The 57,671-nt window shown below is 41.8% G+C and carries 46 protein-coding genes (2 of these 46 cut by a window edge); 24 read left to right on the top strand and 22 right to left on the bottom strand.

Annotated features, from left to right (window positions below):
* Together Q1A31_RS00490 and Q1A31_RS00485 are read left to right on the top strand one after the other, a co-directional pair.
* Positions 1 to 1,096, top strand: the 3' portion of a protein-coding gene (locus Q1A31_RS00490) for a diguanylate cyclase (RefSeq protein ID WP_299870850.1). Its footprint begins 758 nt before the window's first position; only the last 1,096 of its 1,854 coding nucleotides appear in the window; its start codon lies off the left edge, out of view; its stop codon occupies positions 1,094 to 1,096.
* Positions 1,097 to 1,428: 332 nt separating this feature from the next.
* Positions 1,429 to 2,925 (top strand): FMN-binding glutamate synthase family protein, encoded by a 1,497-nt coding sequence (locus tag Q1A31_RS00485; RefSeq protein ID WP_299870849.1) that lies wholly within the window; start codon positions 1,429 to 1,431, stop codon positions 2,923 to 2,925.
* 132 nt (positions 2,926 to 3,057) lie between these two features.
* Here the strand turns inward: Q1A31_RS00485 and Q1A31_RS00480 are convergent, their stop codons facing one another.
* From Q1A31_RS00480 to Q1A31_RS00465, 4 genes are all read right to left on the bottom strand, one after another.
* Positions 3,058 to 4,263 carry a DegT/DnrJ/EryC1/StrS aminotransferase family protein gene (locus Q1A31_RS00480; protein ID WP_299870847.1) on the bottom strand — a complete coding sequence of 402 codons (1,206 nt, stop codon included), beginning with the start codon at positions 4,261 to 4,263 and terminating at the stop codon, positions 3,058 to 3,060.
* A gap of 301 nt (positions 4,264 to 4,564) precedes the next feature.
* Entirely contained in the window at positions 4,565 to 5,437 is an 873-nt protein-coding gene (locus tag Q1A31_RS00475) for a DMT family transporter (RefSeq protein WP_299870845.1), read from the bottom strand.
* Positions 5,438 to 5,549: 112 nt separating this feature from the next.
* Positions 5,550 to 6,080 (bottom strand): acyl-CoA thioesterase, encoded by a 531-nt coding sequence (locus Q1A31_RS00470; RefSeq protein WP_299870844.1) that lies wholly within the window; start codon positions 6,078 to 6,080, stop codon positions 5,550 to 5,552.
* Between the two features lie 242 nt (positions 6,081 to 6,322).
* Positions 6,323 to 8,359 carry an NADH:flavin oxidoreductase gene (locus Q1A31_RS00465; RefSeq protein ID WP_299870843.1) on the bottom strand — a complete coding sequence of 679 codons (2,037 nt, stop codon included), beginning with the start codon at positions 8,357 to 8,359 and terminating at the stop codon, positions 6,323 to 6,325.
* 234 nt (positions 8,360 to 8,593) lie between these two features.
* Between Q1A31_RS00465 and Q1A31_RS00460 the strand changes: the two genes are divergently transcribed.
* Positions 8,594 to 9,496 carry a LysR substrate-binding domain-containing protein gene (locus Q1A31_RS00460; protein ID WP_299870841.1) on the top strand — a complete coding sequence of 301 codons (903 nt, stop codon included), beginning with the start codon at positions 8,594 to 8,596 and terminating at the stop codon, positions 9,494 to 9,496.
* Positions 9,497 to 9,561: 65 nt separating this feature from the next.
* On the opposite strand, the gene ybaK is transcribed toward Q1A31_RS00460, so the two are convergent.
* The gene (gene ybaK, locus Q1A31_RS00455) at positions 9,562 to 10,032 is read right to left on the bottom strand and encodes a Cys-tRNA(Pro) deacylase (protein WP_299870839.1); all 471 of its coding nucleotides are present in this window, start codon (positions 10,030 to 10,032) and stop codon (positions 9,562 to 9,564) included.
* Between the two features lie 24 nt (positions 10,033 to 10,056).
* Positions 10,057 to 11,748: a hypothetical protein gene (locus Q1A31_RS00450; protein WP_299870837.1), complete on the bottom strand. Its 1,692-nt coding sequence runs from the start codon at positions 11,746 to 11,748 to the stop codon at positions 10,057 to 10,059.
* A gap of 114 nt (positions 11,749 to 11,862) precedes the next feature.
* Here Q1A31_RS00450 and Q1A31_RS00445 point away from each other — a divergent pair, with 114 nt between their 5' ends.
* The 6 genes from Q1A31_RS00445 (at position 11,863) to Q1A31_RS00420 (ending at position 20,343) form a co-directional block, all read left to right on the top strand.
* Positions 11,863 to 14,271, top strand: a complete 2,409-nt coding sequence (locus Q1A31_RS00445; protein WP_299870836.1) for a DNA polymerase II — start codon at positions 11,863 to 11,865, stop codon at positions 14,269 to 14,271.
* A gap of 566 nt (positions 14,272 to 14,837) precedes the next feature.
* A complete protein-coding gene (gene mmsA, locus Q1A31_RS00440; RefSeq protein WP_299870834.1) occupies positions 14,838 to 16,397 on the top strand; it encodes a CoA-acylating methylmalonate-semialdehyde dehydrogenase in 1,560 nt (519 codons plus the stop codon).
* Positions 16,398 to 16,693: 296 nt separating this feature from the next.
* Positions 16,694 to 18,001, top strand: a complete 1,308-nt coding sequence (locus tag Q1A31_RS00435; protein WP_299870832.1) for a TRAP transporter large permease subunit — start codon at positions 16,694 to 16,696, stop codon at positions 17,999 to 18,001.
* Positions 18,002 to 18,091: 90 nt separating this feature from the next.
* The gene (locus Q1A31_RS00430; RefSeq protein WP_299870830.1) at positions 18,092 to 18,589 is read left to right on the top strand and encodes a TRAP transporter small permease subunit; all 498 of its coding nucleotides are present in this window, start codon (positions 18,092 to 18,094) and stop codon (positions 18,587 to 18,589) included.
* A gap of 201 nt (positions 18,590 to 18,790) precedes the next feature.
* A complete protein-coding gene (locus Q1A31_RS00425; protein WP_299870828.1) occupies positions 18,791 to 19,840 on the top strand; it encodes a TRAP transporter substrate-binding protein in 1,050 nt (349 codons plus the stop codon).
* A gap of 101 nt (positions 19,841 to 19,941) precedes the next feature.
* A complete protein-coding gene (locus tag Q1A31_RS00420; protein WP_299870826.1) occupies positions 19,942 to 20,343 on the top strand; it encodes a universal stress protein in 402 nt (133 codons plus the stop codon).
* Between the two features lie 518 nt (positions 20,344 to 20,861).
* On the opposite strand, the gene Q1A31_RS00415 is transcribed toward Q1A31_RS00420, so the two are convergent.
* The 6 genes from Q1A31_RS00415 to Q1A31_RS00390 form a co-directional block, all read right to left on the bottom strand.
* Positions 20,862 to 22,793 carry an ABC transporter permease subunit gene (locus tag Q1A31_RS00415; protein WP_299870824.1) on the bottom strand — a complete coding sequence of 644 codons (1,932 nt, stop codon included), beginning with the start codon at positions 22,791 to 22,793 and terminating at the stop codon, positions 20,862 to 20,864.
* A 2-nt stretch (positions 22,794 to 22,795) separates the two neighbouring features.
* Positions 22,796 to 23,590, bottom strand: coding sequence for an ABC transporter ATP-binding protein (locus Q1A31_RS00410; RefSeq protein ID WP_131904789.1), 795 nt, complete (start codon positions 23,588 to 23,590; stop codon positions 22,796 to 22,798).
* A 359-nt stretch (positions 23,591 to 23,949) separates the two neighbouring features.
* The gene (locus Q1A31_RS00405) at positions 23,950 to 24,924 is read right to left on the bottom strand and encodes an ABC transporter substrate-binding protein (protein ID WP_299870820.1); all 975 of its coding nucleotides are present in this window, start codon (positions 24,922 to 24,924) and stop codon (positions 23,950 to 23,952) included.
* A gap of 458 nt (positions 24,925 to 25,382) precedes the next feature.
* Positions 25,383 to 26,003: a 2-dehydro-3-deoxy-6-phosphogalactonate aldolase gene (locus tag Q1A31_RS00400; protein ID WP_299870818.1), complete on the bottom strand. Its 621-nt coding sequence runs from the start codon at positions 26,001 to 26,003 to the stop codon at positions 25,383 to 25,385.
* 8 nt (positions 26,004 to 26,011) lie between these two features.
* Entirely contained in the window at positions 26,012 to 26,914 is a 903-nt protein-coding gene (locus Q1A31_RS00395; RefSeq protein ID WP_299870817.1) for a 2-dehydro-3-deoxygalactonokinase, read from the bottom strand.
* A 223-nt stretch (positions 26,915 to 27,137) separates the two neighbouring features.
* A complete protein-coding gene (locus Q1A31_RS00390; RefSeq protein WP_299870816.1) occupies positions 27,138 to 29,576 on the bottom strand; it encodes an FAD-dependent oxidoreductase in 2,439 nt (812 codons plus the stop codon).
* A 159-nt stretch (positions 29,577 to 29,735) separates the two neighbouring features.
* Between Q1A31_RS00390 and Q1A31_RS00385 the strand changes: the two genes are divergently transcribed.
* Entirely contained in the window at positions 29,736 to 30,653 is a 918-nt protein-coding gene (locus Q1A31_RS00385; RefSeq protein ID WP_299870815.1) for a LysR family transcriptional regulator, read from the top strand.
* 79 nt (positions 30,654 to 30,732) lie between these two features.
* Positions 30,733 to 31,875: an alpha-hydroxy acid oxidase gene (locus tag Q1A31_RS00380; protein WP_299870813.1), complete on the top strand. Its 1,143-nt coding sequence runs from the start codon at positions 30,733 to 30,735 to the stop codon at positions 31,873 to 31,875.
* A gap of 218 nt (positions 31,876 to 32,093) precedes the next feature.
* On the opposite strand, the gene Q1A31_RS00375 is transcribed toward Q1A31_RS00380, so the two are convergent.
* Positions 32,094 to 34,568: an FAD-dependent oxidoreductase gene (locus Q1A31_RS00375; RefSeq protein WP_299870811.1), complete on the bottom strand. Its 2,475-nt coding sequence runs from the start codon at positions 34,566 to 34,568 to the stop codon at positions 32,094 to 32,096.
* Between the two features lie 150 nt (positions 34,569 to 34,718).
* On the opposite strand from Q1A31_RS00375, the gene Q1A31_RS00370 reads away from it, so the two are divergent.
* The 5 genes from Q1A31_RS00370 (at position 34,719) to Q1A31_RS00350 (ending at position 40,395) form a co-directional block, all read left to right on the top strand.
* Complete coding sequence (locus Q1A31_RS00370; protein ID WP_299870809.1) at positions 34,719 to 35,600, top strand: LysR family transcriptional regulator; 882 nt, start codon at positions 34,719 to 34,721, stop codon at positions 35,598 to 35,600.
* Positions 35,601 to 35,789: 189 nt separating this feature from the next.
* Positions 35,790 to 36,611, top strand: coding sequence for a DUF6502 family protein (locus Q1A31_RS00365; protein ID WP_299870807.1), 822 nt, complete (start codon positions 35,790 to 35,792; stop codon positions 36,609 to 36,611).
* Positions 36,604 to 37,863, top strand: a complete 1,260-nt coding sequence (locus Q1A31_RS00360) for a DUF5666 domain-containing protein (RefSeq protein WP_299870805.1) — start codon at positions 36,604 to 36,606, stop codon at positions 37,861 to 37,863. The genes Q1A31_RS00365 and Q1A31_RS00360 overlap by 8 nt, the downstream gene beginning before the upstream one ends.
* 220 nt (positions 37,864 to 38,083) lie before the next feature.
* On the top strand, positions 38,084 to 39,142 hold the full coding sequence (locus tag Q1A31_RS00355; protein ID WP_299870804.1) for a hypothetical protein: 1,059 nt from the start codon (positions 38,084 to 38,086) through the stop codon (positions 39,140 to 39,142).
* Complete coding sequence (locus Q1A31_RS00350; protein WP_299870802.1) at positions 39,142 to 40,395, top strand: FAD-dependent oxidoreductase; 1,254 nt, start codon at positions 39,142 to 39,144, stop codon at positions 40,393 to 40,395. Before Q1A31_RS00355 ends, Q1A31_RS00350 begins: the two co-directional genes overlap by 1 nt.
* Before the next feature lie 196 nt (positions 40,396 to 40,591).
* Here the strand turns inward: Q1A31_RS00350 and Q1A31_RS00345 are convergent, their stop codons facing one another.
* The 4 genes from Q1A31_RS00345 to Q1A31_RS00330 all read right to left on the bottom strand — a co-directional run bounded on the left by Q1A31_RS00345 (position 40,592) and on the right by Q1A31_RS00330 (position 44,134).
* Complete coding sequence (locus Q1A31_RS00345; RefSeq protein ID WP_299870800.1) at positions 40,592 to 41,179, bottom strand: DUF3501 family protein; 588 nt, start codon at positions 41,177 to 41,179, stop codon at positions 40,592 to 40,594.
* 21 nt (positions 41,180 to 41,200) lie between these two features.
* Positions 41,201 to 42,544, bottom strand: coding sequence for a heterodisulfide reductase-related iron-sulfur binding cluster (locus Q1A31_RS00340; protein ID WP_299870798.1), 1,344 nt, complete (start codon positions 42,542 to 42,544; stop codon positions 41,201 to 41,203).
* Between the two features lie 98 nt (positions 42,545 to 42,642).
* A complete protein-coding gene (locus tag Q1A31_RS00335; RefSeq protein ID WP_131904803.1) occupies positions 42,643 to 43,062 on the bottom strand; it encodes a rubrerythrin family protein in 420 nt (139 codons plus the stop codon).
* A 163-nt stretch (positions 43,063 to 43,225) separates the two neighbouring features.
* On the bottom strand, positions 43,226 to 44,134 hold the full coding sequence (locus Q1A31_RS00330; protein ID WP_299870794.1) for an SDR family oxidoreductase: 909 nt from the start codon (positions 44,132 to 44,134) through the stop codon (positions 43,226 to 43,228).
* 158 nt (positions 44,135 to 44,292) lie between these two features.
* On the opposite strand from Q1A31_RS00330, the gene Q1A31_RS00325 reads away from it, so the two are divergent.
* Together Q1A31_RS00325 and Q1A31_RS00320 are read left to right on the top strand one after the other, a co-directional pair.
* A complete protein-coding gene (locus tag Q1A31_RS00325) occupies positions 44,293 to 45,210 on the top strand; it encodes an SPFH domain-containing protein (protein ID WP_299870792.1) in 918 nt (305 codons plus the stop codon).
* A complete protein-coding gene (locus tag Q1A31_RS00320; protein ID WP_299870790.1) occupies positions 45,210 to 45,668 on the top strand; it encodes an NfeD family protein in 459 nt (152 codons plus the stop codon). Before Q1A31_RS00325 ends, Q1A31_RS00320 begins: the two co-directional genes overlap by 1 nt.
* Before the next feature lie 84 nt (positions 45,669 to 45,752).
* Here Q1A31_RS00320 and Q1A31_RS00315 read toward each other — a convergent pair whose 3' ends face one another.
* The 3 genes from Q1A31_RS00315 to Q1A31_RS00305 form a co-directional block, all read right to left on the bottom strand.
* On the bottom strand, positions 45,753 to 46,802 hold the full coding sequence (locus Q1A31_RS00315) for an ABC transporter ATP-binding protein (RefSeq protein ID WP_299870788.1): 1,050 nt from the start codon (positions 46,800 to 46,802) through the stop codon (positions 45,753 to 45,755).
* Positions 46,799 to 48,436, bottom strand: a complete 1,638-nt coding sequence (locus Q1A31_RS00310; protein WP_366942941.1) for an iron ABC transporter permease — start codon at positions 48,434 to 48,436, stop codon at positions 46,799 to 46,801. The genes Q1A31_RS00315 and Q1A31_RS00310 overlap by 4 nt, the downstream gene beginning before the upstream one ends.
* Positions 48,437 to 48,755: 319 nt before the next feature.
* Positions 48,756 to 49,793 (bottom strand): DUF2333 family protein, encoded by a 1,038-nt coding sequence (locus Q1A31_RS00305; RefSeq protein WP_299870786.1) that lies wholly within the window; start codon positions 49,791 to 49,793, stop codon positions 48,756 to 48,758.
* A 110-nt stretch (positions 49,794 to 49,903) separates the two neighbouring features.
* On the opposite strand from Q1A31_RS00305, the gene Q1A31_RS00300 reads away from it, so the two are divergent.
* The 5 genes from Q1A31_RS00300 (at position 49,904) to Q1A31_RS00280 (ending at position 54,594) form a co-directional block, all read left to right on the top strand.
* Positions 49,904 to 51,661 (top strand): ABC transporter ATP-binding protein, encoded by a 1,758-nt coding sequence (locus Q1A31_RS00300; protein ID WP_299870784.1) that lies wholly within the window; start codon positions 49,904 to 49,906, stop codon positions 51,659 to 51,661.
* A 169-nt stretch (positions 51,662 to 51,830) separates the two neighbouring features.
* Positions 51,831 to 52,310 (top strand): GNAT family N-acetyltransferase, encoded by a 480-nt coding sequence (locus Q1A31_RS00295; RefSeq protein ID WP_299870782.1) that lies wholly within the window; start codon positions 51,831 to 51,833, stop codon positions 52,308 to 52,310.
* A 27-nt stretch (positions 52,311 to 52,337) separates the two neighbouring features.
* The gene (gene mutY / locus Q1A31_RS00290; RefSeq protein WP_299870781.1) at positions 52,338 to 53,438 is read left to right on the top strand and encodes an A/G-specific adenine glycosylase; all 1,101 of its coding nucleotides are present in this window, start codon (positions 52,338 to 52,340) and stop codon (positions 53,436 to 53,438) included.
* 39 nt (positions 53,439 to 53,477) lie between these two features.
* Positions 53,478 to 53,744 carry an oxidative damage protection protein gene (locus Q1A31_RS00285; RefSeq protein ID WP_299870778.1) on the top strand — a complete coding sequence of 89 codons (267 nt, stop codon included), beginning with the start codon at positions 53,478 to 53,480 and terminating at the stop codon, positions 53,742 to 53,744.
* A gap of 88 nt (positions 53,745 to 53,832) precedes the next feature.
* Positions 53,833 to 54,594 (top strand): ferredoxin--NADP reductase, encoded by a 762-nt coding sequence (locus Q1A31_RS00280; protein ID WP_299870777.1) that lies wholly within the window; start codon positions 53,833 to 53,835, stop codon positions 54,592 to 54,594.
* A gap of 47 nt (positions 54,595 to 54,641) precedes the next feature.
* On the opposite strand, the gene Q1A31_RS00275 is transcribed toward Q1A31_RS00280, so the two are convergent.
* Together Q1A31_RS00275 and nadA are read right to left on the bottom strand one after the other, a co-directional pair.
* Positions 54,642 to 55,484: an alpha/beta fold hydrolase gene (locus Q1A31_RS00275; protein WP_299870775.1), complete on the bottom strand. Its 843-nt coding sequence runs from the start codon at positions 55,482 to 55,484 to the stop codon at positions 54,642 to 54,644.
* A 197-nt stretch (positions 55,485 to 55,681) separates the two neighbouring features.
* Positions 55,682 to 56,752: a quinolinate synthase NadA gene (gene nadA / locus Q1A31_RS00270; RefSeq protein WP_299870773.1), complete on the bottom strand. Its 1,071-nt coding sequence runs from the start codon at positions 56,750 to 56,752 to the stop codon at positions 55,682 to 55,684.
* A gap of 49 nt (positions 56,753 to 56,801) precedes the next feature.
* Here nadA and polA point away from each other — a divergent pair, with 49 nt between their 5' ends.
* Positions 56,802 to 57,671, top strand: partial view of a DNA polymerase I gene (gene polA, locus Q1A31_RS00265; protein ID WP_299870771.1) — the 5' end (the start) only. Its footprint extends 1,944 nt past the window's final position; 870 of the gene's 2,814 nt are visible here — the first part of the coding sequence; its start codon is at positions 56,802 to 56,804; its stop codon lies off the right edge, out of view.

The raw sequence follows: 57,671 nt of genomic DNA, 5'->3' as shown, positions 1-57,671 counted from the left end.
GAAACTAGGTTGGGGTGTATTGGTTGTTCAGCCTGAATCAGAGCTGGTATCACCCTTTAAACAAGTGATTAATACCGTATTAACCTGGCTAGCCGTAGGCATCATTATTTCACTACTGGTAGCCTATATACTCGCTCAACAAATTACCAAACCTATAAACACACTGGTGCTTAAATCTAAAGAGATAGGTACAAGATCGGATAATTTTAATCTTGGAAAAATTCCTGAAAATAGTCCTATTGAGGTGTCAGAGCTTTGGAGGGCATTGTCTGCTCTGGTAAGTAGACTGCATAAATCTAATAGAGAAGTACGTAAACTTAACTATTCACTGAGTAAGGACATTGAGAAAGCTACGGCTAAGCTTCGTGCAACGAATAGATATCTTTATAAGATGAGTAGTAATGATCATTTAACCAATATAGCAAATCGACGTTTCTTCGAAGACTCTGTTAATAAAATAATTGCGAAGAAAGGCAGAGAAAATGTTGGAATTATTGTTATTGATGTGGATAAATTTAAGTTTATCAACGATGAGTATGGTCATGAAGCAGGTGACTTAGCACTGAAACACATTGCTACGATAATGAAAGAAAGCACCCGCAGTAAAGATATACCAGCAAGATTGGGTGGTGACGAGTTTGTGGTTTATATCAATAATTGCACTGACGATGTGATGGTTAAAATTGCTGAAAACCTACGTAAAAATGTTCAAGACCAACCCATTCTATGGGAAGGAATCAGTATTCCATTGTCACTTTCTGTTGGAACAGTAAACTGCCCTGCGATTGTCGCCAAATCACTTGATCAATTACTCAAATTTGCCGATGAAGCGATGTATGAATCAAAAGAAGCGGGAAGAAATCATGTGTCTAACTATGTATTTCCGGGAAGTACTGCAGAGATAAAAGTAGTGGATAAAAAACCAACACCAATAAATAAAACGCTAGATAAAGAAGTAGAACAACAAAAGAAAGAACTTGAAGCTCTTTTAGATGATTTGCCTCATAAGCCAGAAGATCTTACAGATGAAATCTTATCTGAAGGGGCAGAAATGAAGAAGGAAAAACCTAAAAATATCTGGATCACAGCAAAATAATACAAAGTTACAGATATCTATATCTACACCCCCCCACTTTAAGCCTATTTTTAAGAACTTATCCAAAGGCTGTTTATTTCACAGCTTTTTTGTTTCTGGTTCAAAGAAACAAAAAGTTAAAATTAAAGACACTTAAGTATTCAACTACTAATATATAACAATGATATTCTTTATATTTTTCTCTTAAGGTTTTTTACATGACAGTCCGCACAGGATTCATAATAAGCTCTATTGGCATCACACTTTTCATTCTTTTATTTTCATTTATATGGAAACCGATCCTGTGGCTTTTTATCATAGTTGTTCCCATTATATTTGTGGGTATAAGGGATATGATGCAGAAGACCTCTACGTTATTGAGAATATATCCTTTCATTGGTCATCTCCGTTATTTCATGGAATACATACGACCAGAGATTCAGCAGTATTTTATTGAAGACGAAACAAACGGTATGCCAATAAGCCGAGAGTTCCGTGCCTTGGTTTATCAACGTGCCAAAGGTGTCAGAGATACTCGAGCATTCGGCACAGTATTTGATGTCTATAAACAGGGTTATGAATGGATCAACCATTCCCTTGAACCCCATGTGATAGAAAATAAAGATCCGCGCGTGATATTCGGTGCAAAAAATTGCAGTAAACCGTATGCGGCATCACCTTTGAATATTTCTGCGATGAGTTACGGGGCCTTGAGCAAAAATGCAATCATGGCGCTAAACAAAGGTGCAAAAATGGATAATTTTGCACATAACACAGGCGAAGGTGGCGTCAGCCCATATCATCTTAAACATGGCGGTGATTTAATATGGCAAATTGGTACAGGTTATTTTGGTTGCAGAAATAATGTAACCGAAGGTTTTGATGAAGAAAAATTCATCAAAACAGCGACTAAAGAAGAAGTAAAAATGATTGAGATCAAATTATCTCAAGGGGCAAAACCCGGTCACGGAGGCATCTTGCCTGCGGCAAAACTAACCCAGGAAATTGTCGATATTCGTGGTGTGGAAATGGGCAAAGATGTTGTTTCGCCACCTGCACACACCGCCTTTTCTTCGCCTAAGGGTCTATTAGAATTTATCGCTTTGTTACGTGAAAAAAGTGGCGGAAAACCCGTTGGCTTCAAGCTTTGTATCGGTCATAAAGCTGAATTTTTAGCGATTTGTAAAGCCATGAATGAGACTGGGCTAACGCCTGACTTTGTTACTGTAGATGGCTCGGAAGGTGGTACCGGCGCAGCACCAATAGAAATGGCAAACTCTGTAGGAATGCCACTCAGGGATGCCCTTAGTTTTGTTCATAATGCTCTGATAGGTGCGGGTGTGAGAGACGACATTAAAATTATCGCTGCAGGTAAGGTGATTTCTGCATTCCACATGATGCGTGTTTTAGCATTAGGAGCTGATACGATAAATTCAGCGCGTGGGATGATGTTCGCGCTAGGTTGTATTCAATCCCGACATTGTAATACCGATAAATGTCCAACCGGAATTGCTACTCAAGAACCTTTACGATATGAAGCACTGGATGTCACTGATAAAGGCCAGCGAGTCGCTAATTACCATCATTCGATGGTCAAACACTTGGTAGAGTTATTGGAAGTCGCTGGTATAAATCATACAGAAGAAGTTATGCCTTGGCATATTAATCGCCGCGCTAGCGCTACTGAAATAAAAAGCTATTATGATATTTACGAATCACTCGATGAAGGGTGTTTATTATCAAAGAAGACAATCCCTGAAACATGGCAAAGAAGTTGGGATATGGCTAATTATGATACTTGGGAATTGAATCCGGTTGTTAAGAAAAAGAAGCCTGTTATTGCTGGTTAATTCTTTTCCATTAATTGTCTATTAGTAGTGAAAGTAACATTAGCAATAGCAATAGCAATAGCAATAGCAATAGCAAGGAACTGTGGTAGGTCACCCCCCTACTTTAGGGCGTTTTTTATAGAATGATAGAAGCTATTTCGCTTTTGTATTCATGACATCATCGGCCACTTCAACAATAATCCCGGCGATTAATTCACAATCGTCGAGTTCAAACGTCAGCGGAATCCGCATATCCATAAGTGTTTCTAGAATAGCTTCTGTTTTCGGTAATTGAGGCATGTTCTGAAGGTATTTCCAGCTGTCGTAGCGGCTGGTGTAACCGGTGGGTTCTGCTCCACCAAACCATTTCAGCATGACTCCACGTTCTGCACATTGGTTTTGAAATGACTGGATCTGTTCGCGATTGAAAGAGGGCAGTGAAAACTGGATAGAACTAGCAACAAACTGTTCTTTTTTAGGACGACTTGGAATATTGATAGCATTACTTTTTTGCAAGACACTCTCGAGAACTCTATATCTCGCATTCCATCGATCACACTGTTGTTTTAAGTCTTGTAATTGCGGGCGCAATATTGCTGCACGTAAGTTATCCATGCGGCCACTGTAGTTTGGTGTTTCAAAGCGGATATTTTCAAAAGCTTCTTTTGGAGGCGCTGCTAAATGACGTTCAAACAGCATATAAGAACCTGAGTAGATAATTGCTTTTGCCATTATTTCCGGGTGTCGAGTCGTTAAAAAACCGCCTTCGCCCGAATTTATATGTTTATAGGTTTGTGTGCTGAAACAGGCAATATCACCAAAAGTGCCACTGTTTTTTCCATTCCAACTTGCACCCATGGTATGCGCACAATCTTCGATCAGGAAAATATCGTAGCGTTGACAGATCTCCATTACACGGTCCATATCAGCGATATGCCCACGCATGTGCGACAGCATGAAAAATTTAGCGCCAGAGGCTTTTGCTTGAGCTTCAAGGTGATCGAGATCATTACAATAATCTTCAGCCACATCAACCAATACAGGTACTGCGCCACTATTGTGTATGGCGCCAGGTACAGGAGCCAGAGTAAATGCATTACACAAGACTTGATCTCCTGTTTTAACCCCAGCAGCACGCATTGCGATGTGCAGAGCGTAGCCACCTGAAGAACAGGCGAGGCAATAAGGTATACCTAAAGATTCAGCAAATTCTAATTCTAATAATTCAGTCTCAGTCTTTTCATCACCAAGCGCATTATAACGATGCAACCTTCCGCCACGCATAACTTCAGTTGCCGCTTGAATACCCGCTTCAGGAATGGATTCTTGCTGGGTAAATGACTTAGTAAAATGTTTCATGTTGTACCTATTTTAATGCTTACAAACATGACTATAGACTAAAAGTCACCCCCCCACTTTAAGTGACTTTTCATTTTGCTGTTTAAAATGACCTAAGGAACTTATGCTTTGCGGAATGATATTTACGTTTTTGTTTTTAAAGAACGTAAATAGAATTTATGCAGAGCTAGGCGTTTTTTTACGTAGTTTTAATACGGTATATTTTAATTACAAAATGACTTAACGCGAGCTAACCAAAAGCACAAAATTCAGATGTATTACCTGTATTAAAGCGCCTGCTATGCAAAGACCACAACGGTCTTTAACTAAGCTTTTTTGAAGTACCTTGTCTACTACGAAGTAGCGTATAAAGACCACTGCTGACTACTACCGCACTGCCTAGCAAAGTCATAAAATTGGGTTGTTCAGAGAACACAAGCATTCCTAGAATCAAGGCGAATACTAAACGGATATAACGGAAAGGTGTCACTACCGATACTTCACCGATTCGCATGGCGATCGTTAAAGAATAGTAAGCAATGACGCCGAAGATTATCGCGCCTAAAATTTGTAAAGCTGGGAATAGGTCGGGTATCACCGCTCCACCACTAATCAATAACATAACAGTGCCGATAGGGAGTAAAACAAAAAAGCCGTAAATGCCTAACTGAGTGTTTGATAGCACTTTAGGTGCTGCCCGTGTTGCCAGGTCTCGTCCTGCAAAACCGAGTGTTCCCAATACCGCAAAAATTGATGCTGCTTCAAACCCTTCAAGTCCAGGTTGAAGAATCATTAGAACGCCAATGAAACCAACAATGATTGCCGTCCAACGATGCCAACCTACTTTTTCCCCGAAGAAGATTGCAGCACCTGTTACAACCACTAAGGGAGTAGCTTGAAGAATCGCTGAGGCGCTCGATAAAGGAGTAAAAACAATGGCTAGTGTATAGAAAACTCTGCCAGCAACTTCAAACATGGCCCTGAGAAAAATAGGTTTAGATTTAATCGCAGGATGTATGATGACTTCGTTGCGGCGCAGCGTTAAAACGATAAATGCAAGAGTGCCACCAATACCGAAAAAGATAAGAATCTCACCTACCGGAACTGATTTGGAAGCAAGCTTTATAAACATGTCTTCAAAGGTGAAACACGCCATTGCGAGCACCATAAAGAGGCTTCCCCTTAAATTATCCACAACAGTCCTTGGTAAATAAAAAGTGAGTATAGGTGCTTATTTAAATCTAAATGTATTTATTTAAAGATCTACAATTGTTGGTGCAGAAATGACCAGTATTAAGCAAAAACAGCTAAGATGACGAAGGCCATGGTCGTTGGCCTTCTGCATCTATCCATGCAGCAACCCAATCAGGTACATCAGCAAATGTATCTTCCGTGCCCAATGCCGCCAGAACCTCAGGGGCAGGAACCAGCCCATCTTTAGAGGTCACACAGACTTTCATCAATGCAGAAGAGCAGATCTGATCTTGGCGATGGGTTTCCTGCAAAAAGTAAATCCATCGGCCATCATGACAAATCATTTTGGAGGTCATGGTGAATTTGTGCATAAAAGGAATTCGTCGACGGTAACGAATACTCGCACCACCCACCGCTACTCCCCAGCCTTGTTTTTTCATCAGGCCAATGAAACCAACGCGCTGTGAATAATCCCAACGGCCCAATTCCATATAATTGAAATAGCGTGCGTTATTTAATTCGCCAAACATATCAACATCCAGAAATCCTGCACGAAGGTGCAACACACTCTCATCTTCAAGTGCTAGTTTCGGACGGTATTTAGCTTTAACAACGGTAATAATGAGTTTAATAAAAGGATACATATTGGATATTAGATTTGTTATTTAGTGCTTGAATATAGCAGTCATTGATTAAAATGCATGATATATATCGAGTTAAATACCTAATGTTAATACACAAAATGACACCCCCCTACTTTGAATGATATTACGTTTTTGTTTTTTTAAAACGTAAATAGAATTTATGCAGAGCTAAGGCTTTTTTTAGCAGAGCCTGATTTAGTAGGGGGCAGGTGTTCTCATCCTTCTCGTTAACAAAACGCCAATTAAATGTCTTTCATCAAACGCAATGCATCGTAAATTGCTGCGTGCGTATTACGTGCAGATACCGCATCACCAATTCTAAATAACTGAAACGATCCTTCAGGGTTCTCTTTGAAATCCTGCTGTTTACCTTCGATCAACGCATCATAATTAACAGCACCAAGATTGGAAGAAAGAGGCTTGAGATCAAAATACAAATCTTCCATTGGCAGTGTTCCATGATTTATGATCACCTGGTCGTAGAATTTATCTTCTCTAAGGTCGCTATAATCGGTGCCAATAATGGCTTTTAGTTGATCCCCTTCCTGCATAACATCCATCAGTCTTCGGGTAACGGTGAAGGTCACGTCTTTATCTTGAAGGCTACGCATATAAGGCACCAGATTCATTGCCATAACTTCGGGTGCAAAACTTCTGTCAGGCGTCATGATTTCAACTTTTGCGCCAGTGTTAGCGATAACTTCGGCAGCTTGCAAACCAGGGTGATCACCCGCGTCGTCAAAGATAAGCACATTCTTCCCTGGAGCTTCATGGCCAGAAATAATATCCCAGCTGGATGAAACCAAATGGTTTCCTGTTTCTAATACTTCAGTATCTGGCCAACCGCCTGTAGCGATGATGACTACATCGGGGTTTTCTGCATTTACCTCGTCGGCTTCCGCATAGGTATTGAATTTAAACTCGACACCTAAGTCCTTACACTGTTGCATGCGCCAGTCGATAATACCGATCATATCCTGACGACGTTTAGATAACGCCGTGAGAAGCACTTGCCCACCCGCTTCAGCGGCAGCTTCGAGAACAGTCACTGTATGTCCGCGTTCGCCAGCAACGCGTGCCGCTTCTAAACCTGCTGGGCCAGCGCCAACAATAACCACTTTCTTTTGCGTAGTGGCTTTTGGAATATCATGTGGCATGGTTAGCTCACGACCCGTCGCCGCGTTATGCATACACAATGCATCACCTGCCTGATAGATGCGGTCCAGACAGTAATTAGCGCCAACACAAGGACGAATATCGTGTTCGCGTCCCTGCGTAATCTTACGCACAATATGCGGATCAGCGATATGAGCACGGGTCATGCCAACCATATCTAACAGACCTTCCGAGATAGCATGTCGGGCAGTTGCAATATCGGGAATTTTGGCCGCGTGAAAGGTTGGCATGCCTGTTTCTTTTCTGACTTGCCCCGCAAAATCTAAATGCGGAGAACTAGGCATTCCCTGAATCGGGATTAGATCGGTTAAGCCAGCATCGTGGTTGATACGTCCACGCACTACATTGAGAAAATCCACCATGCCACTGTCACGGAATAGTTTAGATATTTCGATGCCATCTTCGGGTGTTAAACCTTGTTTGTGAACTTCATCTGCGGTGTAACGCATGCCGACTAAAAAGTCTGGTCCCACGCGCTCACGGATTGCTTCCAGTACTTCCATGGTAAAGCGGACCCGATTATTTAAATCACCACCATATGGGGCGCCCAAAGAGTTGGTAATCGGGGACCAAAACTGATCCATCAGGTGTCCATAAGCTTGCAATTCGATGCCATCCATACCGCCCGCTTTCATGCGTTCGGCGGCATCTGCGTAATCTTTAATCAGGCGCGTAATATCCCAATCTTCAATTCTTTTGGGAAAGGCTCTATGTGATGGTTCGCGGCGGTGTGATGATGATATCGCTGGCAACCAGTCACCTTTGCCCCAACCGGTGCGACGTCCTAAATGGGTTAACTGAATCATTACTGCACAATCGTGTTCATGGCAGGCATCTGTTAGTTGTTGAATCCAAGGTACGACTTCATCTTTATACGCCAGAATATTGTTAAACACCGGTGGGCTGTCTTTGGATACCGCAGCCGACCCCGCTGTCATGGTTAATGCAACTCCTGCTTTGGCGCGCTCAGCATGATAGGCCGCATAACGTTCTTTGGGCATGCCATCTTCAGGATAAGCAGGCTCATGGCTGGTAATCATGATGCGATTTTTTAAGGTTAAATGTTTTAACTGATAAGGCTGTAAAAGTGGATCGTTAGTCAAAGGTTTATCCTCGGTGTAGTCGGTTGTTTACTTAATTGTCAAAAAAATGGCTTAGCTCTGCATAAATTCTATTTACGTTTTTTAAAAACAAAAACGTAATATCATTCAAAAGTAGGGGGGTGTGTTTTGGTTTCTTCATTAGTTAAAGTCATGTCAAAAATTTCTACTAGAATAGTGAGATGAATATACCAGCTACTAATATGATGGAGAACGTCTCTCGTTTTCATAAATGACATGAAAAAAATTAATATCAATCTGCTCAACAATAAGTCTTTACTGGCATTTCATATTGCAGCTAAAACCAGCAGCTTTACCCGTGCTGCAGAAACGCTTAATGTCGGCCAGCCTGCGATAAGCCATGCGGTTAGGCAATTAGAGTCCATTCTCGATACCACCTTGTTCAAGCGCCAGCATGACGGTGTAAAGCTGACCAGTGAAGGTGAAGTGCTGGCTCATTATTTGAGTAAAGGCTTTGGTTCTATACAGCAAGGGCTGGAAGCCTTGATGGTTGAAAACCAGTATGAGATTACATTGCATATTTCAACCTCATTAGCGAGTCACTGGTTGATGCCACGTATTGCTAAATTTAAACAGAGCCATCCGAATATCCAGTTACGCTGTATTACGCAAGATACCGATAATGAAGTTCAGAACGGTGGTTTTGATTTATGTTTTCCACTTGGGCAAGTTAGCTGGGACGGTTTCGAACGCTACAAGTTTGTCGATGAAGTGATAACGCCTGTTTGTAGCCCTGCTTATTTAAAAGCTTCGCCACCGTTAAGCAAAATCGAACACTTGGCAGACCATGCCTTAATCCACCTTGAGGAGCGTTATACACATCGCTTTGATTGGCAGGATTTATTTGAAGATGCAAACCTGAACTACAGTAATTCCAAAGCAGAAGAGAGCTTCAATGATTACTCGGTTGTGGTGCAAGCGGTTTTAGAAGGGCAAGGTGTAGCACTGGGATGGAAGCATTTAATAGACCCGCTCATTCAGCAGGGAAAATTGATTGCGCCATTGGATCTTGAAATCAAAACGTATCACCCTTTCTATATAATCATCCCGAAGAATAAAGCAAAAAATCAGGCAGTTGTGCTGTTGAGAGATTGGTTGTTGGCGGAGATAGCGAGTTAAGAAGTATGAATAATAGTCCTTCAGTAAAAAAGCTGCTTAAAGTAGGGGGGTGACTTTTAAATAATTTAGGCTTTTATATCCACTGTTTTGGCATTACAAAGCTTAATTAAATCGCTAGGCGTCAACTCTATTTCCAACCCTCGTTTGCCTGCGCTGACATAAATCGTTTCATAGCTTGTTGCAGATTCATCTAAAACAAAAGGTAAACGTTTTTTCTGCCCGAGTGGGCTGATACCACCCAGAATATAACCTGTCGCTTTTTCAGCTTCTGTAGGATCAGCCATTGATGCTTTCTTAAAGCTCAATGCTTTAGCCGCAGACTTTAAATTGAGTTGGTTACTAACGGGAACAATCGCAACCGCAAGTTGCTTCGAATCAGTTGCTGCAATGAGCAATGTTTTGAATACCTGATTGGGGGAAATATCTAGTAAATTCGCGGCTTCCTCCCCATAGGAAGAAGCCTGCGAATCATGCGAGTATTCATGCAATGTGTACAGAATACCTGCTTTCTTGGCTGCATCGACTGCTGGAGTCATTTGCAGTGATCTCTCTTTACAGTCTTATTTGTCATACATAAGGTGGTAGTTAATCACTAAGCCACGTTTGTCTGCACTGGTTTCAGATAAGAATTTGCCAGACATCCCGCCGACTGATTCCATCATTTCCACATCTTTGTTATCCGGCATCGCTTTTTTCATGATGCTGGCAATTTTTCCCATATAACGTTTGCCATCGATAGCAGAGAAAGACATTTGTGGCTTATCATTTTTATAATCAACTAAAGAAGGCTTATCGTTGCCAACCATAATGTTTAATGATTTGTCACTTTTGCTCAAGTAGATATCTGGAACTGGTTGTCCACGACTAGGTATAAGTCCATCAGGCAGTTTAACCGCAGACCCATCATCAGGAATTTTTAAAGACATTAGTGGCGGAGCCATCATGCCAACCATTGAAAGTAAGCCTTTAGGATCATCTGTTCCTAATGAAATATAAGCATCAATCTTTTTAGGTTGCATACTATCATCAAGCTCAACATCAGAGACTGAAGCATAGATAGTTTTGAATTGAGACAGTCCCATATTCATCACCATCGCCATGCCGCCCATGCCTTTGCGGATTTCCTGGGGTTTTATAGAAGTACATTTATTCGCTTCACCCGCTGCAATAAGGAAGTTTGAGTAATTAGTGAGAGCATCGCGTAGCTTTTTGAAATCGACGTTCAGACCCATCTCGAAGATTGCGCCATCCGCACGTTGTGGAATATTCGTTGTATTAGCCAAGGTTTGAAGGCTTTCGCTAACTACCGGAGAAGTCTTCATCAATAATTCGTACTTCATTGACGCCGCTTTCAGTTCTTTAGTACCGAGAAGAATTTCAGGCATATTGTCTACGTGTTGCTCTACAACCGCTAAACAACCTTCAAGTTCTTTATCATCAACTTTACCTTTCATGCCTTCAGCGATCATTGGCTTCGATTTGTTGAAAACACTCTTTAAGTTGACGAAGCCGTCACCATAACCTTTGTAATCATTGTCTTTTAAGAAAGTATCCCATTTTGCAACGCTGTAGGATTCTTTAGGATTAGCTTTGCCAGTAAGATGAGCAATCATGGCTTCTTTCTTATCAGGCGTAAATGCAGATACTGCAACCTGGTTTTCTAAAAATACTAAAGCTATTGCCATCTCACCCGTTGGGTTCGTTGACGTAAAACAGTCTAGTTCGCCACATTTAGTGAGCTCTACTTTGTAACCGGATTTTTCTTCGGCACGCTTGATCATAGCCATTAGCTTTTCTTTGCTTGAATAACTCACACGCATAACTGGCATCATGTCGTAGCCATAAACCATGCTATTGGCTTTCTTCGAAAGACCCGTTTCTTCAAACTTATCTTTAGCCAATAAGTCACTGTAATCTACCATTAGAGCATTGAAGAATTTCTCAACATCTGGGCTGTCTTTTGCATCAGAATCTTTCTCAGCCTGTCCTTTTGAGAACATCGCAAGCATGTCTTTGCCACGCTTTAAATGGTATTCCATGACTTCTTCAGGAATTGCATTTTTATTAGCGAGTAAGTAAGACGTATCAGCAGGAACGTGCGCTAACATGCTTTCAAAGCCTGCTGCGTTTTTTGAACCACCAAATAGGTTTGATAGAAAACCTTCAGCGTTTACAGCAGTCGTAGAAACGACTGTCAGTGAAACTGCCAGGGCAAGTGTAGAGCCTGAGAGTGTTTTGTTAAATATTTTCAATGTGAGTACCTTCGCGTTGTTTATAGTTGTGAATATGCTTTGTTATGGTTTTACTTATTAAAACAGTTAATAACAGCGCAGTTTATCAAAGTTTATTACGTTAAAATGTGCAATATGTACAAAATACAAAAATTATTAGGCTTCATTTTAAGCAGGCAATGGCGAGACACTGCGGATGGAATCAACCTAAGTTTTTGGGTGAGTACTGAACAGGGCCCTGTACATATCTTGATAGATAGACAGCAAGCCGTTTGTTTTGTTCGACGTTCTAATACCTTAAAAGTAGATGCTTCGGTTCAACGAAAACCACTTGAGCTGAAAACTTTCGACCATGAAGCAGTAGATGGTCTGTATTTCCCGCAGCAACGCCAGCTGAACACATTGCGTGAGCATCTCGCTTACAATAAGCAGCAATTACTAGAGTCTGAAATTAAGCCCACCGAACGCTATTTGATGGAGCGTTTTATCACCGCTTCTGTAGAAATTAGTGGTGACGCGATTCAGCGCGAAGGGTATCTCGAATTCATAAACCCAGTGATGAAACCCGCAGAATATGATCCTGAATTTAGCGTGGTTTCACTGGATATCGAAACAGAAGACCTCAGAGGAAAACTATTTTCCATTGCCGTAACGAGCAACGATATTGAAGTAGTCTTTATGAATAAAGACGAGCCAGAAACGCACGATGGCACAGGAAATATTCACTGGTGCTACAGTGAAAGAGATGTGCTACAACAGTTTTTCCAATGGATGAAACAGCATGACCCTGACGTCATCATCGGCTGGAATGTCGTGGCGTTTGATCTGGATTTTCTGCAATGGAAATGTAAGCAATTGCAACTGCCTTTTGATATTGGCAGGGGGAATAAAAGAGACAGCAAAAATGCTGGCGGAACATCGAGTTATCAAAATTCAGCCATACTCACGCCACAAGTCAGCGGCCAACTGTACATTGCCCGAATTCCCGGTAGAGTTGTTCTAGATGGAATCACCTGTTTACGAGGCGCATTTTATTCGTTTGAAAGCTTCGCTCTGGATTATGTCGCCGAACTTCTATTAGGCCGTAAAAAACTGATTAGTGAAGACAAAAATAGTGCTAAAAGTGGGGGGGTGCCTTTAGATAAATTAAACGAGATACGTCGTCAATATCAAGAAGACCCCGTTGCTTTAGCTGAATACAATCTGGAAGATTGCCGATTAGTTGCCGATATTTTTGAGAAAACTGACATGCTGAGCTTTTCCATTCAGCGGGCAAAAATGACGGGACTGGCGATCGATCGACAGGGAGGTTCGACGGCGGCGTTCGATAATCTCTATCTACCCAGATTGCACCGACAAGGCTATGTGGCACCAGATATCGGGAGTCAACTAAATACCAAGACTAGTCCCGGTGGCTATGTGATGGATTCATTGCCGGGCTTGTATGAAAACGTGCTGGTGCTGGATTTTAAAAGCCTGTACCCGAGCATTATCAGAACCTTCAAGATAGATCCAATGGGACTGGCTGAAGGGCTTTCGCAGCATCATCTAGATGACACTATCCCCGGTTTTTTAGAGGCAGAATTCTCACGCGAAAAACACATATTGCCCGATATTGTTACCCGACTTTGGCAGCAACGTGACGAGGCAAAAAAAGAAAACAATAAGCCCTTATCGTATGCGATTAAAATCATCATGAATTCCTTTTACGGTGTTCTAGGCTCGTCTGGTTGTCGTTTTTTTAATCCACAACTCGCCAGTAGCATCACTATGCGAGGCCACGAAATTATTCAAACCAGCAAAGAGCTCATCGAGCAGCAAGGTTATTCTGTCATTTATGGGGACACCGATTCCGTCTTTGTATTACTGGGTGAAGGGAAAGAGAGGAGTGAATGTCAGAGTATCGGAGAGCAATTACAAACAATTTTGAATGCCTGGTGGAAACAGCATTTACTGGATGAGTTTGACATCGAGTCTAATCTGGAAATTGAATTCGAAACACATTACCTACGCTTCTTAATGCCCACTATTCGGGGTGCTGAAACGGGCAGTAAAAAACGCTACGCCGGGATGATCCAAACTGGTGCGGATGAAAATTCAGAGAAGTTAATGGTCTTTAAAGGCTTAGAAACAGTGCGCACAGACTGGACGCCGTTAGCACGTGAATTTCAACAGGAACTATATAAACGCATCTTCAATAATCAGCCCTACGAAGACTATATTTCAGCAACACACGATGCTTTGATTAATGGTGAATTAAACCATAAATTAACCTATACCAAGCGTTTACGCAGACCACTGGAAAGTTATACCAGCACCCAGCCACCACAGGTTAAAGCGGCGCGAAAAATGAAAAACCCCGGTAGAAAAATCCAATATGTCATCACTTTGAATGGTCCAGAACCGCTTGAAAGTTTAGATTCTATTCCGGATTATCAGCATTATGTGGACAAACAATTGGCACCTGTAGCGGATAGTATTTTGTATTTTTTAGGCACAACATTCGAAAAAATTACAGCGCGCCAGCTTGATGTATTTGGTTAAAAAAACGCCTAGCTCTGCATAAGTTCCTTAAGTCATTTTAAACAGCAAAATGAAAAGTCACTTAAAGTAGGGGGGTGACTTAAATAAATCGTTGCTAATTGTCCTTATCTTTTCAGCAGAAAGTCTCATTTTTGAAGTGAATTTCAGAATTATGTAAGCGTTTTCATGCTTTTTTAGGTCAATTATTCGTCTAATTTAATTAATTACGATGATGCTTATCAAAGCAGTCATCATTATTTTTTCAGTATTTCTTTTTAGATTTTACTTGGTCTAATTTCAAAAAAATTCCCCATATCCCGCGTTATTGCTGACTCTAGTCTTAGGTGAATGCACTCTGAGATCTCTATTTAGCTCGCATTTTTCCACTGGCACTATAAGTTTCTTCCATCTGGCTTCAAGTTAACCCTGAATCTTGTCTATAGTTATTACTAGGACACAAATTTATTACTAAAAAATTAAGGAAATGCCTCTCTGGTCCATTTGGTAAAGAAAATTGGTTCTACTGCTCAGTGTTTTTAAGCTTTAGAATTTTTGTTTCTAAAAACAACGATGCGAATGAGAGGATGATGATGGTAGATACAATACGAATTAAAAATTTTATTGATGGTGAATGGGTAACGGAAGCGAACGAAAAAACCCTGCCACTTTATAATCCATCTACAGGTGAAAAGATCGGAGAAGTTCCTGTTGCGAGTCAGGCGACTGTTGAAGCAGCCGTCAAATCGTCCCACGATGCTTTTCTGAAGTGGCGAAAAGTGCCCATCGGAAAGCGCGTGGGATATCTTTTTTCACTTCGTGAAGCAATGAAGAACAACCTCGAAGCATTGGCCGAATCGATTGCAATCGATCAGGCAAAGCACATCAGTGAAGCGCGTGGTGAAGTGCAGCGGGTAATCGAGATAGTTGAAATGTCTTGTAACGCACCTTCGCTATTGCAGGGAGAGATGCTGGATCAGATTGCTGATGGTATCAACGGGCGTGTGACACGTCTGCCATTAGGCGTTTTTTGTGGTATTGCTCCTTTTAATTTTCCGGCACTGGTGTTTGGCTGGTTCATTCCTTTTGCGATTGCCGCAGGCAACACATTTGTATTTAAACCCTCAATGGAATCGCCGTTATTTATGCAGAAAATGGCGCAATTATTGAACGATATTGGCTTACCCAAAGGCGTTGTGAATATTGTTTATGGTGAAAGAGAAGTCGCCGAAACCTGGTATCAGATGCCCGAAGTCGTTGGTGTATGTCTGGTTGGTTCTTCCCCAACCGCTAAGAGTATTGCAGAAGCGTGCGGTCGTGTTGGTAAGAAAACCATGCTGCTCGGTGGAGCCAAGAATTATCTGGTGGCACTCGAAGATGCGCAGATGGATTTGTTGATCAACAATATTGTGCAGTCTGGATATGGTTCTGCTGGGCAACGATGTCTAGCGAGTTCGATTATTGCCGTAATGCCAGACTTGTATGACGAAGTGATTGAACGTCTAACTGAGGCTACCAAAAACATTGTTGTGGGTGATGCCATGAACGATGACGTCTTCATGGGGCCCGTTATTTCAGCGCAGGCCAAGCAAAGAATCGAGAATTTCATTCAAAGCGGTATTGATGCTGGTGCAAGGTTAGTCCTTGATGGTCGCAACCCTGAGATACCGGAAGCCAATAAGAACGGTTATTTTGTCGGTCCAACGATTTTTGCTGATGTTACGCCTTGCATGGAAATCGTACAGGAAGAGATTTTCGGGCCGGTATTGTCGGTGATGAAGATTCAGGATATGGATGATGCGCTTGATCTCATTCGCAAACAATCAACAGGCAATGGCGCCTGTCTGTTTACCCAGAATATGTATCTGGCCGAAAAGTTCATGAATGAAGCCGATGTCGGCATGGTCGGTATCAATGTGGGTGTTTGTGCGCCCCATCCTTATATGCCATTTGGTGGTATCAAGGATTCACTGATCGGAAATAACAAGGTACAAGGAAAAGACGGCTTTGATTTCTTTACCCAGAACAAGGTGTCAACTATCAGGGTAGCTCCACCACAGAGTCTGACTGCAGAGCAGTCAAAAGGTGGGGAGCAAAAAGTTGCGGAGTCAGCTGGCAAAGGCAACGTCAGAAGTTGTATCGCCTCATAAAAAGAGGCTCTGACTACATAACTAAAAATTACGTCGCTAAGAGTGATGTTACTAAAAGTTAAGTGCATAAAATTAAGTGTCTGTAGTTTTCACTTCGGGAAAATTACAGACCCCTTTAACAAGCTTAACGTTAGTGGAAGTAATCAGAAATAAAGAAAGCAGCGAGAAAAGATGTAGAGCAAAAAATAGCAGAAGTAGCGATAAAGCACTTGGTTTAGGTGTGCTGCTCAGCATCAGAATATTTAAATTAATAGAGCGGGAGAAGTCTTCATGATTATAAAAATGGATGGGTTGTTATGAGTTTAGAAATTATTACCTTACTTTATTTTTTATGTTTGTTTTTTGCGCTATTTCTTGGACTACCAGTAGCGCTAGGTCTTGGTGGCACGGCGGTAATTTTTGCCGCGATTTTTGTACCGAGAGCATTATTAACAATCCCCAGTCAATTTTACTCAACCCCATGGAATAATGTCTTGGTGACCGTCCCACTGTTTCTATTTATGGGCAGTCTGATAAGGTTTTCGGGGATTGCAGAAGCAGCTTACGATGCCGTATATAAATTAATAGGCCATGTTGCAGGCGGCTTGGCCATGGGAACCGTGCAGGTATGTACAATATTTGCAGCCATTACCGGAATTACACCACCAGCAACCATTACGATGGGGCAAATCGCGTACCCATCGATGATTAAATATAACTACAGCAAAGATATCGCCATCGGTTCGATAGGCGCCGGTGGCGCATTGGGTGCTCTGATTCCACCTAGTGTCCCTTTTATTTTCTATGGTCTGCTGGCCAAGGTTTCTATTGGCGCATTGTTTCTGGGTGGAATTTTACCCGGTTTAATGCTCGCTGTGTTTTATATGACATACATTGGTATTCGTTGTCGCCTTCAACCACATATGGGGCCGCCAACACCCGAGGACATACAATTTACCAGAGCAGAAAAACTCGGCTCATTGGTTGCTATATGGCCTTTCATGTTATTGATAGTCATTGTTCTAGGAGCAATTTGGGGGGGCATCGCTACTCCTTCAGAAGCTGCTGCTTTTGGCGCGACGGGCGCATTCGTTATCAACTTGATTTACGGAAAATTGACCTGGGAAGTACTGAGAGAATCTTTAGAAGCCACCGTGAAATTAAGCGGCATGGGTTTATGGATTCTGATCGCATCCAATATCTATCTGAATGTTTTCAATTCACTAGGTAGTCAACAGCTTGTGACGGATCTGGTTTTGAGTATGCCAGGAGGAGAAAACGGAATTCTCCTGATGATGATGTTCATTATTTTGTTGCTTGGAATGGTGATGGACGATTGGGCGATCATCATGTTATGCACCCCTCTATTTATCCCGATTATTGACACTTTGGGTATTGATAAACTTTGGTTTGGTGTGCTGTTTATCGTAAATATTCAGATTGCATATCTTACCCCACCCTTTGGCTTTGTGTTGTTTTGGTTAAAGAGTGTGTTGCCCCCTGATGTCAGTATGGGGGATGTTTACAGATCGGTGTGGCCATTCATTGCACTTCAGGTTCTTGGATTGACGTTGATTTTCCTTTTCCCAGCTATCGCTACATGGCTACCAAATCTGATGAAGTAACAGGGTGAGTGAAAATGACTTTATATTACAAACAATGCAACAAACAGCTCTTTAGAGCATGCTTTTATAAATTACAAGCAAGAGGTTAGTATGGAATTGTGGAATAAGATAGAAAAGGCGATCGACTTCATTGCTGAAATGATGGGGAGATTTGGGTGGTTACTGATTCTTTATCTGATGGTATTTGGCGTGACGGACGTATTTCTACGATATGTTTTAAACTCACCTTCTCTCTGGATTTCAAGCACCTTACAAATTGCGATGGTGTTATTGGCCTGTGTGGGAGGCATCTATTCATTAAATGATAATGCGTTTGTTAAGTTGGATCTTTTCTATGCCAATTTTTCAGATAAGAAAAAAGCGATATGCGACATTATCACAGTCGTTTTTACATTCTTGTTTCTTGGGGTATTGGTGTGGAAAGGGTATCAGGCGGCGAAGATGTCTGTAATGCTTAACCAACACACTCCAACCAGTATTCCGCTCCCTATTTATCCGCTTAAAATATTCTTTCCAATTACTGGAATAATCATGCTGCTGGTTGTGATAAAAAAACTGGTGAAAGACATACGCACTTTAAGATCATAAGACACTAAAAATTTAATTTTAGTGTCTATTTTATTAATAGGTACTTAATTAATAGGTACTTAAGAATTTGTTGTAAACCTTTTGAGGGTTATGACTGAATGTGACCCCTGCATACTCATGGGTAAATTTGGGTTCAATGCGTTAAATAATAGATATTGGACTAATATAGTTGTTTTTTTACACACAAGAAGGTGGAATTTTATGAGTAAAGTAAAAACGGCAATAACCGCGACCTTATATGCTACTGCATTATTTGTAGTATCAGGTCCGGCAATGGCGGCGAGTGGTAAACCAGATAAGGTGACCAAATGGACTTTTCAACCCTGTTTTGATTCATCCGATGCCGGATGGGGAAGCGGTGTTATTCCTTGGGTTAAAGCTGTAGAAGAAGCAACCGAAGGTAGCATTAAAATCAAGGTAGAGCCATCTGGAGCTATTACGAGTGGATCCGAGGCGTTCGGTGGAACTGCAGCAGGTTTAATCGACGGAACAGCTTGTTGGGGTTCTGTTTACAGTGGAGACATGCCAGAAGGTATGTTGGCGTTTGGCCTGGCAATGGGCGCGAGTAGTACTGAGCAGGCGTGGGAAGTGACGTTTGGCGATCCTAAGTACAAAATTGGCGATATCATTCAGGAAGCTGCAAAAAAGCGTAATCTAAGATGGGTTGGTTGGACGAACCAAGGCCCCAACGCGATGTTTACTAAAACTCCCGTTAGAAAGATGGAAGATTTAAAAGGCATGAAGATGCGTGCTGGTGGCCCTCAGGCAATATTTCACTCAGCTATGGGCGGCGCGCCAGTAGCCATGGGTGGCGGTGAAATATATACCGCAATTAAACTAGGCACCATTGATGGCACTTATTGGGATACGGGCGGAATTGATGATATGTCATTCCACGAAGTGATCAAATATGCAGCTCAGCCAGGTTGGGCTCCCGCTCAGCATCAGGAAATATTCTTGAATCTGGATAGATATAACGAGTTGAATGATTGGCAGAGAGAAAAACTCGATGGAGTCTTCAAAAGCACCTACTTTGAAACGAGCAAATTACATGCAGATGGTGTTGCTGGAGCATTGAAAGTTCTTGAAGATGCGGGTGGTGAAGTCATTAATTTCTCTCCTGAAGAAGTTAAGAGAATGCGTGACAAATCAATTGCAGATGTTTGGCCTAAAGTTGCAGAAAGATCGGAAGGCAATGCAAAGGGCGTTGAAATCATGAAGCAATATCTAAAAGATAAAGGCGAATTATAATCGCACTAACAAACTAGTAAGTTTAGTTCGCAGGCCCGGGTTAAACCGGGCCTGTTTTTCGCACATTTATAATGACTTAATTGAGTAATGTTGGAGGAAAGATGTACAACAAAATATTAATTGCGAGTGCCTTAAATCAAGGCTTTAGTTATAGGGCCTTAGAAGCAGCTAAATTATTGGTTTCTGAAAACGGTAAAATCATCGTCGCACATGTCATAGAGCCTGTAAATAACGTGGTTCAGTCGTTTGTTACCGAAGACGTCAAATCGAAGACCCTTGAAAAAATTAAAAATATGATGGCTGAACGCTGTAAAGATGAAGCGATTGAATCAGAGATTCTACACGGTCAGGCAGGGCGAGAAATTTCAAAATATGCCAATAAGATTGGTGCGGATTGCATCATTATCGGTTCTCATAAACCTGGACTGGAAGATTTCTTTTTAGGTTCGACATCAGCTCGCGTTGTTCGATACTCTAAGTGTTCCGTACACGTATTGCGTTAAGAAGTTCTTAGCTCGCTATTCTGGCTGGCTAATGTTTATAAGCTATTGTTAGGTTAAGCACCTAATTAGTCATAGCTGAAAACCCAATTATTCGTAAATGTGATTCTCCATAAAGTGGGAATCACATTTATCTATTTCTTATATCTATCCATTTATTTAACGCCTTAAAACAAATCTTACTTCTACAGGTTTTTATTTAAGTAGAAGTAAAAAATAAACGATAGACTCAATTAAAAAAACACGTATAAAAAAGTGCCTATAAGTAGGGGGGTGACTTTAAATAAATTAGCTTACAACACACATCTATGGGTCCAGAGCCGATTGAAGTAAGGATTTTATTCTAGACATAACAGCATGATCTGTCCGATTAAAAATATGGCTATAAGTAGGGAGGTGGCTTTTAGTAAATCGCCCAGATTCAGTCATATAGTATTTAGACATAAAAAAAGGCGAACTCTAGAGTTCGCCTTTTTTATTGGTAAGATTACAGTGACTAAATACTGTAATGATTACTCTTTCTAACCTTTACCTCTCCATGGGATAAATTTATCAATCACCCAACGCATCATGAGGTCGAATAACAATCCGAGTAGTCCAAGGATGATAATCGTGGTCCAGATAATTTCATAGTCAGATTGCTTACGTGCCACATTCTCTACGAAACCAATACCGGTTGTACCTGCCAACATTTCGGCAGCAACCAAGGTACCCCAACAAACACCGATCGCAATTCGAATACCTGTAAGAATTTCTGGTAGCGAATTAGGCAATATTACTTTGCGTAAGATCTGTCGGTTCGTTGCACCGAGTGAGTGAGCAGCGTGAATCTTGGAAAGGTGTGTACCTGTCGCGCCTGTTCTTGCTGAGATAACCATAATGGCGAAAGCAACCATGAACAGTAGGAAAATCTTACCGTCATCTCCAATTCCGAAAATGGTTAAGATTAGTGGCGCCCACGCAAGTGGTGGCACAGGACGATAAAGCTCAATTAATGGATCGAAGAAGCCTTTCGAGAATCGCGACAGACCCATAAATAATCCCAAAGGCACACCGAGAATAATACCGAAGAATAAACCGGCTAAAACTCTCAGTAATGAATCCCAAACGTGGCCGGATGGCATTGGCACTTTAAACGACTCAAAATTACCTGTAGCAAAGTCTCTTACCTTACTTTTAAAGTTTGGAGTGACGATTCCGTTGGTATCGTGCCTAGGGTAATGTCCAGGTACTAATGAAGAGATGAAATCCGGAACAATAAAGTCAACCATTTCACCAAACGGCTTCATTTTATACCACAACAGCGGGTAACCCTTGTAGCCAATTTCTGGATCAGAGATTCGAGCAAACGTACGTAGCGTGTCTGATGGCTTTGGTAACCAGCGACCTGAACCTTGCTCACTACATGAGTTGCTACCTGCTCTGATCTCTCCGCCTGGCATCATTAACGCATCGTAGTATCTTAATCCGCCTTGTTGGTTTTTTTGCTCTTTATCGAGATTAACCAATGCACTTTGTACGTTGTTTAACGCATCAGGAGGGAAAATATTGCCATCATCTACACGTCGCAGTACTCGTGTTAAGCCTTTAACAAAATCCGCACGATTCGCAACTAATAACTCGTCGGTACCCGGTGACGCTTGAACTAATGTATCCAGTGAAGCAATTTGACCTTTTAGTTTTTCAACTTGCGCGAGGAAATTACTATTATTATTTCTAATCTTAGAAAAATCAGTAGCTATGGTTTTCATTTCTTTTGCAGCGGCATCAAATTTATAACCACGAGGACTTGCAGGCGCGGCAGGAATTTCATTGCCAGAATCCCCCCATCGTGGATTCTTTTCTGCTGCCGCTATCTGTTCAGCTGTTGGATCACCGGGGTAATTTTGATCTGCTAGTTTTGAGGTTAAGCCGTCGATTTTGCTTACAATTTCTTTAAACTTGGCATCAGTGGCAGAATCAAGAAATTCAGGAGATGTCATCCCAATAATGGCTTTACGCATCAAATCTATCGTTTCTTTCGCTTTAGATTTTTCAGCATCAGAGAAGCCCAGTCTTTCGACCTGATCAGCTAATCCGTTTAATTGCTTATTTTCACGAACTAAGAGACTTGTCCCTTTAAGAAAGCCATCATCCAGTGGGAAGGTAGAACGAATAGGGTTTATCGCTGATGACAGTTTACCCACCTGGCACAGCTCATTCGCTGCTTTTGGATTAAACGCCCTTGCTGCATCCCAGGAAAAGTATATCCACACAATTAAAATAGCACTTACACCGGTGATAACCCAATGCCAACCACCTAATGCGCGCTCTGGATTACCAAATACGGCGTCTGTTCTTTCTGTGCGAATTAAATTACGCCCGTAAAAAATTGCCCATATAACCGTCGCAATTAAGGCAATAAAAATGGTGCCTACGATCAAACCCCGGTATTCAAATAAGAAATCAAACATAATTACACCTGCCCCATTATTTCTTCTTCCATATCCCAGATCATGGTCAGAATCTCTTCGCGAGTTTCTATGAATTCCTCACTGTTTTTAATATCTCTGGTATCTTCAGTGACGCCTCTTTCGGCAAATGGCAAGTTGTATTCTTTATGTAATCTTCCTGGCCTTGGTGCCATTACAAATAATCTTTCACCTAGTAGCAGTGCCTCCTCTACTGAGTGAGTGATAATCATGATTGTCTTGCCTGTTTCTTTCCAGATTTTCAGAACTAGTGATTGCATCTTTTCTCGTGTCAGCGCATCCAGCGCACCCAGTGGTTCATCCATCAGAATTAAATCAGGATCATTGATAAGACAACGTGCTAACGCAATTCGTTGTTGCATACCGCCTGATAATTGATAGGTAGGAATATCACCGAAGCCTGCAAGGCCCACGATGTCTAGCCATTCATCGACCATTTTTTTGCTTTTTTTAGGGTCTGTGCCTTTCATACGAAGGCCGAAGTCGACATTTTCTGAAACGGTTAACCATTCAAACAATGCGCCTTGTTGGAAAACCATACCTCGATTAACGCCAGGACCTTTGATCTCTTCATCGCCAAGATATACCGCGCCACCCGTTGGGTGATTGAATCCTGCAATAATGTTTAATAGCGTCGTTTTACCACAGCCTGATGGGCCTAATACGGATAGTAGTTCACCGCTTTTTAACGTGAAGTTGACGTTGTTAAGTGCATGTACCTGGCCTCCAGTATCAACATCAAAAACCATACTCAGGTCTTTTGCTACAAGATCACTCATATTCCTTCCTTAGTTTATTTATTTCACTTCACGATCAGTTAAGTTAATTCAATCGCTTCTCATTATTGTCTTGATTAATACTAGCCTAGCATTAAAAGTCATATTTTCTGAAAAAAGCTTAATTTCATAATATCTTGTTGTTAAGTACTAGTTTTCAGAAAATATTGTTGTTTTAATTTTTATCATAAGAATATGGATTTTTATGCAAAAGCATAGCTAATGCATCCTGTTTTCTTTCTTTCAATGCTGTTTCAATATTTCTTCTTTAAAGATTTTTCTAATTTTTCTTAGAATCTTTCTGGTAAAAAAACGGCAGATAATTTATCTGCCGTTTTTAGTAACATTCTTAAAAAGTAATATTACTTTAGGAATGATGAGTCAACTACCGTTGAGTAATCATCTTTTGCTGGAGAGGCTTCTGTAGCGAACATCTTACCCATGAAAGGTAGCATTTCAGCAACTTTACCGCCGTCATTGAAATAGTTAGCTAATTGCACTTCAGCGCTAGGGAATGAGAATCCAGCCATTTGGCTCTTGGTTTTCTCTACAGATAAACCTGCATCGCCAGCGATAATTGCTATTTTAGATTGGTCTTTAGCAAAATCAGCATTAGCTTGCTCAGTAACTTCCATAAAGGTTTTTACAGCTTCAGGATTTTCTTGAACAAACTTCTCAGTTACAGAGATGATATCGAAGCTATTGATGCCTGCTTCTGTTTTTTCAGGAACTGAAAGCATTGGCTTACCAGCTTCTTTCATTTTAGATAATGAGTTTTCACCATAGCCACATGCCATTGCTACTGCGCCATCAACTAGAGATACCGCTGCATCAGCTGGTTCCTGATCAACAAGCTTTACTTTTTTAACGTCAACGCCCAGGTTTGTCATCGTCATACGAAATTCAAAGTCAGCCATTGTGTTTAAAGGTAAAGCGACTGATTTGCCTTCTAACTCTGTCGCGTTTTCTTTTGTAATACCTGATGCATTACTAACGATACAATCATTGGCACCACCATATACAACCGCTACACCAACCATTTTAATAGGAGCATTTGCGTTTACAGCATTAACAAAAGGAGCAAGGCCTTGACTGAAAGCGATATCAATGTCGCCAGATAACATAGCTTCTGTCATTGCAGTACCACTCGCGAAGTTAATCCAGTTAACTTTTTCGCCCATAGCTTTGTCGTATGTTTTTTCAACTTTAGCAATCTGGTTGGGAGTTGCCCACTCTAGAAAGTATGCGACATTTACATCAGCACTGGCAGATGTTGCCATCGTTGCAGATAGTGCAGCAATTGATACGCAACCCAGGATTTTTTTCATTGATTTCATTTTATAACCTCAAATTTAGATTTCATAATAAATAAAATAATAACCACACGCTCCCAATTAAAAAGCATCTGATATTACTTGTTTAAACTCTAACTCCTCCAAGTGTAGAACTTACTTTTTCTACATTTAGTATGTATTAATAGTAAATGCATCCAAAGAGTATAGTTAAATAATTTAAAAAATCTTTTCTTTTTAATGACTTAAGCACTACTTATCATTAGCTTAAGTACTGCTTATTAATAACTTAAGTATTTTTCAGTTGAATTTAAAAAAACGAATGCTTTCTTCCATAATTATTAGGATGAATAGGTCACCCCCCTACTTATAGGCTGTTTTTTTAAGCACTTGTTTTTGTTGTTTTATTTAGACTTTTTAAAGTGTTTTTTTCGTTATTTAATATCTGTTGAGTTAATGATCACTAACCTGATGAAGAAAACACGAGACATTTCTAATTGGCATTAAGCTGAAACATGTTTATCAAAGGCTTCGACAAAAGCTTCTGCCGATTTGGCAATTTCTGCGACTGATTTCCCGGGCTTATAGAGCGCAGAACCGATGCCAAAACCATCAACACCATAGGATAACCATTCACCCAGATTTTCAGGGTTACAACCCCCCACTGCGTACAAATCAGTTGCTTCTGGCAACACTGCGCGCATTGCTTGAATATTTACCCCGCCGATTGCTGTAGCCGGAAATAATTTCAAGGCATCAGCACCCGCTTTTAAGGCGGCAAAACATTCCGAGGGTGTCAATACGCCGGGGTATGAACCCATATTCAATTTCTTGGTTTGCTGCACAACATCAATATCAAAGTTAGGTGAAACAATAAAAGTACCGCCTGCCTCTTTAATCCGAATGATGTCATCTTCATTCAAAACAGTGCCTGCTCCAATATGCGCACGTTCACCTAAATGTTTAGCCATACGTTCAATCGAATCAAAGGCATTGGGTGAATTTAAAGGGACTTCAATCCAGTCAAAACCTTTTTCAACCAGCATTTCAGATACGCTTTCTGCCTCATCGGGAGTTATACCTCTAAGAATTGCAATTAATTTACGTGACGGTCTAGGTGACATAGTATTTCTCATTGATTGAATAGATTTTTATACACTTGAATCAAACCTTGTAAGGTCATGTCTTGAGCACTGAATATTTCGCTGTTAGCACCGATATGGGTTAAAGCCTCTGCATAGAGGGTGACTAAACGATCATCACCAATTAACGCTGTGTTCTGATTGTTCCAGTAGGATTTTGCACCTGCAAGTTCTGCACCTATCAACAATCCAGATAATCTGGCACGCGCAGAAGCCGAGTCGGGTTTACCTAACAAACCTTGAGCACGAATGCGAAAGCAATCACTTAATAGCTGTTGCGGATTGTTTAGAGATTCCTCAACGGCTTCTAAAAATGCGGATTGATTCCAGCCTTCAGAAGTTAGCTCATGCCGTAAAATGGATTGCTGGCTGAGCAATTCGAAAGTTTCACCCGTCATATAGGTGTTAAAACGGTGTATTTGGTTAGCTTGCAATTGTACCCATTTACTGTGGGTTCCCGGTAGGCACACTGTGTTGAATTTTGCACCTGTATCAGCGATTAGACCTGCGAGTTGCGTTTCTTCTCCTCTCATCACATCTGCGGGGGATTGTTGGCAGACGCCGGGTAGAATGGATACCTCAATGCGGGAATCTTTCGTTTCGACAGATTTTAATCCATCGGACGAAGAAGGCAGGCATGGAGTTTGCAGATAAGGTGCTTCTGACCATCCCTGTTTGGCACCCGCCATGCCACAAACCATTATGCTGGTTATTCTATCCGGCACTAGCCAATGATCAATCAGTTTTAGCAAAGCACCTTCAAATTCGTCGGGTGAAAGTTTGCCCGCACCGTCATGAGATTGCGCATCACTTAAGACCTGATGCTCGCTGGACATGGCATACGCCCTAAGGTTTGTTGTGCCCCAATCTACTGCAATCCAGTGTGTATCCATATTCGGTCTCTATCTACGTTTTTGCTAAAGCTAACTTCGTCAGACAATATAACGGGGCTTTACTCAATGATTATAGGATTAAATTCGAACGATAGATAAGAAACCTGTGAGTGCATCTTCAAAAGAAAAAAGGCCTCTAAAGTAGGGGGGTGTCAATTCAACACTCCTTCCTGCTTTGAGGCCACATTTAGATTTGTTTAGTTAGTTTTTACTAGTTTTTTTATTAGCCTCTGACTAACTCATTCTTAGGATCGTACAAACCAGCTTCAGTCACAATAGCAGGGTACTTCTCGCCTAAAATCTCGACCGATATCTCAGTACCTAACTCGGATAGTTGAGGGTCTACAAACGCATAGGCAATGTTTTTATTAACGCGATGGCCATAGGCGCCAGAGGTGACAGTGCCTGATAATGTCTCACCGTGGTAGATTGAATCACCACTGTGTGCAGGGGCTAAATCACAGTCAATAACAAGCGTGACGAGCTGCTTTTGATTACCTTTTTCTAATTGTGCTTGCAGCGCTTTTTTACCGATAAAGTCCGGCTTATCCATTTTCACAAAGAAGTCTAAGCCCGTTTCCATTGGGTTGCGTTCGTAAATAAGGTCTGCTTTCCAATGCAGATAGCCCTTTTCCATACGCATTGATTCTGTGGCGTAAAGACCAAAGTGCGATAAGTTAAACGCTGTACCTGCCTCATTTAATAGTTTCCAAACTAAATATAATTGCTCATTAGGCACATGCAATTCATAGGCGAGCTCACCAGAGAAACTCACCGTCATTGCCATTACTTTGGCATGACCCAGTGTCATTTCTTTAACATTCAGCCAGGGGAAGCCCGCTTTTGACCAATCACATCGCGGTGAAAGTGACTGCAATAAATCGCGTGATTTAGGGCCTGCAACGACCAATATAGTATGTGATGCTGCCATTTCAGTAATGGTTACGGAATCAGGTTTGTGCGTGTTCAACCAATCCAGATCATGCCATTCAGCAGCAGCGGCTGAACCATACCAGTAATGCTCTTCATCTAACTTGGCAAGGGTCGCTTCTGTTAATACATGACCATGGTCATTGAGCAAATAACACAGGCTAATTTTGCCGACTTTTTTCGGAATATTGCTACAGGTGAGGCTGTCTAAAAACTCCGTTGCGCCTTCCCCTTGAATAGAGAAACGATTGAAACCAGACACTTCCATCAAACCGACATTTGTCGTTAAGGCTTCAATTTCTTTAGCCACTACATCTTTTGTCGGGGTGAAGCGATAAGAATGCTCATCCTCAAAATCAGGAGTAGGTTTGAAGAATAAAGCGCGCTCCCAACCATTCACCACTCCCCAGGCAACATCCAACTGATCAAGGACTGGATAAAGGGGCGTTGTACGCGCCAAACGAGAAGCAGGGCGATGCTCATGCGGTAAGTGATAGTGGAATTCGTTCTGGTAATCTTCAATCGCCTTCAAGCAGGTATGTTCGGTATTAGCGTATTGAGTAAAACGTCGCGGATCAAGACACCATGCATCCCACTCACATTCACCGTGAACGATTAAGTCAGCTAAGATCTTTCCGTGTCCACCACCTTCGCCGATTCCCGCTCGCAAGCCGATCGCACAGTAAGCGTTTTCTATTCCAGGTATTTTTCCAATCAACGGCATGCCGTCAATGGTGTAGGTAATAGGTCCATTGATGGTGGTATGAATCCCTGCATTTTGAAGCGCGGGTAGGCGTTCAAAAATACCTTCCATATTTTCAAGGCAGCGATCTAAATCAGGCGGGCATAAATCTTTAGTGAATGCTGGGTCAATGCCATCCATGCCGAAGGTTTTACACGCTTGCTCGTAAACGCCGACCAGCAGGCCATTTTTTTCCTGACGGCTGTAAAAATCATCTAATGGATCACGAATAATCGGTACCTGAAAATCCAGCGCTTCTAATTCAGGAATATTGTCGGTAAGGAAGTACATGTGCTCCATCGAAGTCACAGGGTGCTCAACACCTAACATATTGCCCACTTCATTGACGCGGTAGCCGGTTGCGTTGACAACTTTTTCACAGGTAATGTCGCCGTTTTTGGTGTGAACGATAAATTCGCCAGTGCCGAAACGAGAGCCTTTTTTCGTAATGCCTTCAACGGGATTGCTTCTATACACAGAAGCTCCAGCGAGGCGTGCTTTTCGTGCCAATGCCAGTGTAATGCCAGATGGATCAATATAGCCATCTAATGGATCCCACCACGCGCCCAGCATTTTGTCTGTGGTTAATAATGGATGACGTTCTTTGATTTCTTTTGGGCTGATGTATTCCATCTCAACACCCATGCTTTTCGCCATGCCAATATAATGTTGATAGGTATCGATATGATCCTGAGTGTAAGCAGTCCGCATGCCGCCGGTGATATCGTAATAGAAGGGAAAATCTTCATCTGCAGCGAGTTCTCGGTAAAGGTCGATACTGTGACGTTTCAAACCAATCATGGTTTGATTGCCCCCAAACTGAGTCACTTGCGCCGCTGCATGCCATGTAGAACCTGAAGTCAGTTCATCTCTTTCTACCAGTGCAACGTCTGTCCAGCCTAGCTGGGTAAGATGATACAAGGTAGAGCAACCTGCAATACCTCCGCCGATGACAACCACGCGTGCATGGGATTTAACAGAATTCGACATTTTCTACTCCAGATATAAATAGTTAAAATTTAAGTCATCTAAATTTAAGTCATCAATAATGCACAACAAAGCAAGCGTCTGACAATCGAAACGTTATGATCTATAGTTCAGTTAATTTAAACCATAAATGCTTTACTGTATTTCTAGGCTGGATCATCAATGAAACATTCTTTACCCTCACTCGATAGCCTTAAAGTCTTTGAATCTGCGGCTAGGCACCTGAGTTTTAGTATCGCAGCGAATGAGTTATGCGTAACCAAAGGCGCAGTCAGCTATCAAATACGTAAACTCGAAGAAGAGTTACAAAGCAGTTTGTTCAAACGCTCCGTGCGCCAAGTGTACCTAACAGATACAGGGCAGGCCTTATATCTGACCACGAAAAAGATTTTCGAAGATCTTGAATCCAGCCTCTCGCGTATTCAGGAAGGCAAGCAGGAAGCAAACGTATCGATTGCCGCGACGACCTATGTCGCTGCCCGCTGGTTGTCAGCGCGTATTGGTCGTTTTAACGATGAATACCCTGATATCAATTTTTTGTTACAACACTCGGTAAATTCGGTTGATTTCAAGCTTGATGAAGTTGATCTCGCAATCTTGTGGGGGCCTTGCAAAGGCAAGCTGGATAGAAATCGCTTCGCAGAAATACCGATGTCTTTGTTTCCCGTGATTAGTCCAAAATTATTAGACACACATAAGTTAAGCCAGCAAAACGAGATAAGTATGGATGCCATCGTGCAAGGATCGCTAAGTAATATCCCCTTGCTATGTGAAGACAGCAAACAGGATCTGTGGCAGGAGTGGTTAAAAGCCAATAACACGGATGGCCCTGATCTTAAGCTAAACAACCCTCGCAGAGTGATTAGTGATGCCAACGTGCGGGTGCAGGCAGCAGTCGATGGACAGGGATTGATTTTAGCCGATGATTTAATGTTAAATGAGCTCAATAATGGATTGTTGGTTGCACCTTTTGAGGAACAGTTAACGGGGTATGGTTATGCTTTTTATTCATCCCCAACACGCATATATGGTGACAATACCATTACCTTTAAGCGTTGGATGATGCAACGCATTCAATAATAATTGCACTTACTAGTTAAATTCACACCCCCCTACTTTGAGGCTGTTTTTTTAGCTTCAAACAAAGAGAATGATTAACATGAGTAAAATTACCTGTGTAGAAGACTTTAGGCAACTCTACAAACGACGTGTTCCGAAAATGTTTTATGACTATGTGGAAGCGGGTTCTTATACAGAATCGACATTCCATAGAAATGAGAATGAGTTAAAGGATGTTTGTATTCGGCAACGGGTAGGCGTGGATATTTCAAATGTCGACACGTCAACCACTATGGTTGGAGCGGATGCAAAAATACCCGTCGCGTTTGCACCCATTGGCATGCTGGGGATCCAGAATGCAGGTGGCGAAATCAAAGTGGCAACTGCAGCTCATGATTATGGTGTGCCTTTCATTTTATCTACCATGTCTATTTGCTCAATCGAGCAGATTCAGGAAGCAACGGGTACTCCTTTCTGGTTTCAACTTTATGTGGTTAAAGACCGAGAGTTTGTACGAGATTTAATTCATCGCGCCAAGGCTGCTAATTGTTCAGCATTAGTTGTCACCATGGATTTGCCCATGCTGGGTCAACGCCATAAAGATGTGAAAAACGAATTATCCATTCGCCCGAACTTCCGCAATATGTTGAATATTATGACCAAGCCAAAATGGGCGTTTGAAATGGCAACCACTCCTTATAAAGGCTTTGGTAATGTGATGGGGCATGCCAAAGGAGTAGATGACTTGAGTAGTCTACTTGTCTGGGCAAAAGAAATGGTCGATCCAGCGCTTGATTGGGAATACGTCGAATGGATTCGACAGGAATGGGGTGGCAAAATTATACTCAAAGGTATCCTTGATGTTGAAGATGCCCAGATTGCTGCCAGCATGGGGATCGATTCCATTATTGTTTCTAATCATGGTGGACGCCAGTTGGATGGCGCAGGCAGTTCAATCTACTGGCTTCCTCGTATCGCTGATGCGGTGGGTGATAAAATGGAACTGCTTTTTGATTCTGGTGTACATACCGGCATGGATATTTTCCGTGCTAAAGCATTAGGTGCCAGCGGAGTATTACTCGGGCGTTCTATGGTCTATGCATTAGGCGCAATGGGAAGGCCAGGCATCGACCAATTACTGCAGATTTATGAAAACGAACTCAAAACAACTATGGGTTTGGCAGGGAAAACAAAGATAAGTGATATTCAATCTGGTGATGTGTATTCGGTATGGGATCAGTAATTAAGTTTTACTGTTGTTAAGAAACCTAGGAAAAAGTGCCTAAATACACGCTAAGTTATAGGGTCTCCTTACAGTCGATCTATAACTAAACTTTGGCATAAATTCGTTCTAACGTTTTAAAACACAAAAACGAGAACTCATTTAAGTAGGGGAGTGATATAAAAAAGGACGTACTTAAGCACGCCCTTCGAATGAGTTTATATACTATTTGTTAGCATTTAGTCATCTGCTTTAATTCTTTCATTTTTCGGATCGTAGTTACACATTGGAACGATCTTGGCAGGGTAATGCTTACCAAGAATCTGAACGGTTAAACCTGCGTTTTCTGCTTTCTTATCAATCTTCTTGGTCTTGATAAAGGCAAACGCTAAACTCTTCTGGATACGATTGCCGTAACCGCCTGAACTACACTGCCCAACGATCTCACCGTCTAAGTAAAGTGGTTCAAATCCGTTTTGAGCATCTGTTTTGTTTGCATGAGAATTTTCATTCGCAGGAGCAGTTTCTGAATCAACTTCAATCATCACCATGTCATTTTCAAAGCCAGCTTCTTTTTGCTTCAGCAATATGTCTTTGCCTTCGAAGTCTTTATCCATTTTTATGAACCAGCTAAGGCCTGACTCAAGCGCCGTAAATTCTGTATTCATGTCTGGGCCCCAAACGGGATAACCTTTCTCGAATCGCATTGAATCCATTGCACGTAAGCCGAAGTTTTTGATACCAAACTCTGCGCCTGCTTCGTGTAATGCATCGTATAGCTGTTGTGTATGCTCGACTGAGTGATGAAGCTCCCAACCTAATTCACCCACGAAACTCATGCGTAATGCACGAGTTGGAACACCTGCGACATCAATTTCCTGGCCTGTAAACCAAGGGAAGTCTGCATTGCTTAGGCTTAAATCTGTTACCTTACTCAAAACCTTACGCGCATTTGGACCTGTAATTAAAAGGCACCCCCCACCTTTTGTGGTGTTTTTCAAGGTGACTGATCCATCTTTTGGTAAACGACTGAATAGCCAATCATCAATAAGAATTTCAAGTGCCGCAGGCGACATCATGTAATAGCTGCCGTCTTGTAGCATTGTGATTGAAACTTCCCAGGCAACACCGCCTGAAGGACTAAGCGGATGGGCTAGAACTATTTGGCCCGGTTCAGTAGGGACATGGTTGGGCATGATATTGCTTAAATAGTTATATGCACCTTCACCTGATACTTCAAACTTTGTGAACGGCGATAAGTCTAGAAGACCGACATTCTCTTGAACGTTTTTACACTCTGCGGCGACAGGATCAAACCAGTTACCTCGGCGGAAGCTATGCTGCTCAACAGGCTCCATACCTTCAGGAGCGAACCAGCTAGGACGCTCCCAGCCAAAGTAAGCACCAAATACAGCGTTGTCTGCTTTGTGTGATTCATAGATAGGCGTTTTCTTTTGGCCGCGAACCGCAGGGCGCATCGCGTATTCATTGGCATAACCGAGTTGATATTCGTTGGCATAAACTTCAGTGCCTTTAGCCACTGTGTATTTGATATCTGCATAATCACCAAAACGACGCGGGTCTAATTCAAACAGGTCGAGTTCTGGTTCGCCATCAACAATCCATTGCGCCATAAAGTGACCTGCACCACCACCTTGTGCAATACCGAAGTTGAAGCCAGTAATGACAAAATAGTTGTCGATGCCATGCACCGGTCCAACTAATGGATGCCCATCTGGTGAGTAAGTGATAGGGCCATTAACAACCGTCTTGATTCCGCCTTCAGCAACCAGCTCAACCTGAGTCATCGCTGTCATCATAATGTCTTCGATTCGGTCCAGATCTGGTGCTAATAATTCCTGACCAAATTCTTTAGGAACGCCATCAGTTGCCCAAGGGATTCCGTCTGGCTCGTATGGGCCTAAGATGAAACCTTTGCCCTCCTGACGTAAGTAGTAAGAGACATCTGGATCACGAAGCATTGGCAGCATTTCGTCACGACCTTCTAATTCAGGGATCGAATCGGTTACAAGGAACTGGTGTTCCATGGAACACATCGGCAATTCGTGGCCTACCATTTTGGCTAATTCGTTAGCGCGGAAACCGCCTGCATTCACAATTATACCAGCGTCAATAATGCCTTTCGGTGTAGTCACTTCCCAGCGGCCATCTTCTTTCTGTACGATTTTTTCAACAGGGTTTTGACGAACAATTGTTGCGCCTGCATCTTTAGCGCCTTTTGCCATTGCGTTAGTCGCACTGGTTGGGTCGATGTGACCATCAGCTGGATCCCATAAACCACCCAAAACCCCTTCTGGGTTTAAATAAGGGTAGAGTTCGACCAAGCGCTCAACACTGATCATTTCCAGATCAAGTCCAGCGAGTTTTGACATCGCCACCACGCGCTCAAATTCATTCATGCGCTCTTCGGTATGCGCCAATCGAACCGCGCCCGTAGGATGATGATCAACGGGATGGCCAGTTTCTTCTTCTAAACGGGCATAAAGCGCAATACTGTGCTGCTGCATTTTCATCACATTAAAGCTATTGCTGAAATGAGGCAGGTTTCCCGCTGCGTGCCAGGTAGAACCAGATGTTAAATCCAGTTTTTCTGTGAGCATGACATCCGTCCAGCCTAGTTTTGTCAGGTGATATAAAGTACTAACGCCAGCAATGCCGCCGCCCATGATTAATACATCTGTCTTATTTTTCATCATTATTCCTTTGGTCTCTGATAGGGATGACTGCTACTTTTTATGTTTTATGAGGGGCGCGCAGTGATTGTGTCCTTCTAGTAAATATGATATTAAGTTATTCGACCAGCAACAAATGATATATAAACCACAAATGTATAAGTTAAACTTATGAAAAGGCTACTCACAAATTCTATACAACTCAACTGGCTAAGAACATTTTCTGTTGCGGGTGAGCATTTAAGCTTTACCTTGGCAGCTGAAGATCTGGCAATGAGCCAATCAGCTGTGAGTCAACAAATCCAGCTACTAGAACATCACTTGAATCAAAAACTGTTCTATCGGGCTAACAGAAGTATACGTCTCACAGACGCAGGACGGGCATTTTTACCCCTGGTGGAAAGTACCTTGAAACAGCTCAACCAGGGCGCGGCTAAAATATTTTCTCCATCAGATGAAGCGGTTGTTGAGTTTGGTGTGAATACAACCTTCGCCGAGTTATGGCTGGCACCTCGTTTGCAACAGTTTAATTTGATTCATCCGCATATATCGATTCGTCAACACGGTACTAACTGGGCTTCCGATTACCCGATATCAACCTCAGAATTAGAAATCCGTTATGGCAAGGGTGATTGGGATGGCTTTGAATCTATCCCGCTGATTTCACAAAAGATAAGGCCTTATTGCAGCCCTGAAAATGCTAAACAATTACGTGAACTCGATGATGTTAATAAGCTGACATTGCTCGATGTTTTGGGTGTGCCTAAAGGCTGGAATAGCTGGTTAGAGATGACTGAGTTGAATGATAGACCCAGACAACCGATGCAATATATGGATAGCTATGTGATGGCCGCTTCACTCGCAGCAAACGGTATGGGAATCTGTTTGATGTATGACGATTTCATGCAGGAAGGCTTTCTAGCGAAGCAATTGGTCGCCCCATTTTTTGAAAGTCTGGATACTGAAAGCGGCTATTTTGTTTGTTATAAAAGCGAAAAGAACTTATCGGAAGCAACAAGATTGTTTAAGGATTGGTTGTTGAGTTATGTATGAGTTAACTGTTTCCGCAAGTTAGTAAAAAATGCCTAAGCTCTGCATAAATTCCAAAACTGTTTTTACACTACAAAAACAAATTGTCATTCAAAGTAGCAGGGGTGACTTTCTACTTCCAAATAACCAATCTTAAATTCAATCGTCAGCAAAGTTTGCATTTTATTAAATTTGGGAATATTATCCCAAAAAATGAACAAACACCTCTCAACAGCAATTTACGCAATTATTAAACCGCTCATTGGTTTAATGTTTCGTAATGGCGTGTCCTTTGCTGAATTTTCGCGAATAGCAAAACATGCATATATCAAAGAAACCGAAAAAGAGCTAATAGCGTCAGGTGAAAAAGCAAGTACTTCCAGTATTGCAATAATTACCGGGCTAACGCGCAAAGATGTGGCAGCTTTGAGAAAAGAAGCGTTACCAAGAGTGGAAGAGGGTAAACAGAAAAACAGGGCTATAAGAGTGATTTCTGGTTGGTCAACTGATCCAGATTTTTGTGATACCAAGGGGCAACCGAAAATTCTGGATATTCAAGGAAAACAGAATAGCTTTGAACAACTGGTAAATCATCATAGCGGTGATATGCCTTATAAAGCCCTTATTAAAGAGTTAATTAGAACCGAAGCAGTTGAAATTATTGATAAAAATAAAGTGGCTCTGATACGTGAAGCGTACATTCCATCGAATGATGAAAATGCTAAATACGATGTTTTGGGTGAAGATGTTTCATTACTAATTTCCACTATCAAACACAATATTATTTCATCAGATTCTGAACCAAGATATCAACGTAAGGTCAGTTACGACAAGATTCCTGCGGAGTTACTTGAAGATTTTAAGGTGCTAGCTAATAAAGAAAACCAGTTATTACTCCTTAAACTTAATGCCTGGCTGGCCCAGCATGACATGGATACTCAAACAACAATAAAAAGTGATAATCCCATGAAAGTTGGCGTTGGTGTGTACTATTTTGAGGACCCATGCGAGGGTCAAGAGGTCAAAAATGATTAAAAAATATCAGAGAGCTTTTCTAAGTATTATTTTCCTATCGGCGTCTATTTTGTTTCATGGCTGCGGAGGTGGAGGCACGACCGTCGCCGATGGTGGTATCAGCGGCACTGGCATAACAATGGGTAGAATCAGTAATTTTGGAAGCATCATTGTCGATGGTGTACGTTTTGATGTGGATAGTGCTAGCTTTATACGTGACGGTATACCAGCAACCGGTCAGGAAGAATATAGTGTCGGAGAGTTTGTCGTCATAAAAGGCAAGATTGACAACTCTGGGCTTAGTGGTATTGCTGAAGAAGTTGCTTTTACCAATGAAATTGAAGGTTCAGTAACAGTAGTTACTTCAGATGGATTGAGTCTGGAAGTATTAGGACAAAAAGTCATCACAAACTCGCTTACTGTCTTAATAGGTTTTACTGATCTCTCTACGTTGATAGTAGGGAATATTATTGAAGTATCTGGATTTAAAGATGCCAACGGAGATATTCAGGCAACCAGCATCAAACTTAAAACAACTGATTTTATTCCGGGAACCTCGGAATATGAGTTGAAGGGAACTGTTTCAAATCTAGATGCTAGCACTATGACCTTCGCTATAAACGATCTCATCATTGATTATTCTGGAGCCAAGCTTGAAGATTTTGGTTCAGTTGAACTTAGGGATGGTTTGTTTGTAGAAGTTGAAAGTGACTCGCTGATTGTTGGCAATGTTTTGATTGCAGACAAAGTTGAGTTAGAAGATGAAACTTATGAATTTGATGAAGGTACAGAAGCCAAAATTGAAGGTCAGATTACGCGATTTAATTCGGCCACTGATTTCGATGTTAATGGTTTAACGGTGACTACAGATACGAATACAGAATATTCGGATGGGGATATCAATGACCTAACTCTAGGCGCTTTTATAGAACTAGAAGGAAAAACGAACAGTGCAGGAGTCATTGTCGCTGAATCAATTGAGTTTGAAGAAAATGAAGATGAGCTGGATGAGTACGAAGGCTTTATCGAGAATGTCGACCTGGGTACTAATAAAGTAATAGTGTCAGGAAAAACTGTGGTTATCGACTCTGAAACCATAATGCGCGACGAAAGCGACTTAAATGTTTCGCCATTAACCCTCGCTGATCTTGCACTCAACGACAAAGTAAAAGTTGTTGGTGTACAAATCACAAGTGGCGAAATTCTAGCCAGTAAGTTCGAACGCAAAGAGAGTGAAGCAGAAGAACAAATCGAAGAAGGAGTTGACGAATAAGACCTAGAAGACGACGAAGAAGATGAGAGTGAAGACGAAGAAGGGCAGTAATAAATAATAAAAAACAGTAGCTGATTTAATAATTTTAAAACAAGGAAAAACTATTTTTTTATTCAGCAGAAGTGCTGATTGAAGAGGGTGACCCGGAGCTGCAACTCCGGGTCGATAAACTACTTACCGCAGTTTTTGCAGGTAAGCAACTTAGCAAGTGGAGTATACCATGAAAAAACGATATACCATTTCATTAATGGTCTCAACAGCGGCTGTGCTAGCTGCTTGTGGGGGAGGCGGAGGAGGAGCTACATCAAGCGATAGCAGTCCTACCTCATCTACTAGTAAACCAAGTGTTAATTTAACCGGAACTGTTCCGGGTACATTAATAGAAGCATTCTGCGAAGACGGGTCCTACCATGCCGTAAATTCACAAAATAATGCAACGACGAAGCATCCATTCGAACTGAAAATACCGAAAGACTTGTCATGTCGACTTGTAATGACTACGAATGAAGACGACCCAACAAACAAAGTAATCACCCCAATTAAATTTGTCAGCAGTGATGGTATTGCCAGTATTGCGTTTAGTGCTAGTGGTGATATCAATCTAGCGCATGTGGATTTAGCGCTATCAAGAGATGCGATGAACTCAGATGTTAATGAAGATGGTGTTGAGGATGTACCTACGGAAGTAAATCTGGACGCTGTGTCGTCAAGCACAATGAAAGTCATTGAAAAAGATGTTGATCCGCTTGATAAGGATGATGATGAAATCATTGACCTGTACGAAGATGATGATGGCGACAAAATCAATAATCACGATGACGAAGATGATGACGGAGACGGTATTAAAGACGATGACGACAGTGATCATGACGATGATGACGATAGAGATGGCATCAAAGACGACGATGATGTTGATGATGACAACGATGGCGTTGAGGATGAAGTAGAAGATCAGGAAGATCAGGAAGATCAGGAAGATCAGGAAGATCAGGAAGACGAAGAGAATAATCAAACGGAAAACCCACCTATTGCAGTAACTACACCATCAGCGGGTAGATTATTGGCCGCACAATGTGCTCAATGTCATCGAACTGACGCTAATCCAAACAAAGGTTTTGAAGACTTGATTGGTGAAGAAATTTACGGCGATCTTGATGAGATGAAAAGAGAGAGCAAGCGAGAGCTTATGCACCTTCAAGCGAATGGTTATTCCGATGAGCAAATCCGTCTCATGGACGACTATTTCAATAATCTTTCAAGCAAAAGTGGAGGTGAATAATGAATACTTCATCACGTAGAAATTTCCTTAAGGCACTGGGTGGTGCTACAGCGTTAGCATCTTTTCCTACTATTTTAAAGGCAGCAACAACTGGCCCAAGAGTGATTGTGGTAGGTGGTGGATTTGGTGGTGCTACGGCAGCTAAATATCTAAAGCACTGGTCTCCAGATTTAAACGTAACGTTGATCGAGCCTAAAGCAAAATACCAATCGCCAATAATGAGCAATCTGGTTCTTAATGGGCAGTTGTCGATGGATCAAATCACTTTTAGCTATGACGCCCTGGCACAAAAATACGGTGTGGAAGTTATTACTGACTGGGTTAGTGGTGTTGACGGTGTTACTCAAAAGGTTTCGCTTAGTTCTGGTGCGGTGCTTGAGTATGATCGTCTGATTCTAGCCCCAGGTATCACTTTCAATCCTGTAGAAGGGCATGATCTGGATAAGGTACCCCATGCATGGCAATCAGGCGAGCAAGTTACGATGTTGCAGCAGCAACTCGAAGCAATGCCGGCTGGTGGAACATTCGTTATGAGTATTCCTGCCGCTCCTTACCGCTGTCCTCCTGGGCCTTATGAAAGAGCCTGTGTTATTGCAGATTATTTGAAAAGCAATAAGCCGGGATCAAAGGTTATCGTACTAGATGCTAATGCGGATATTCTTGTTGAAAAAGAAATATTCGGACATGCATTTGATACTACTTATGCAGGGATTGTTGAATACCATAAAGAGGTGGTAATCACTGGTGTAGATTCTGATCAGTTAGTTGTTTCAACCGAATCAATGTCAGACATCAAGGCTGATGTTCTAAATATCATTCCAGAGCAGTCTGCAGGAGAAATTATAAAATCTGCAGGTCTCATTACTGTAGCGGATCGCTGGGCTGGTGTTAACCCTTTAAGCTATGAGTCAACCATGGTGAATAATATCCATGTCATTGGAGATTCACAGGGAACAGGCCAGCCAAAAGCTGGACACATTGCTAATTCTGAAGCAAAGGTATGTGCCGATGCGGTGATTCGTTTGTTAAATGGAGGCTTGCCATATGCAGCACCGATGACCAATTCGGCTTGTTATAGTCCTGTTTCGGCTGATACGGCAACATGGTTAACTGCAGTATATGGTTATGATTCTGCTACAGACAGTATTCAGAAAGTCGCAGGGTCTGGTGGGTCTGCATCTACGGCTACTAAAAACAACTATGAAGAAATGTTTGTTTGGTCGAAGAGTTTATTTGGAGATACTTTTTCTTAAGAGTAACTAATAGCGTAGTTTTATTATGCTTTTAAATTAGACGTTGCAGGAAGCATGAGCGCCCCTTTGCTTAATAGTTAAGGGGCGTTTTTTTATTCTTTTAGAAAGTAATAAAAAAGTGTCTAGCTCTGCATAAATTCTATTTACGTTTTAAAAAAACAAAAACGTAATTTCATTCAAAGTAGGGGGGGTGACTTTAAGCTAGGTCATTTGCCATAGCCTGACGATAATTCTCAGGAACTGGCGTTATCGCATGCGTGTAGTTTTCGTGATCTATACCGACATTAATTGCTGCGCCATCTTTAACCGCAGCAATCATCTCTGGGGTTAATTCAAAGCGCATGAAGTGCACCGCAGAGGTCTTGTCTTCGGTTTCGCGCTCTAAGTCTTCATTGCTAATCGCGAATACTTTGTCGAATCCTTCAACTTGTACCCAGGTTTTTCGGTCAATACCGATGAGTTGAGATAATGCTTTTACTCTTTCTTCAACATCCACATATTCAATCATCATCGTCGCTTTCCAGTTTGTACCTGTTGGCAACATTGCGTTATAGACTTCCAATTCTTCGTTAATACCTGCTGCATCAAATACTTTTTCGGCACGTAGAATTTCCTGAATTTGATATTTTAAGGTAGTTGCATCTTCGAAATACAGCGTAACATTTGGTCCAACAGGTAGATTGCGGCTCTTTTTGTGAAGCATGGTTGCAGCGCGAATTTCTGGTCGCTGTTCGTGATACTGTTCTAAAGAAAGTAAGTCATCTCTGGTGAGTTGTTGTGTCATTTTTTTATCCGTCAATCTGATTTATAGCCCGTAAGCCATACGTAATAAGGTTAGTGGGTGCTGTGGCTCTGAATCATCCTTCATGCCATTCGCTATCTGATGTCCTGCCATAGGACAGTCACTACTGTAAAAGTCTGATTCCGACTTTTGGACTTTAGAAATAACCGGGCGACAGATTTTCATCGATTTCTCATGAAATTCTTCTTTGACCGCGTATGTACCGTCATGACCAGAGCAACGCTCAATCGTTTCTATCGTAGTATCTTGAACCAGCTGTAAAAGGTCTCTGGTTTTTAAACCCATGTTTTGTACACGTAAGTGACAGGCTGCATGATATGCAATTTTGCCTAGTGATTTCTTGAAGTCTATATTTAGCAGCTCTTCTTTGTGACGCAACATCAAGTATTCGAAAGGATCAAAGATGTGCTCTTTTACTTTCTGTACATCCGCATCATCAGGGAACATTAACGGTAATTCTTGTTTGAACATCAAAACACAAGAAGGTACGGGAGCGATAATGTCCCAGCCTGCATCAATCTTTTTCACCATCTCAGGGATGTTGATGTTTTTAGCGTGTTCTACAGATTTTAAGTCGCCTAGCTCTAGCTTCGGCATGCCACAGCACACTTCTTTATCGACTAAGGAAACTGCGATCTCATTGTGGCGTAGTACTTTGCCCAAATCTTCTAATAGATGTGGTTCATTGCGATTGCCATAACAGGTCGCGAAGATGGCTACTTTGCCTGTAGTTCGGCCCGCTTGTTTAACATCTGCGTGCGTGCTTTTGCTTTCTTCTACTGTTGATGCAAGTAACTTTCTGCCGGTTTTACTGTGATATTTAGGAACAGTAGCATCAGGGTGAATACCTAGCACTTTCTGTAGCGCTTTTCTGGCCAAGCCATTTTCATTCGCAGCGTTAACGATAGTTGAAACAACCGGAATTCCAGCTAGGTTTCCGACCTTATCGGTAGCCGATAAAATCTTGTCGCGAGTTTTAAAATCACCTTTCTTATGCTTAATAGCTTTTGCCCTGAGCATCAGGTGAGGGAAGTCGACATTCCACTCGTGCGGTGGTGTGTAAGGGCACTTTGTCATATAACAAAGGTCGCACAGGTAACATTGATCGACGACTTTTACGAAATCTTTCTTATCGACACCATCGACTTCAAAGGTGTCAGATTCATCGACCAAATCAAATAAAGTGGGAAATGCATCGCATAGGCTGACACAACGGCGACAGCCATGGCAGATATCATAAACCCGCTCAAGTTCTTCATTGAGCGAATCTTCGTTGTAAAAATCTGGATTTTTCCAGTCTAAGGGATGTCGTGTGGGTGCTTCTAAATTGCCTTCACGTGCTGCCATAGTGATTAAATTCCGTTTCTTAATCCAACTTTATACTTTATATGTGTTCCCTCTCTTAAGGAATAAGAGAGGGAGGAATCTTCAAAATTAAATGAAGATTAGTCGTCTAGATTGTCTAGCGCTTTCTGGAAACGGTTGGCGTGTGAGCGCTCCGCTTTGCCCAGAGTTTCAAACCAATCAGCGATTTCGTCAAAGCCTTCTTCACGAGCTTGCTTAGTCATTCCCGGGTACATATCTGTGTACTCATGAGTTTCACCAGCAACCGCTGTTCTTAGGTTGTCAGCAGTAGGACCAAATGGAAGGCCTGTTGCTGGATCGCCCGTTTCTTCTAAATACTCAAGATGACCGTGAGCATGTCCTGTTTCACCTTCAGCAGTTGAACGGAAAACAGTAGCTACATCGTTGTAACCTTCAACGTCAGCTTTTGCTGCAAAGTATAAGTAACGACGGTTTGCCTGAGATTCACCTGCAAAAGCATCTTTTAGGTTTTGCTCAGTCTTGGTTCCTTTAAGAGACATAATTTTTCTCCTTGGTTGTTATAAAATTATTTTGGTAAGATTTTTATGAAAGTCGCAGACGCAACTGACCTTTATAATATAGGAAGTATACCTAGATAGGTCTAATTGAATAATTAGAATGATTTGATTCATGAAAGCGAAGATCAGAAAAACTTAGCTATACCTAGCGTTGTAAGGTAGTTTTCAAATCCGGATAGCGCATTTTAATTTTTAATGATTCAAGCATTTTGTCATTTTTTATCCGACGAGACTCTTTCATATACGAAATCATCCCTGCGCTTAAGGTTTTCTCCGCTGCTTCCAGACTGATTTGTGGCGGGCGCGGTAAACCCGCAAAATCAGCTACGTTATTAAAATAATCCGTCATGGTGCTAGGGTTGCCATCGGTGACATTGATTATTTCATTGCTAAGTTTACATTCCATGGCCGCAACACACGCTTGCGCAAGGTCATCAGCATGAATACGGTTTGTGTAACCCGCATCATCCGCATTAATCACCGGTAAGCCTTTTTTAAGGCGTTCAAGTGGTAATCTTTCTTTGGCATAAATTCCGGGTACTCTTAAAATCATGAATTCGGAGTCTGTTTTATCAGACCAAACCTGCAATATTTGTTCAGCGGATAAGCGTCTTATTGCTCTCTCTGCTTTAGGGTTTACTGCTGAGTTTTCGTCAATCCATTCGCCTGCACTATCGCCATAAACACCTGTGGTACTTATCAAAACAATACGCCGAGGTTTAGCACTGCCTAGTTGTTGAAGAAATTGCTTTAATCGCTGATCTTCACAACCTCTAGGTGTAGGAGGGGCAAAGTAATAGACAGCAGCTTCTTCAAAATCAAAACCATCCAATGAATAAGAACTGTCGAGATCAACGGCATGGGCATCAATATTAAGTGTTTGGCATTGTTCAACAGATTCAGTGGAAGAAACTATCGCTTTTATACTTTGCGTTTCCAGTTGATCTTCGGAAGCCAATAACGCGGCAACACGTTTACCGATATCACCACAACCAACAATCCAGCAATTTTTAAGATGAATATTTGGGGAGTGTGAAGCATTTTCAGAAGTCATGGAAAAAGACTAGCGCTTAATGACCGCTTATACAATATTCATTTTGTCTGCGGCCAATCGGAATCTACTTGAAAAACAAGCGTTTTGCCCCCATCATTGATTAAAATATAATCAATTTTAATTACTCAAATAACTATAAGAATTACTAGGAGATATTCATGGAATTGTTACCCATTGCCATAGTTGTATTCGCAATAATAGTCATAATGATGGGCGTCAAACGTGTTCCACAAGGCATGGAATACACCGTAGAACGTTTTGGTCGCTATACCAGAACACTAAAGCCGGGTATTCAATTTCTGATTCCATTCATTGACGGCATTGGAGCCAAAGTGAACATGATGGAGCAAGTAACTGATGTTCCTCAGCAAGAAGTAATCACCAAAGATAACGCCATGGTAACCGCAGATGGTGTGGTGTTTTTCAAGGTAATGGATGCAGCAAAATCAGCCTATCGTGTAAACGATATGTACCGTGCGGTTCTTAATATCACCATGACTAATATTCGAAGCGTGATGGGTTCGATGGACCTGGATGAATTACTCTCCAAGCGTGACGAGATAAACTCTAGATTATTAGTGGTTGTCGATGAAGCAGCTGCGACGTGGGGGATTAAAGTTACTCGTATTGAGATCAAAGATATCAACCCACCTGCTGACCTTGTTGAATCCATGGGTCGTCAAATGAAAGCAGAACGTGAAAAACGCGCGTTGATACTGGAAGCAGAAGGCACACGTGCAGCGCAAATACTTAATGCAGAAGGTATAAAACAATCAGCAATATTAGCCGCAGAGGGTGAAAAAGAAGCGGCTTTTAGAGAAGCTGAAGCACGAGAGCGCTTAGCTGAGGCTGAAGCGAAAGCAACTGCCATGGTCTCACAAGCAATTGCCAAAGGTGATGTACAAGCCATTAACTATTTTGTCGCGCAAAAGTATACTGAAGCTTTAAGAGATATTGCCTCAGCTGATAATTCTAAAATCATTATGTTACCAATGGAAGCAGCGAGCTTAATGGGCTCTATCTCTGGTATTGCAGAAATTACCAAAGAAGCATTTGGCAATAAGGTAGATAAATAATGGAAGGGCTTACAAACGGGCTTTTTGATAATTTACAGTTCTGGCATTGGTTGGTTTTTGCCATTGTACTAGTGATACTCGAAGTGTTTTCCCCTGCCGCATTTTTTATGTGGATGGGCGCCGCAGCCGGTGTTACTGGTTTAGCACTATTGGCATTGCCAGAAATGAGCTGGCAAATACAGTTTATTCTATTTTCTGTTGCGAGCATTGCATCCATTTTAGTGGGACGTACATTTTTCAGCCGCAAATCAGCGAATACCGATGACCCAACCTTGAGTCAACTTGAACACGAACTTACAGGGAATGTATACGAAGTTGAAAAAGATATAGTCAATGGAAGCGGACGTATAAAAGTCGGCGAATCAACCTGGAAAGCACAAGGGCCTGATAGTAAAGCAGGTTCTTCGGTTAAGGTTATTGGCGTTAAAGGTGCGGTTCTTTTGGTTGAGCCAGTTTAACTTTATTCCTTGAGTCACCCCCCTACTTATAGGCACTTTTTGAAAAAATGTGCCTATAAGTAGGGGGGTGACTCAATAAACTATTTATGCGTCTTTATCAGGAAACACCACCAAATGTTCAAATTCCATGGTGATTCCAAGCTCCTCACCCACTTCGTGATTATGATGTGAATGCACCAGCGATAGCAGCTGTGTTCCATCTTCCATTTCCAGCGTGAAAAGGTTATTTGCACCTCTGAATACGCGAGAGACAATCTTTGCTTTGCGCGGGCTACAGTCGTCATGGATGATGTCATCAGGGCGGACTAAGACTTTCACCTTACACCCTGGCTTACACATTTTAGGAACGATTCCTTCTAATGGTGCGAGTGATGTTTTTATGACATTGTCGTCCATTACTTCGCCGTCGATAAATACCCCGGAGCCGATGAAGTCTGCAACAAATATCGATTCTGGCTCATGGTATAACTCATAGCCACTTCCCCATTGCAGTAACTTGCCCTGATTGATTACACCGATGCTATCTGCCATGGCGAATGCTTCATTTTGATCATGTGTAACTAACACAGCAGTGATGTTCTCGTGTTTCAGAATACTGCGGACTTCTCTGGCTAATTCTTCACGCAGTTCGGCGTCCATGCTGGAGAATGGTTCGTCCAGTAATAGTAAATCTGGTTTTGGCGCTAAGCCTCGAGCGAGTGCAATACGTTGCTGTTGACCGCCTGATAATTCATGCGGGTAGCGTGCGCCATAGTCTTGTAGATTAATCAGTTCTAGTAATTGTTTTATGCGTTCTGATTTATCTTTTTTACTCAAGTGGCGTATGCCAAAGCCAATATTTTCAGCAATAGTAAGGTGTGGAAATAGCGCAAAATCCTGAAACACCATGCCGATATTTCTTTTTTCTGGTGGCATGGTGAAACCGACATTGCTAACGGTTGTATCGACTAGTTTTATGCTGCCGTGTGTAATCGGTTCAAAACCAGCTATCGCGCGTAACAAAGTGGTTTTGCCACAACCACTAGGTCCAAGTAAACAGCCAATTTCGCCTTTATCTAATTCGAAACTTGCTTGTGTGACAACCTCGTTTTGGTCATAAGCAATGGAAACGTTATCTACGTGGAGTATTTTCATTTATGTCTTCCAGCACGGGAATGGCTAATCGCCTTACTCAATAATATCACTGGGATGATACCAACTAAAACAATCATTAAGGCAGGTGCTCCGGCATCAGGTAAGCGTTCATCAGCTGCCATTTCATAAGCACGAACCGCTAAGGTATTAAAATTAAAGGGGCGCATAATCAATGTAGCGGGTAATTCTTTTAACACATCAACGAATACTAAAAGCAACGCGGTTAGCACGGTGCCACGCATAATCGGCATGTGAATCCGACGTAACACGCCAAAGGGCGATAAACCCAGAGAGCGACCTGCGTCATCCATCGTTGGTTTTATTTTACCCAGACCAGAGTCGATTGCTTGAATAGAAACTGCTAAAAAGCGCACGGTGTAGGCAAATAGCAGCGCAAACAGGGTGCCTGAGAATATTAAGCCGGTGGAGATATCAAAGTGCTCTCGCATCCATGCATCAATACTATTATCCAGCCAGGCAAATGGTACCATTACGCCAACAGCGATAACGGTACCCGGAATGGCGTACCCCATTGAAGCGACATTAACACTGGTGTTAATGACTTTGGTTTTGCGTAATCGCTTGCCGTAACCCAATAACAAGGCAATGCTAACGGCAATCAATGCTGCCAAAGCCGCAAGCATTAAACTATTACCCACCAGAACAAAAAAGGATGCGTCGATCACTTCTTCTGCGGTGGTGAATGTCCACACGAATAACTGCAAGGCAGGAATAATAAAGCCAAGCAACAACGGCATGAAGCAGGCAAATACAACTAATACTGCCATCCAGCCTTTCATTTGATAGCGCTTGATCGTTGAATATTTATTGGTTGAATGATGAAATTTAGCGCGCTTGCGTGACCATTTTTCAAGCATTAACAAAGCAAACACAAAGCCGAGCAATAAAGCTGCTAATTGCGCCGCAGTTGCACCATCACCCACGCCGAACCAGGTACGGAAAATTCCTGTAGTGAAAGTGGAAATGCCGAAATATTGAACGGTTCCGTAATCGGCTAATGTTTCCATTAACGCTAATGATAAACCTGTGACAATCGCAGGGCGTGCAAGGGGTAAAGCAACGCGGTAAAAACCTTGCAGCGGTGTATTGCCCAAAGTACGGCTCGCTTCAAGCACAGCGATAGATTGATCCAAAAACGCTGCACGTGCCATCATATAAACATAAGGATAAAGCACTAGCGATAGCATCATTATTGCGCCACCAATCGAACGTACCTCAGGAAACCAGTAATCCTTGGGGCCCCAGCCAAAGGTTTCGCGTATGAATGTTTGTAGTGGTCCAGCAAAATCCAACATACCGGTATAGGTATAAGCAATAATGTAAGCGGGAATTGCCAGCGGTAATAATAAAGCCCAAGAGAAAAAGCGCCGACCGGGGAATTCACACATGCTGGTTAACCAGGCAGTGGTGATGCCGATACTTAATACGCCAGCAGATACACCCACCATGAGAATTAAAGAATTAGTGATGTAATCCTTTAATAAGTAGTCGTATAAATGCGTCCAGTTTTCATTGAAAGGCTGCAATAAAAAGCTTGCAACAACCAGAACGGGTAGCGCCATTAATAACGCAATCGTCACAATTGAAACATTCCAACGATCCAGCTTTGGCAAGCGAAATCCTACTTTGGAAGATGTTTGATTTGTGGACTGATTATTCATTACAGCGTTAAGTATTAAGAGTGGCGAGAGTTTAAATTAAATGAGAATTATTCGCAATTAAACCGTAATTAAAACGAGTGAATAACCGGGAAAAGAGATTAAAGGTCACCCCCCTACTTTAAGAGGGTTTTTATCGTAACGTTGATTATTCTATTTTGAAGGGTATCAAGCACAGAAAGTACTCGATACCCTTTTTGAAGGATTTGAAGCCAGTCTTTAAAAAACTGACACTGCTACGAATGCGTGATCAGTTTAAAAAAGGTTTAAGGTGTTAACCTTGCTTCAATAACCTTTCAAGATCAATCAAAGCTGCATTAGCTCTTGAAATATAGGACGCCATTACCAATGAATGGTTGGTCACAAAGCCAAAACCTTTACCGTTAAGAATCACCGGACTCCAGATAGCTTGTTGAGTGCCTTCCAATTCACGAATAATTTGACGCAAACTGATCAGCGCATTTTTGTCTTTTAACACGTCGTTAAAATCGACTTCAATCGCTCGCATAATGTGAATTAGTGCATAGGTCTGACCGCGAGCTTCATAAAACACATCATCAATTTTAAACCAGCCCGTTTTAACATAGTTAGATTCTGCGTTAGGCGTCGATTGTTTGGCGTTTTTATCGCCAGCCAGTGACGTATCTAATTGCTCTCTACCCACACTTGAACTCAGTTCTTGCGCTAATGAACCTAAGCGTTTTTTTACCAAGTCTACCCAGTCGCCTAAATTATCAGCACGTGCGTAGAATTGTGCGTTGTTTTTTCCTGTACTAGATAATCTTGCAAGATACTTATCCAGTGTTTTGATGCCGTCTCTGTATTGGCTTTCAGCGGGCGGTAAAATCCATAGATTGGTGTCTGTATGAAATTTAGTTGCGGTATTGATCAAGTCATCATCTTCCTGCGACTGCGATTGTGAACGACTTAAATCATTTCGTAATGCCAATGCCAGATCACGGGCTTGCACCAGCACACCAAATTCCCAATTAGGCATATTGTCCATAAATACACCGGGAGGCATGCGGTCGTTTTCAATGAATCCCCCGGGCTTGTCGAGTAGGGTTTTCATTAACCGTGATAATGTTGCGGTAGTGGTAAAACCGGTTACCATTTCAGCACCCATTTCATCGGCATAGGTTTGTGCATTGGTATTTACATCAAAGCGTGCGGGTTCGCGGCTCCAGTAAAACATCAGTAAAAGTGACAGAATGAGCAAGGTGACAATAAACATTCCTATTGTCCATTTAAGGCCTTTTTCTTTCCAGGTTGAGGGTTTGTATAATGAAAATACTTTTCCAACTGCACCCATGTGAAAACTCCAAGATTAAATTAGTGTGAGATGATTCAAATATGCGGCTTTAGGCGTGACTTATCAAGTACACTGTGCGAAGTTCTGGTGAAATCTAATAAATACCTCTTATGAAAACCATCTTTAAAGAATATATCAATGTAGCATTGCAAGTGAGATGGGCATTTTTACTGGTGATGATCGGCATTATCTCTGCGACTTTTCTAGGGATCTATGTGCCTGTTTTTTATAAAAATATAGCGAATGGCTTTGCCGAGCCTTTTAGTGCAGAAACCAGTGCGATGATGCTGCAGAATTTCTGGATGATTGTGTTGTTCTATGCCGGTATCTGGCTATCCTGGCGTGTGCTTGAAATCGGTATCGTGCCTGTTGATGGAGGTGGTATGCGTCTGTTGAACAAGCGCTGCTTCAAGGTATTGAAACGTCAGAAATTTCTGTATTTCGAAAATAATTTCTCGGGTAGTTTAATCAAACAGGCAGGGCGTTTTTCACGCTCTTATGAAGTGATTGTGGACTGGTTTATTTTCCAGTTTGTACAAAATGTATTAAGCATCTCGATCGCTTTTATTATTTTCTATCAACACTACCCTGAGTTTGCTTACTATTTTCTGGTATGGGTGATTGGATTCATTATCTGGAGCGTGGGTTTTTCCATCTGGAAATTGAAATACGATAAAGCCGTTGCAGAAAGTGACTCAAAGTTGGGGGGTGCCTATTCTGATGCAATCAGTAATATCTTTATCGTTAAAAGCTTCGCCCTAGAAAAAAGCGAACAAAACAACATCGATGAAAAAGCCGATGTGGTTTATCAAAAAACCAAGATTGCCTGGATATTGATGTTTGTTTCATTTGCGGTTCAAGGCTTTTTGACCATGGGCATCGAGCTGGTACTGGTGTACAAAATGATTGGTAAGTGGGAGCTGGGCCTATTCAATGTCGGCGAATTCGTTTTATTCCAATCGATTCTGTTGATTTTGGTGCAGCGTCTCTGGGAATTCGGACGAAATTTCCGTAACTTTTTCACCGCCTTGGCCGATGCCGCAGAAATGGCGGATGTCTTTAAAAATGATGATTTCGAGCGAGATTCTTCCACCGCCAAAGATTTGAAGATCAGTAACGGTGGCATTCAAATCAAAAACATTAATTTTGCTTATTCAAGCAGTGATAAAAGTCAGGATGGATTGTTCGAAGACTTTTCGCTGGATATAAAACCCGGCGAGAAAATAGCCTTAGTAGGACATTCCGGTTCAGGCAAAACATCACTGACTAAATTGCTGTTTCGCTTTTTTGAACCGCAACAAGGCAAGATTTTATTCGATGGACAGGATGCCAAAGACTTTACTCTGTCATCGCTACGCAATCAGATTTCATTAGTGCCACAACAACCCGAGTTGTTTCACCGAACCGTGCGAGAAAATATTTTACTGGGTGAAGAAGTCAGTGAAGAGGCGTTGATCAAAGCGGCTAAAAACTCAGGGTGTTTAGAGTTTATTCAAAGCCTGCCAGAACAGTTTGAAACGATGGTGGGAGAGCGTGGGGTGAAACTTTCAGGTGGTGAAAAGCAGCGAATCGCATTGGCCCGCGCTTTTCTGGAAGATGCGCCTATCGTGGTATTGGATGAAGCAACAAGTGCGTTAGATTCGATTACAGAAAAACAAATTCAATCAGCCATATTTGAACTGATTGAAGAGAAAACCGCGATAGTGATTGCACATCGTTTATCTACTATTTTACGAATGGACCGAATTCTAGTGCTCGATAGCGGCAAAATTATCGAACAGGGGACGCATCAGGAATTACTTGATAAAGGCGGTAAATATGCAACCATGTGGAAGCATCAAAGTGGTGAGTTTCTAAAACAGAATTAAGGTTTATAGAGGTCAAATTTTACCTCTAAGCGTTTTGTTAAAATATGCCTCATACACGCTAAGTTATAGAGTCTCCTTTTAGTCGAGCTATCACTAAGCTTTGGCATAAATTCGTGCTAACGTTTTAAAAAACAAAACGAGAACTCATTCAAAGTAGGGAGGTGACCAAATGAAAATAGTTGAAGCACAATCTGAAGATATGGAGATAGTCCGTGATTTCTTTCGTGAATATCAGGCCTGGTTAAATGTGGATATCTGTTTTCAGGGGTTCGAGGAAGAATTAGCGAGTTTGCCCGGTCGCTATGCCGCCCCAAAGGGAGCGATTTATTTGGTGTTCGATGATGACGAACCAGTAGCCTGCGCTGCGATAAGACCAAGAATCGATAAAGCAGAAACAGAAGCGGAGTTTAAACGTTTGTTCGTGCGGGAATCGCACCGTAAAAAAGGTATAGGAAAAATTGTGTTTAATGCGGCGATGAATAGCGCAAAAGCAATGGGTTATGAGACCGTGGTATTAGAAACCTTACCGATAATGGAATCAGCCAAGCATCTTTATCAACACTATGGCTTCAAACATTGCGCCCCTTATTTTGATGATGCTGACCCAAGCGTTGAATTTTTCCGTTATCAATTCGACCCATCCACATAACTGCTTAGCCAATCTCTACAATAATATATGAGTAAAAACAAGTTATCGTTCGCAGATAAATTACTGCACTGGTTTGATGATCACGGTCGTAAAGATTTACCGTGGCAACAGGATATCAACCCTTATCGAGTCTGGGTGTCTGAGATTATGTTGCAGCAAACGCAAGTGAAAACAGTTATTCCATACTTTCAACGATTTATGGAGTCATTTCCAACGGTTAAATCTCTGGCAGACGCAGAGCAAGATGAAGTTTTAAAACACTGGTCAGGCTTAGGTTATTACGCGCGTGCGAGAAATATGCATGCGGCAGCAAAAATGGTACGAGATGAGTTTAACGGCGAATTCCCTAACGATATTGAAAGCATCCAACGTTTAAAAGGCATTGGGCGTTCAACTGGCGCAGCTATTTTATCGATTGCCAGTAATCTGCCAGAACCGATTTTGGATGGAAATGTTAAACGAGTGCTAAGTCGTGTTTTTGCGGTGGAAGGCTGGGCAGGAAAGTCTGCGGTGTTAAAAGAATTGTGGACGCTTGCCGAACAAACCACGCCCAAAACGCGCAACGCTGATTACACTCAGGCCATTATGGACTTGGGTGCAACGCTGTGTACCCGCAGTAAACCACGTTGTGATGATTGCCCGATGAAAAGCGATTGCATTGCTTATGCCGACAATCGACAAGCAGAATTACCGGCGAAAAAGCCGAAGAAAGCTATCCCTGAGAAAAATACGATAATGCTCATTGTTAAAGATGAAGCGGGTGATGTGTTTATGCAGAAACGTCCACCAACAGGAATTTGGGGAGGATTATGGTGTTTTCCTCAATTTGAAACAGAACAAGACGCGGAAAACTGGACAGAAGAATTCTTGGGTCAATGGGATCAAAAAGTACAAAAGCTCGATATTCTTAGCCATACTTTCAGTCACTTTAAGCTGCACATTCAACCCTTGATAATTCAATTGAAAGCCCCCATTAAAATGAGTGTGATGGAGAAAACAGATAACCTCTGGTATAACGTCAACACAGAATTCAACGGTGGTCTTGCAGCACCTGTAAGCACATTGTTAAACACATTAATTACAGAAGTAGTTACATTAAAAACGACACAAAAAAATTCAACAGTTTAGTTATTAAAAATTAGTTATTAGAAATTAAAGGACAGAAACATGGCAAGAATGGTTAATTGCATCAAGCTAGGCAAAGAAGCAGAAGGTTTAGACATGCTGACTTACCCAGGTGAGTTAGGACAAAAGATTTTTGACAATATCTCAAAAGAAGCATGGCAGGGATGGGTAAACCATCAAACAATGTTACTCAATGAGTATCGTTTATCACCAATTAACCCGAAGGATCGTAAATTTCTTGAAGAAGAAATGGAGAAATTCTTACTTGGTGAAGGTCCATCGTCAGTAGATAATTTCGTACCAGAATAAATAATAAAGACACCCCCCTGCTTTTAAGCTTTTTTTGTAAAAAACCGGCTGTAAGTAGGAGGGTGACTTTAAATAATTAAGGACACTAATGGCAGCAAACTGGATTCCAGCATCGGTTATTGAAAACCGCAAATTGACAGATAGGCACTTTGCCCTGATCTTCGACGCTGAACTATTGCCTTTTAAACCGGGTCAGTTTGCGCGCTTGCAAATCGAAGCAGAAAACGATGAAGGGGAATTAGAAAAGTTCGCTAACCCTTACTCATTAATCAATACGCCTGATGAAAAATATGCCGAGGTCTATTTTAACACTGTGGCAGATGGCAAAGTGTCTAACGGTTTAGCGGCTTTAAAACCGGGTGATACGCTGGAAATTGCGCAACCTTGCGTGGGCTTTTTCGTGTTGTCACAAATCCCGGATTGCAAACACCTGTGGATGCTTTCTACAGGAACAGGCGTCGGTCCCTATTTGTCGATGCTTAAAACCGATGAAGTCTGGGAGCGATTTGAAAAAATCACCTTGGTGCACGCGGTTCCTTACGCTAGCGAATTGAATTACTCAGAACTCATTGAGCAGTTTGCGGCAGAACACCCCGATCAATTTCAGTTTATTTCTATTGTCAGTCGTGAAGATCATGAAGGATCACTCAAAGGACGTATTCCTGCTTTAATTGAGAACGGTGAACTGGAAGCGAAAGCGGGTTTGGAAATTAATAAAGAAAACTCGCATGTGATGTTGTGTGGAAATAGTGGTTTACTCAACGATACCAAAGCGGTGTTGTTAGAGCGTGGCATGAATAGACACCTTAATCACAAACCCGGGCATGTTTCTTCAGAGCAGTACTTCTAAGTTAGTTTTTAGCTGACTTTCTCGTTTCGTCTTTATCTCAAGACTAACTAATACTTCGCTATATTTTGATCTGTTACTGTTTCTAAAAGCACGGTAGAAAACTCAGCGGGTTTTTTTCGGTAAACCACATGGTTGCCTTTAAATGTTCTTATTGTCCAGCCCCGTTCTTTGGCGCGTTGCCATGAAACATCTCTCGAGCGTTTTTCTTCTGACATGCCTTTTGGTACGAATGCCAGATAGGTTGCATTCAATCGTTTAGCTGCTGGGTTTATATATGATACTGGCTCGGTATACGATTTTAGAGATTGTATAACGTCTCTGGGATATGGTTTATCGAACTTCAGCCAGGGGAAATGAATCATGCCATTAATGACTTTGTAACTGGGTTTCAATGGTTTCACATCAATCATCGACATACCATCATCAGGCACCATAGCATCGACAAAAGTGACATGGCGAATACGTTGAGGAATACGGTTCATCACGCCGGTTAACACCATTCCGCCATAGCTGTGCCCAACTAAAATAATATTGTCCAAGCGCTCGAAAATAATCGTATTCACCACATCGTTAATGTGAGTGGTGAGTGAAATTTCTGGGCTGGCCAAATGATATTTCTCACCTAGCCCCGTGAGTGTCGGTCTATAAACGATGTGACCTTTTGCGGTCAGATGCTGCGCAACGGTTTTCCAATCCCAACCACCACCTGTGGCGCCATGCACAATAACGAATGTGTATTTTTCTGAGTTCTCAAGTGTTTTGCTGGCGTCTTCACTTGCTAATTCTTTCGCCATTAAACTGGGAGAAAATAACGCAAAAACCAAACATAAGATTGGAATTGTTATTAATTGTAGAATTATAGGAATAAATTGACCGCGTGTGATTTTCATATCAGCTAATGTTAGACGTAGATGCCTTCATTTTAATTAGTTGATGAAGAAATAGAAAATAGTTTTTATACAAATAAAAGTATTAAAACACACCCCCCTACTTTTAGGCCAATTTTATAAAAAACAGGCTAAAAGTAGGGGGGTGTGTTTATCGATGACTTATTGTTTTGAATGTTGCGAAACCTAACGAACTAATTTTACGCTGAAATTTTGCTCATTGATTGGCTCGTCGCGAAATCGAGCATGCGTTGTGTCGATCTAAGCGCTTTTACGCGTACTTCTTCATCAACGAAAATTTCATTGTTGCCATTCTTTAAAACTTCTAACAAATTATGCAGGCCATTCATTGCCATCCAAGGGCAATGCGCACAACTAACGCAATTTGCACCATCACCGTGAGTTGGTGCAGGGATAAATACTTTGCCGGGTGCTTCTTGCTGCATTTTGTAGAAAATGCCTTTATCGGTGGCAACGATAAATTCCTTATTGGGCATATCTCTCGCAGCATTGATAATTTGGGTGGTTGAACCAACCACATCGGCCATTGCGATGATTTCTTCGGGAGATTCAGGATGTACCAGAACACCAGCATTGGGGTGCTTTTCGATAAGTTCGCCCAATGAACGGGTTTTGAATTCGTCATGGACGATACAGGCGCCTTGCCAGCATAACATCTCAACCCCTGAAACTTTCTGGATGTAATTACCTAGATGTTTATCGGGTGCCCATAATACTTTTTTGCCTTGTTTACCGAGCCAGCTAACTAAATCTAAAGCGATTCCTGAAGTAACAACATAATCAGCGCGTGCTTTCACATCGGCGCTGGTATTAGCATAAACCACAACGGTATGGTCAGGATGCGCATCACAAAATGGGGCAAAATCTTCAATTGGACAGCTAAGGTCCAGAGAACATTCCGCTTCGAGTGTTGGCATTAACACGCGTTTTTCAGGGGTCAGAATTTTTGCCGTTTCGCCCATGAAACGAACACCAGCAACAATTAATGTTTTTGCAGGGTGTTCATTACCAAATTTAGCCATGTCGAGAGAATCAGAAACATAACCACCGGTTTCTTCTGCAAGTTCTTGCAGTTCCTGGTCAACATAGTAATGTGCGACCAATACGGCATCCTGTTCTTTCAGGAGCTTTTTGATCTCATCTTTGACGGCTTCTTTTTCTTCAGGAGAGTAATGTGGGCGCAAATTTTCGATTTGTGCCGTTACCGGAACTTTAAATTCTGGAATGATGGGTGCTGTTACAGTAGACATGTTTTATACTTTGGGTCTCAAATCCTAGATTTCAACAGTATATCAATCCATGTCAGATAAAAATACCAGTAAACCTTTAGTTCTCGTCGATGGCTCATCGTACCTATTCCGTGCGTTTTACGCATTACCATCGAGCCTTACCAGCCCAGACGGGATGCAAACCAACGCGATTCACGGCGTTCTGAATATGCTCGATAGGTTGAGAAAAGACTATCAACCAGATCACATGGCGGTAATTTTTGATGCGAAAGGCAAAACCTTCCGCAATGACATGTTCCCCGAATATAAAGCCACGCGCCCACCAATGCCGGATGAGTTGCGCGATCAAATCGAGCCGCTACACAAGATTATCGAAGCACAAGGCTATCCGATGATAGTAATGCCAGGTGTTGAGGCTGATGATGTGATCGGCACGATGTCGAAACTGTATGACGGTGATGTAATCATCTCAACGGGTGATAAAGACATGGCACAGTTGGTCGATGACCAGATCAGTTTGATCAACACCATGTCGAATAGCTTCCACGATCGCGCAGGCGTTATTGAAAAATATGGTGTGCCACCTGAGCGTATCCGTGATTACTTAGCGTTGATGGGGGATAAGGTCGACAATATTCCGGGTGTACCTAAAGTGGGGCCAAAGACCGCTGTTAAGTGGTTGACCGAATATGATTCTCTTGATGCGATTATGCAAAACGCGGATAAATTTGGTGGCAAGATTGGTGAAAACTTACGTGAGTCATTGGAGTTTTTACCGTTATCGTATGAATTGGTGACGATTAAATGTGATCTTGAGTTGGATGTGTCTCCAGAGTACTTAAGCTTTAACGAAGAAAATAAACAACTACTGGCTGAGCTTTATCAGAAGTATGGTTTCCGTACGCGTTTAAGCAATTTGCAATCAACCTCAGATACGCCG

This window comes from uncultured Cocleimonas sp. (assembly GCF_947495625.1).
In the GTDB taxonomy this organism is placed as follows: domain Bacteria; phylum Pseudomonadota; class Gammaproteobacteria; order Thiotrichales; family Thiotrichaceae; genus Cocleimonas.
The sequence above is the reverse complement of the archived record's forward strand: the minus strand, read 5'-3'. Positions and strand labels throughout refer to the sequence as shown.

Excerpts from the sequence above, each read along its gene's own strand:
- Q1A31_RS00485 (WP_299870849.1), top strand. The coding sequence starts at position 1,429 with ATGATGCAGAAGACCTCTACGTTATTGAGAATATATCCTTTCATTGGT.
- Q1A31_RS00480 (WP_299870847.1), bottom strand. The coding sequence starts at position 4,263 with ATGAAACATTTTACTAAGTCATTTACCCAGCAAGAATCCATTCCTGAA.
- Q1A31_RS00470 (WP_299870844.1), bottom strand. The coding sequence starts at position 6,080 with ATGTATCCTTTTATTAAACTCATTATTACCGTTGTTAAAGCTAAATAC.
- Q1A31_RS00460 (WP_299870841.1), top strand. The coding sequence starts at position 8,594 with ATGAAAAAAATTAATATCAATCTGCTCAACAATAAGTCTTTACTGGCA.
- ybaK (WP_299870839.1), bottom strand. The coding sequence starts at position 10,032 with ATGACTCCAGCAGTCGATGCAGCCAAGAAAGCAGGTATTCTGTACACA.
- Q1A31_RS00445 (WP_299870836.1), top strand. The coding sequence starts at position 11,863 with ATGTACAAAATACAAAAATTATTAGGCTTCATTTTAAGCAGGCAATGG.
- mmsA (WP_299870834.1), top strand. The coding sequence starts at position 14,838 with ATGATGGTAGATACAATACGAATTAAAAATTTTATTGATGGTGAATGG.
- Q1A31_RS00435 (WP_299870832.1), top strand. The coding sequence starts at position 16,694 with ATGAGTTTAGAAATTATTACCTTACTTTATTTTTTATGTTTGTTTTTT.
- Q1A31_RS00430 (WP_299870830.1), top strand. The coding sequence starts at position 18,092 with ATGGAATTGTGGAATAAGATAGAAAAGGCGATCGACTTCATTGCTGAA.
- Q1A31_RS00425 (WP_299870828.1), top strand. The coding sequence starts at position 18,791 with ATGAGTAAAGTAAAAACGGCAATAACCGCGACCTTATATGCTACTGCA.
- Q1A31_RS00420 (WP_299870826.1), top strand. The coding sequence starts at position 19,942 with ATGTACAACAAAATATTAATTGCGAGTGCCTTAAATCAAGGCTTTAGT.
- Q1A31_RS00415 (WP_299870824.1), bottom strand. The coding sequence starts at position 22,793 with ATGTTTGATTTCTTATTTGAATACCGGGGTTTGATCGTAGGCACCATT.
- Q1A31_RS00410 (WP_131904789.1), bottom strand. The coding sequence starts at position 23,590 with ATGAGTGATCTTGTAGCAAAAGACCTGAGTATGGTTTTTGATGTTGAT.
- Q1A31_RS00405 (WP_299870820.1), bottom strand. The coding sequence starts at position 24,924 with ATGAAATCAATGAAAAAAATCCTGGGTTGCGTATCAATTGCTGCACTA.
- Q1A31_RS00400 (WP_299870818.1), bottom strand. The coding sequence starts at position 26,003 with ATGTCACCTAGACCGTCACGTAAATTAATTGCAATTCTTAGAGGTATA.
- Q1A31_RS00395 (WP_299870817.1), bottom strand. The coding sequence starts at position 26,914 with ATGGATACACACTGGATTGCAGTAGATTGGGGCACAACAAACCTTAGG.
- Q1A31_RS00390 (WP_299870816.1), bottom strand. The coding sequence starts at position 29,576 with ATGTCGAATTCTGTTAAATCCCATGCACGCGTGGTTGTCATCGGCGGA.
- Q1A31_RS00385 (WP_299870815.1), top strand. The coding sequence starts at position 29,736 with ATGAAACATTCTTTACCCTCACTCGATAGCCTTAAAGTCTTTGAATCT.
- Q1A31_RS00380 (WP_299870813.1), top strand. The coding sequence starts at position 30,733 with ATGAGTAAAATTACCTGTGTAGAAGACTTTAGGCAACTCTACAAACGA.
- Q1A31_RS00375 (WP_299870811.1), bottom strand. The coding sequence starts at position 34,568 with ATGAAAAATAAGACAGATGTATTAATCATGGGCGGCGGCATTGCTGGC.
- Q1A31_RS00370 (WP_299870809.1), top strand. The coding sequence starts at position 34,719 with ATGAAAAGGCTACTCACAAATTCTATACAACTCAACTGGCTAAGAACA.
- Q1A31_RS00365 (WP_299870807.1), top strand. The coding sequence starts at position 35,790 with ATGAACAAACACCTCTCAACAGCAATTTACGCAATTATTAAACCGCTC.
- Q1A31_RS00360 (WP_299870805.1), top strand. The coding sequence starts at position 36,604 with ATGATTAAAAAATATCAGAGAGCTTTTCTAAGTATTATTTTCCTATCG.
- Q1A31_RS00355 (WP_299870804.1), top strand. The coding sequence starts at position 38,084 with ATGAAAAAACGATATACCATTTCATTAATGGTCTCAACAGCGGCTGTG.
- Q1A31_RS00350 (WP_299870802.1), top strand. The coding sequence starts at position 39,142 with ATGAATACTTCATCACGTAGAAATTTCCTTAAGGCACTGGGTGGTGCT.
- Q1A31_RS00345 (WP_299870800.1), bottom strand. The coding sequence starts at position 41,179 with ATGACACAACAACTCACCAGAGATGACTTACTTTCTTTAGAACAGTAT.
- Q1A31_RS00340 (WP_299870798.1), bottom strand. The coding sequence starts at position 42,544 with ATGGCAGCACGTGAAGGCAATTTAGAAGCACCCACACGACATCCCTTA.
- Q1A31_RS00335 (WP_131904803.1), bottom strand. The coding sequence starts at position 43,062 with ATGTCTCTTAAAGGAACCAAGACTGAGCAAAACCTAAAAGATGCTTTT.
- Q1A31_RS00330 (WP_299870794.1), bottom strand. The coding sequence starts at position 44,134 with ATGACTTCTGAAAATGCTTCACACTCCCCAAATATTCATCTTAAAAAT.
- Q1A31_RS00325 (WP_299870792.1), top strand. The coding sequence starts at position 44,293 with ATGGAATTGTTACCCATTGCCATAGTTGTATTCGCAATAATAGTCATA.
- Q1A31_RS00320 (WP_299870790.1), top strand. The coding sequence starts at position 45,210 with ATGGAAGGGCTTACAAACGGGCTTTTTGATAATTTACAGTTCTGGCAT.
- Q1A31_RS00315 (WP_299870788.1), bottom strand. The coding sequence starts at position 46,802 with ATGAAAATACTCCACGTAGATAACGTTTCCATTGCTTATGACCAAAAC.
- Q1A31_RS00305 (WP_299870786.1), bottom strand. The coding sequence starts at position 49,793 with ATGGGTGCAGTTGGAAAAGTATTTTCATTATACAAACCCTCAACCTGG.
- Q1A31_RS00300 (WP_299870784.1), top strand. The coding sequence starts at position 49,904 with ATGAAAACCATCTTTAAAGAATATATCAATGTAGCATTGCAAGTGAGA.
- Q1A31_RS00295 (WP_299870782.1), top strand. The coding sequence starts at position 51,831 with ATGAAAATAGTTGAAGCACAATCTGAAGATATGGAGATAGTCCGTGAT.
- mutY (WP_299870781.1), top strand. The coding sequence starts at position 52,338 with ATGAGTAAAAACAAGTTATCGTTCGCAGATAAATTACTGCACTGGTTT.
- Q1A31_RS00285 (WP_299870778.1), top strand. The coding sequence starts at position 53,478 with ATGGCAAGAATGGTTAATTGCATCAAGCTAGGCAAAGAAGCAGAAGGT.
- Q1A31_RS00280 (WP_299870777.1), top strand. The coding sequence starts at position 53,833 with ATGGCAGCAAACTGGATTCCAGCATCGGTTATTGAAAACCGCAAATTG.
- Q1A31_RS00275 (WP_299870775.1), bottom strand. The coding sequence starts at position 55,484 with ATGAAAATCACACGCGGTCAATTTATTCCTATAATTCTACAATTAATA.
- nadA (WP_299870773.1), bottom strand. The coding sequence starts at position 56,752 with ATGTCTACTGTAACAGCACCCATCATTCCAGAATTTAAAGTTCCGGTA.